General features: G+C 63.0%; 52 protein-coding genes (2 of these 52 only partly in view). 17 read left to right on the top strand and 35 right to left on the bottom strand.

The annotated features are described in order from the left end of the window. Nucleotides 1–960: the 5' portion of an alpha/beta fold hydrolase gene (locus tag JOD78_RS12920; protein WP_134137196.1), read on the bottom strand. The gene continues 120 nt to the left of window position 1, outside the view; the window shows 960 of its 1,080 coding nt (coding positions 1–960); its start codon is at nucleotides 958–960; its stop codon lies beyond the left edge, outside the window. Between the two features lie 250 nt (nucleotides 961–1,210). Here JOD78_RS12920 and JOD78_RS12915 point away from each other — a divergent pair, with 250 nt between their 5' ends. Continuing rightward, on the top strand, nucleotides 1,211–1,426 hold the full coding sequence (locus JOD78_RS12915; protein WP_006465163.1) for a glycine zipper 2TM domain-containing protein: 216 nt from the start codon (nucleotides 1,211–1,213) through the stop codon (nucleotides 1,424–1,426). A gap of 106 nt (nucleotides 1,427–1,532) precedes the next feature. Here the strand turns inward: JOD78_RS12915 and JOD78_RS12910 are convergent, their stop codons facing one another. The 8 genes from JOD78_RS12910 to JOD78_RS12875 form a co-directional block, all read right to left on the bottom strand. Continuing rightward, nucleotides 1,533–2,258, bottom strand: coding sequence for an SDR family oxidoreductase (locus JOD78_RS12910; RefSeq protein ID WP_134137198.1), 726 nt, complete (start codon nucleotides 2,256–2,258; stop codon nucleotides 1,533–1,535). A gap of 14 nt (nucleotides 2,259–2,272) precedes the next feature. Beyond that, complete coding sequence (locus tag JOD78_RS12905) at nucleotides 2,273–3,928, bottom strand: FGGY-family carbohydrate kinase (RefSeq protein WP_121044310.1); 1,656 nt, start codon at nucleotides 3,926–3,928, stop codon at nucleotides 2,273–2,275. A 46-nt stretch (nucleotides 3,929–3,974) separates the two neighbouring features. Continuing rightward, entirely contained in the window at nucleotides 3,975–4,706 is a 732-nt protein-coding gene (locus JOD78_RS12900; RefSeq protein WP_121044313.1) for an SDR family oxidoreductase, read from the bottom strand. A gap of 52 nt (nucleotides 4,707–4,758) precedes the next feature. Further along, entirely contained in the window at nucleotides 4,759–5,745 is a 987-nt protein-coding gene (locus JOD78_RS12895; RefSeq protein WP_121044316.1) for a ribose ABC transporter permease, read from the bottom strand. Further along, nucleotides 5,735–7,237 (bottom strand): sugar ABC transporter ATP-binding protein, encoded by a 1,503-nt coding sequence (locus JOD78_RS12890; protein WP_209567804.1) that lies wholly within the window; start codon nucleotides 7,235–7,237, stop codon nucleotides 5,735–5,737. Before JOD78_RS12890 ends, JOD78_RS12895 begins: the two co-directional genes overlap by 11 nt. Nucleotides 7,238–7,295: 58 nt before the next feature. After that, nucleotides 7,296–8,216, bottom strand: coding sequence for an ABC transporter substrate-binding protein (locus tag JOD78_RS12885; RefSeq protein ID WP_134221530.1), 921 nt, complete (start codon nucleotides 8,214–8,216; stop codon nucleotides 7,296–7,298). Nucleotides 8,217–8,382: 166 nt separating this feature from the next. After that, complete coding sequence (locus JOD78_RS12880) at nucleotides 8,383–9,267, bottom strand: AraC family transcriptional regulator (protein WP_034340275.1); 885 nt, start codon at nucleotides 9,265–9,267, stop codon at nucleotides 8,383–8,385. 228 nt (nucleotides 9,268–9,495) lie between these two features. Beyond that, nucleotides 9,496–10,197, bottom strand: coding sequence for an SDR family oxidoreductase (locus JOD78_RS12875; RefSeq protein ID WP_034340273.1), 702 nt, complete (start codon nucleotides 10,195–10,197; stop codon nucleotides 9,496–9,498). A gap of 216 nt (nucleotides 10,198–10,413) precedes the next feature. Here JOD78_RS12875 and JOD78_RS12870 point away from each other — a divergent pair, with 216 nt between their 5' ends. Both JOD78_RS12870 and JOD78_RS12865 read left to right on the top strand, forming a co-directional pair. Further along, nucleotides 10,414–11,130 (top strand): MgtC/SapB family protein, encoded by a 717-nt coding sequence (locus JOD78_RS12870; RefSeq protein ID WP_121044325.1) that lies wholly within the window; start codon nucleotides 10,414–10,416, stop codon nucleotides 11,128–11,130. A 57-nt stretch (nucleotides 11,131–11,187) separates the two neighbouring features. Further along, complete coding sequence (locus JOD78_RS12865) at nucleotides 11,188–11,769, top strand: hypothetical protein (RefSeq protein WP_209567807.1); 582 nt, start codon at nucleotides 11,188–11,190, stop codon at nucleotides 11,767–11,769. A gap of 164 nt (nucleotides 11,770–11,933) precedes the next feature. Here the strand turns inward: JOD78_RS12865 and JOD78_RS12860 are convergent, their stop codons facing one another. The 6 genes from JOD78_RS12860 to JOD78_RS12835 are packed head-to-tail and all read right to left on the bottom strand — an operon-like array spanning nucleotide 11,934 to nucleotide 17,158. Next, a complete protein-coding gene (locus JOD78_RS12860) occupies nucleotides 11,934–12,356 on the bottom strand; it encodes a nuclear transport factor 2 family protein (RefSeq protein ID WP_039789077.1) in 423 nt (140 codons plus the stop codon). Nucleotides 12,357–12,358: 2 nt separating this feature from the next. Continuing rightward, nucleotides 12,359–13,219, bottom strand: coding sequence for an SDR family NAD(P)-dependent oxidoreductase (locus JOD78_RS12855; RefSeq protein WP_034340269.1), 861 nt, complete (start codon nucleotides 13,217–13,219; stop codon nucleotides 12,359–12,361). After that, complete coding sequence (locus JOD78_RS12850) at nucleotides 13,216–13,785, bottom strand: DUF3833 domain-containing protein (protein WP_121044334.1); 570 nt, start codon at nucleotides 13,783–13,785, stop codon at nucleotides 13,216–13,218. The genes JOD78_RS12855 and JOD78_RS12850 overlap by 4 nt, the downstream gene beginning before the upstream one ends. A 3-nt stretch (nucleotides 13,786–13,788) precedes the next feature. Further along, nucleotides 13,789–15,000, bottom strand: coding sequence for a cyclopropane-fatty-acyl-phospholipid synthase family protein (locus tag JOD78_RS12845; protein ID WP_209567809.1), 1,212 nt, complete (start codon nucleotides 14,998–15,000; stop codon nucleotides 13,789–13,791). Next, nucleotides 14,997–15,851: a DUF1365 domain-containing protein gene (locus JOD78_RS12840; RefSeq protein ID WP_209567811.1), complete on the bottom strand. Its 855-nt coding sequence runs from the start codon at nucleotides 15,849–15,851 to the stop codon at nucleotides 14,997–14,999. Before JOD78_RS12840 ends, JOD78_RS12845 begins: the two co-directional genes overlap by 4 nt. Beyond that, nucleotides 15,848–17,158 (bottom strand): FAD-dependent oxidoreductase, encoded by a 1,311-nt coding sequence (locus JOD78_RS12835; protein ID WP_204724965.1) that lies wholly within the window; start codon nucleotides 17,156–17,158, stop codon nucleotides 15,848–15,850. The genes JOD78_RS12840 and JOD78_RS12835 overlap by 4 nt, the downstream gene beginning before the upstream one ends. A gap of 224 nt (nucleotides 17,159–17,382) precedes the next feature. On the opposite strand from JOD78_RS12835, the gene JOD78_RS12830 reads away from it, so the two are divergent. Further along, entirely contained in the window at nucleotides 17,383–17,991 is a 609-nt protein-coding gene (locus JOD78_RS12830; protein WP_121044346.1) for a TetR/AcrR family transcriptional regulator, read from the top strand. Between the two features lie 54 nt (nucleotides 17,992–18,045). On the opposite strand, the gene JOD78_RS12825 is transcribed toward JOD78_RS12830, so the two are convergent. The 7 genes from JOD78_RS12825 to JOD78_RS12795 all read right to left on the bottom strand — a co-directional run bounded on the left by JOD78_RS12825 (nucleotide 18,046) and on the right by JOD78_RS12795 (nucleotide 25,374). Then, nucleotides 18,046–18,912 (bottom strand): amidohydrolase family protein, encoded by an 867-nt coding sequence (locus JOD78_RS12825; protein ID WP_134221523.1) that lies wholly within the window; start codon nucleotides 18,910–18,912, stop codon nucleotides 18,046–18,048. A 142-nt stretch (nucleotides 18,913–19,054) separates the two neighbouring features. Further along, nucleotides 19,055–19,993, bottom strand: coding sequence for an ABC transporter substrate-binding protein (locus JOD78_RS12820; protein ID WP_121044353.1), 939 nt, complete (start codon nucleotides 19,991–19,993; stop codon nucleotides 19,055–19,057). Nucleotides 19,994–20,075: 82 nt separating this feature from the next. Next, nucleotides 20,076–21,116, bottom strand: a complete 1,041-nt coding sequence (locus JOD78_RS12815) for an ABC transporter permease (RefSeq protein ID WP_121044357.1) — start codon at nucleotides 21,114–21,116, stop codon at nucleotides 20,076–20,078. 43 nt (nucleotides 21,117–21,159) lie between these two features. Then, nucleotides 21,160–22,722, bottom strand: a complete 1,563-nt coding sequence (locus JOD78_RS12810) for a sugar ABC transporter ATP-binding protein (RefSeq protein WP_209567812.1) — start codon at nucleotides 22,720–22,722, stop codon at nucleotides 21,160–21,162. A 193-nt stretch (nucleotides 22,723–22,915) separates the two neighbouring features. After that, nucleotides 22,916–23,269 (bottom strand): L-rhamnose mutarotase, encoded by a 354-nt coding sequence (locus tag JOD78_RS12805; protein WP_209567814.1) that lies wholly within the window; start codon nucleotides 23,267–23,269, stop codon nucleotides 22,916–22,918. 7 nt (nucleotides 23,270–23,276) lie between these two features. Further along, the gene (locus JOD78_RS12800) at nucleotides 23,277–24,053 is read right to left on the bottom strand and encodes an SDR family oxidoreductase (RefSeq protein ID WP_134137211.1); all 777 of its coding nucleotides are present in this window, start codon (nucleotides 24,051–24,053) and stop codon (nucleotides 23,277–23,279) included. A 43-nt stretch (nucleotides 24,054–24,096) separates the two neighbouring features. Continuing rightward, nucleotides 24,097–25,374 carry an L-fuconate dehydratase gene (locus JOD78_RS12795; RefSeq protein ID WP_121044366.1) on the bottom strand — a complete coding sequence of 426 codons (1,278 nt, stop codon included), beginning with the start codon at nucleotides 25,372–25,374 and terminating at the stop codon, nucleotides 24,097–24,099. Nucleotides 25,375–25,736: 362 nt separating this feature from the next. On the opposite strand from JOD78_RS12795, the gene JOD78_RS12790 reads away from it, so the two are divergent. Then, a complete protein-coding gene (locus JOD78_RS12790; protein ID WP_134137212.1) occupies nucleotides 25,737–26,588 on the top strand; it encodes an IclR family transcriptional regulator in 852 nt (283 codons plus the stop codon). A 56-nt stretch (nucleotides 26,589–26,644) separates the two neighbouring features. Here JOD78_RS12790 and JOD78_RS12785 read toward each other — a convergent pair whose 3' ends face one another. Together JOD78_RS12785 and JOD78_RS12780 are read right to left on the bottom strand one after the other, a co-directional pair. After that, complete coding sequence (locus tag JOD78_RS12785) at nucleotides 26,645–27,526, bottom strand: SMP-30/gluconolactonase/LRE family protein (protein ID WP_134137214.1); 882 nt, start codon at nucleotides 27,524–27,526, stop codon at nucleotides 26,645–26,647. A 181-nt stretch (nucleotides 27,527–27,707) separates the two neighbouring features. After that, a complete protein-coding gene (locus tag JOD78_RS12780) occupies nucleotides 27,708–28,847 on the bottom strand; it encodes a porin (RefSeq protein ID WP_121044375.1) in 1,140 nt (379 codons plus the stop codon). 322 nt (nucleotides 28,848–29,169) lie between these two features. Here JOD78_RS12780 and JOD78_RS12775 point away from each other — a divergent pair, with 322 nt between their 5' ends. Next, a complete protein-coding gene (locus JOD78_RS12775) occupies nucleotides 29,170–30,111 on the top strand; it encodes a LysR family transcriptional regulator (RefSeq protein WP_039789102.1) in 942 nt (313 codons plus the stop codon). A gap of 347 nt (nucleotides 30,112–30,458) precedes the next feature. On the opposite strand, the gene JOD78_RS12770 is transcribed toward JOD78_RS12775, so the two are convergent. The 9 genes from JOD78_RS12770 to JOD78_RS12730 all read right to left on the bottom strand — a co-directional run bounded on the left by JOD78_RS12770 (nucleotide 30,459) and on the right by JOD78_RS12730 (nucleotide 42,278). Then, nucleotides 30,459–31,244 carry an SDR family oxidoreductase gene (locus tag JOD78_RS12770; protein ID WP_039789823.1) on the bottom strand — a complete coding sequence of 262 codons (786 nt, stop codon included), beginning with the start codon at nucleotides 31,242–31,244 and terminating at the stop codon, nucleotides 30,459–30,461. A gap of 66 nt (nucleotides 31,245–31,310) precedes the next feature. Beyond that, nucleotides 31,311–33,068 (bottom strand): IlvD/Edd family dehydratase, encoded by a 1,758-nt coding sequence (locus JOD78_RS12765; protein ID WP_039789103.1) that lies wholly within the window; start codon nucleotides 33,066–33,068, stop codon nucleotides 31,311–31,313. 96 nt (nucleotides 33,069–33,164) lie between these two features. Further along, nucleotides 33,165–34,376, bottom strand: a complete 1,212-nt coding sequence (mmsB, locus tag JOD78_RS12760) for a multiple monosaccharide ABC transporter permease (RefSeq protein WP_039789105.1) — start codon at nucleotides 34,374–34,376, stop codon at nucleotides 33,165–33,167. Nucleotides 34,377–34,459: 83 nt separating this feature from the next. Then, nucleotides 34,460–36,016: a multiple monosaccharide ABC transporter ATP-binding protein gene (gene mmsA / locus JOD78_RS12755; protein ID WP_039789107.1), complete on the bottom strand. Its 1,557-nt coding sequence runs from the start codon at nucleotides 36,014–36,016 to the stop codon at nucleotides 34,460–34,462. A 228-nt stretch (nucleotides 36,017–36,244) separates the two neighbouring features. Continuing rightward, nucleotides 36,245–37,318 carry a multiple monosaccharide ABC transporter substrate-binding protein gene (chvE, locus tag JOD78_RS12750; protein WP_034336091.1) on the bottom strand — a complete coding sequence of 358 codons (1,074 nt, stop codon included), beginning with the start codon at nucleotides 37,316–37,318 and terminating at the stop codon, nucleotides 36,245–36,247. Between the two features lie 218 nt (nucleotides 37,319–37,536). Beyond that, a complete protein-coding gene (gene yjfF, locus JOD78_RS12745; protein ID WP_121044381.1) occupies nucleotides 37,537–38,559 on the bottom strand; it encodes a galactofuranose ABC transporter, permease protein YjfF in 1,023 nt (340 codons plus the stop codon). Continuing rightward, nucleotides 38,556–39,635, bottom strand: coding sequence for an ABC transporter permease (locus tag JOD78_RS12740; RefSeq protein WP_121044384.1), 1,080 nt, complete (start codon nucleotides 39,633–39,635; stop codon nucleotides 38,556–38,558). The genes yjfF and JOD78_RS12740 overlap by 4 nt, the downstream gene beginning before the upstream one ends. Further along, a complete protein-coding gene (locus JOD78_RS12735; RefSeq protein WP_034336094.1) occupies nucleotides 39,632–41,182 on the bottom strand; it encodes a sugar ABC transporter ATP-binding protein in 1,551 nt (516 codons plus the stop codon). Before JOD78_RS12735 ends, JOD78_RS12740 begins: the two co-directional genes overlap by 4 nt. A gap of 124 nt (nucleotides 41,183–41,306) precedes the next feature. Continuing rightward, nucleotides 41,307–42,278 (bottom strand): ABC transporter substrate-binding protein, encoded by a 972-nt coding sequence (locus tag JOD78_RS12730; protein WP_039789112.1) that lies wholly within the window; start codon nucleotides 42,276–42,278, stop codon nucleotides 41,307–41,309. A 542-nt stretch (nucleotides 42,279–42,820) separates the two neighbouring features. Here JOD78_RS12730 and JOD78_RS12725 point away from each other — a divergent pair. The 8 genes from JOD78_RS12725 (at nucleotide 42,821) to JOD78_RS12690 (ending at nucleotide 51,497) form a co-directional block, all read left to right on the top strand. After that, the gene (locus JOD78_RS12725; protein WP_209567817.1) at nucleotides 42,821–43,795 is read left to right on the top strand and encodes an aldose 1-epimerase; all 975 of its coding nucleotides are present in this window, start codon (nucleotides 42,821–42,823) and stop codon (nucleotides 43,793–43,795) included. A gap of 18 nt (nucleotides 43,796–43,813) precedes the next feature. After that, nucleotides 43,814–44,773, top strand: a complete 960-nt coding sequence (locus JOD78_RS12720) for a 2-dehydro-3-deoxygalactonokinase (RefSeq protein ID WP_134137218.1) — start codon at nucleotides 43,814–43,816, stop codon at nucleotides 44,771–44,773. 46 nt (nucleotides 44,774–44,819) lie between these two features. Then, on the top strand, nucleotides 44,820–45,458 hold the full coding sequence (locus tag JOD78_RS12715; RefSeq protein WP_121044395.1) for a 2-dehydro-3-deoxy-6-phosphogalactonate aldolase: 639 nt from the start codon (nucleotides 44,820–44,822) through the stop codon (nucleotides 45,456–45,458). Between the two features lie 88 nt (nucleotides 45,459–45,546). Continuing rightward, nucleotides 45,547–46,695, top strand: coding sequence for a galactonate dehydratase (gene dgoD / locus JOD78_RS12710; protein ID WP_034336070.1), 1,149 nt, complete (start codon nucleotides 45,547–45,549; stop codon nucleotides 46,693–46,695). 217 nt (nucleotides 46,696–46,912) lie between these two features. Then, on the top strand, nucleotides 46,913–48,001 hold the full coding sequence (locus JOD78_RS12705; RefSeq protein ID WP_209567819.1) for a type IV toxin-antitoxin system AbiEi family antitoxin: 1,089 nt from the start codon (nucleotides 46,913–46,915) through the stop codon (nucleotides 47,999–48,001). Then, nucleotides 47,989–48,864 (top strand): nucleotidyl transferase AbiEii/AbiGii toxin family protein, encoded by an 876-nt coding sequence (locus JOD78_RS12700; RefSeq protein WP_209567821.1) that lies wholly within the window; start codon nucleotides 47,989–47,991, stop codon nucleotides 48,862–48,864. The genes JOD78_RS12705 and JOD78_RS12700 overlap by 13 nt, the downstream gene beginning before the upstream one ends. A 99-nt stretch (nucleotides 48,865–48,963) precedes the next feature. Beyond that, a complete protein-coding gene (locus tag JOD78_RS12695) occupies nucleotides 48,964–50,136 on the top strand; it encodes an MFS transporter (protein ID WP_209567823.1) in 1,173 nt (390 codons plus the stop codon). Between the two features lie 77 nt (nucleotides 50,137–50,213). Next, nucleotides 50,214–51,497, top strand: coding sequence for a glycosyltransferase (locus JOD78_RS12690; RefSeq protein ID WP_209567825.1), 1,284 nt, complete (start codon nucleotides 50,214–50,216; stop codon nucleotides 51,495–51,497). 1 nt (nucleotide 51,498) lies between these two features. Here JOD78_RS12690 and JOD78_RS12685 read toward each other — a convergent pair whose 3' ends face one another. Continuing rightward, nucleotides 51,499–52,410, bottom strand: a complete 912-nt coding sequence (locus tag JOD78_RS12685) for a LysR substrate-binding domain-containing protein (protein WP_134137225.1) — start codon at nucleotides 52,408–52,410, stop codon at nucleotides 51,499–51,501. Nucleotides 52,411–52,644: 234 nt separating this feature from the next. Between JOD78_RS12685 and map the strand changes: the two genes are divergently transcribed. Further along, nucleotides 52,645–53,442 (top strand): type I methionyl aminopeptidase, encoded by a 798-nt coding sequence (map, locus tag JOD78_RS12680; protein WP_034336051.1) that lies wholly within the window; start codon nucleotides 52,645–52,647, stop codon nucleotides 53,440–53,442. Between the two features lie 30 nt (nucleotides 53,443–53,472). On the opposite strand, the gene JOD78_RS12675 is transcribed toward map, so the two are convergent. Beyond that, on the bottom strand, nucleotides 53,473–54,294 hold the full coding sequence (locus JOD78_RS12675) for a DeoR/GlpR family DNA-binding transcription regulator (RefSeq protein WP_034336049.1): 822 nt from the start codon (nucleotides 54,292–54,294) through the stop codon (nucleotides 53,473–53,475). A 246-nt stretch (nucleotides 54,295–54,540) separates the two neighbouring features. On the opposite strand from JOD78_RS12675, the gene deoC reads away from it, so the two are divergent. After that, a complete protein-coding gene (gene deoC / locus JOD78_RS12670; protein ID WP_204724954.1) occupies nucleotides 54,541–55,572 on the top strand; it encodes a deoxyribose-phosphate aldolase in 1,032 nt (343 codons plus the stop codon). Between the two features lie 23 nt (nucleotides 55,573–55,595). Then, on the top strand, nucleotides 55,596–56,569 hold the start of the coding sequence (locus JOD78_RS12665; RefSeq protein WP_209567827.1) for an aldehyde dehydrogenase family protein. Its footprint extends 1,408 nt past the window's final position; 974 of the gene's 2,382 nt are visible here — the first part of the coding sequence; the start codon lies at nucleotides 55,596–55,598; its stop codon lies off the right edge, out of view.

Genomic DNA, 56,569 nt, shown 5'->3' with positions numbered 1-56,569 from the left:
CGGCACGTCCTTCAGTGCGGCCTGCATGATGCCGGTCTCGGGCGGGTTGCGTTCATCGTCGGCGGAATTGATGGCCAGCACCGGCACCTTGATCTTCGACAGACCCGGCGCGGCGTTGTAGTCGGCCGAGGAACCCCACTGGTAGATGAAGTCATTGGCATCCGCCGTCACCGGCGCGGCCAGGCGCTCATCGACCAGCTTGTCGGCCTGGGCATGGGTGCCGGCGATGGCCTGGTAGGCCAGCGTGCCGCCATTGGTGGCGAAGACGAACATGTTGTTGGCCAGGCGCAGCGACGGCGGCTGGGTGGTGTAGTTGCCGTTGTTCCAGGCCGGGTCCTGCTTGATGGATTCGACCAGCATGCGCCGCATCATCCAGTTGCGGCTGGCCATTTCGCTCGGCTGCGAGGCCATCGGTACCAGCCCATCGGCAAAGCCGGGATAGGTGCCGCCCCAGATCCAGGTCTGCATGCCGCCCATGGAATTGCCGATGATCAGGCGCAGATGCGAAATGCCCATGCCTTCGGTCAGCATGCGGTATTGCGCCAGCACCATGTCGTCATAGTTGTATTGCGGGAAGGCCGCGCGCAGGCCGTCCGAAGGCTTGGTGGATTTGCCCACGCCGATGCCGTCCGGAATGATGATGAAGTACTTGCTGGCATCCAGCGGCTGGCCTGGGCCAAAGAGCTGGCCGCCGAAATCCTTGGACAGCATCGCACCGGCGCTCTGGTAGGTGCCGTGCAGCACCAGTACCGCGGGGTTGCTGCGCTCGCCCAGGGTGACATAGTGCAGGCGCAGGTTGTCCAGGGTCTGGCCGTTATGGAACTGGAAGCGCGGTGCCACCCAGCTGCCTTCGACCGGCTTGGGCGGTTCGGCGGCGTGCAGCGGAACGGCCGCCAGCAGCAGCGTGGCGGAGGTGAGCAACAGGCGGGCGGCCCGGCGCAGGCTTGAAGTCAAAGTCATGAGGTTCTCTGGTCCGATTATTGTAAAAATTACACGCCCTCTCACCCTCTTCCCAAGGGCTGGTACGGCGCAGGCCAGAGTATGTAACAACTGTAAGAGAACGTGTTGCAACTCGAATCTTTTCGAGATCGAGCTGGTCTATTGCCATACCCGCTCTCGCAAGCACGGCGCCCTCGGGCAGCATGCGCGAGCCGGACCCTCATTCAAAAAACTTCGGGAACAAGTCTTTATTTACGATCAGGAAAAAATCATGAAAACACTTCACAAGATCGCTGCCATTTCCGTCACTGCCATCGCGCTGACCGCCATGACCGGCTGCAGCAACATGAGCACCCGCGACAAGAACACGGCCATCGGCGCCACCGTGGGTGCCGTCGGCGGTGCCATCCTCACCGGTGGCAGCGGCATCGGTACGGCTGGTGGTGCCGCCGTGGGCGGTGTGATCGGTCACCAGATCGGCCGCTGATCCCGTCAAGTTTCGTCAAGTTTGCGCGGCGACGGCCGCAGCAGCTTCGCCAGGGCGGCCTTCGGGTCGCCCTTGTCGCGTCTGAAGCACGTAATGGCAGGCACCGCTAGACCGCCAGGAAGCCGCCATCCACCGGCACCACTGCCCCGGTCAGCATGGCTGCATCCGCCGACAGCAGCATGGCGATGCTGCGCGCCACGTCCTCGGCGGAGGCGAAGCGCTGCAAGGGATGGCGCACCATCATCGGGGCCGACTTGGCCGGATCGCTCCAGGCTGCCTCGGCCAGTTCGGTCAGGGTGATGGTGGGAGCGACCGCATTGACGCGGATGCCATGCGCGCCCAGTTCCTTGGCCAGCACCCGCGTCGCCCCTTCCAGACCGGCCTTGGAGGCGGCATAGCACAGATGCTCGGCAAAGCCGCGATGGCCCGCAATGGAAGTGATGTTGACGATGGCCCCGCCGCCACCGGCCGCGATACGCGCACGGGCGAAGGACTGGCAGGTGATGAGGGCCGCGCGCAGGTTCACCCCCAGCACGGCTTCATAGCCTGCATCGGTCATCTCGGTACTGGATTGCAAAACGTTGATGCCGGCGCTGTTGATGAGGAAGTCCGCAGTACCGGCCTGCTCCATGGCGCGCCGGGCAGCGGCCGGATCGGCCAGGTCGACCTGCACCGAGCGTGAGCCGATTTCTTCGCGCAGGCTGGCCAGGTCGCTGGCGGTGCGCGACAAGGCGATCACCTCGGCACCGCGCTGCGCCATCAAGCGTGCGCAGGCGCGGCCTATGCCTTTGCCGGCCCCGGTGATGATGACCGATGTTCCTGAAAATTCCATCTGCTTGTCTCCATTCAGTGAGACGCTGTGGCCGGCGCGGACTGCGCCGCCAGCAGCGGGGCCAGGCTGTCGCGTACCTCGCGCGCCAGTTGCTGGCTCTTGAGAAAGGCCTGGTAACGCGCCTCATGCAGGCGGCCGATGGCCTCCCCTGTCGGCGCATTGCGCCCGGCCACGCTGGACATGGATGCCATGGCGGTCTGCAGATCGGCATGCGTGCCCGCTGCGACCGCCGCCAGCATGGCCGATCCCAGCAGCACCGGCTCAGGACAGGCGGTGATTTCCACCGGCAGGCCGGTGGCATCGGCCAGCAGCTGGCGCGTCAGCGGATGCGTACCCGCGCCGCCCGAGACCGAAATGCTGGCGATGCGCACACCGCATGCCGCCTGCGCTTCGATGATCTGGCGCAGGCCATACCCCAGGCTGCACAAGCCGGCGACGTAGAGCGCCACCAGGCTGTCGATGTCGTGTTCCATGCCCAGCCCCAGCAGCACGGCACGGGCCTGCGGATCGGCCAGCGGCGAACGGTTGCCGAGGAATTCCGGCACCACGTTGATCTGTCCCGCCAGCCAGACTGCCTGCGCCGGCTGCGCCACCGAGGCCAGCGCGCGTGCGGCCAACCACTGCGGCAATTCCATTCCCTCGGCAGCGGCCAGCTGGCGCGCTTGCGGCGTAGCCGGATGCAGCGTCAGCAGATGATCGATGGCCGCACCCGCGGCCGACTGTCCGCCTTCGTTGAGCCACATGCCGGGGGCCATGGCGTTGTAATACGGGCCCCACACACCGGGCACGAAGACTGCCTCGGCATTGCTGGTCATGGTGCAGGACGATGTACCGAACACATAGGCCATGCAAGCCGCTGCATCCTCCGCACCACCGCGCGCGGCGACCGTGCCGACGCCACCCGCATGCGCATCGATCAGTCCGGCCGCCACCGCGATGCCGGGCCGCAACTGCAATTGCTGCGCAGCCTCGGGCGACAAGCCGCCATTCAAAGCGGTACCGGGCCACACCACTTCCTGGCCGATGCGTGCAAAGCCTTCCTCGGCCAGATCGCCCAGGCCGATGCGGCGGAAGTAATCCGCATCCCAGCGCCCTTCATGGGCAAGATAGGTCCACTTGCAGGTCACGGTGCAGGACGAGCGCTGCAGCGAACCCGTCGCCTTCCAGGTCAGGAAGTCGGTGAGATCGAAGAACTGCGCAGCACCGTCATAGACCTCCGGCAGATGCTCCTTCAACCACAGCAGCTTGGGCGTTTCCATCTCCGGCGAAATCACGCCGCCCACATAGGACAGCACCGCATGTGCGCCCGCATTGATGCGCTGCGCCTGCTCCAGCGCACGGTGATCCATCCACACGATCACATCGCGCTCGGGATGGCCGGCATCGCCCACGCCGGCCGGCGCGCCTTGCACCACCAGCGAACAGGTGGCATCCACACCGATGCCGGTGACGCTTTCCGGATCGATGCCGGCCCTGGCGACGGCGCCGCGCACCGCATGGCATACCGCATCCCAGATCTGGGCACTGGATTGTTCGACGCGCGCGCGGCGCTCGTCGCGGAAGAGATCGATGTCATGTTTCGCACTGCCACACAGCTTGCCGCTGCGATCAAATACGCCGGCCCGGGCCGAGCCGGTGCCGACATCGATGCCGATCAGATAGGTCTCCATCTTTCCTCGCTGGTTTGGAAAAGGGCCACCTGCCGCGTTGTCTTGCTCACACGCGATCGAAATTGGTGGGGAGCACGAGCATATCGCGGATGGTCACATTGCGGTTGCGGGTCAGCATGTACTCGATCGCATCGGCCACCTCCGAGGGCTCGATCAGGCTGCCCGATTCCTTGGCCTTGCGCAGGTTCTCTTCCGGCCAGTCGGCCAGCAGCGCCGAGATCACCGGGCCGGGTGAGACCTGTCCGACGCGCACGCCATGCGGGATCATCTGGCGCCGCATGGTCTGCACGAAGCAGGTGACGGCCCATTTGGAACCGGCATAGACCGGCTCCCAGTAAGTCGGGAAATGCCCGGCCACCGAGCAGGTGACGATGATGTCGCCGGTCTTGCGCGCGATCATGTGCGGTGCCACGGCATGCACGTTCTTCATCACCGCATTGACGTTGAGGTTGAGCATCTTGTCGATGGCCTCGGGCGTGGTATCGACCAGCTCGCCGCCGATGTAGGTGCCAGCATTGCAGTAGAGGATGTCGATGTGATCGACCTTGGCCAGGATCTCCGGCACCATCGCCGCGCAGCTGTCGGCGTCCAGCAGGTTGGTGACCTGCGGGATGGCCTGCGGACCGAGGCGGGCCGCCAGTTCGTCCAGGGCCTTGGCATTCCAGTCCACCATCACCACGGTCACGCCATTGGCCAGCAGCTTTTCGGTGGTGGCCAGGCCGATGCCGGAGGCGGCACCGGTGATGACGGCGATCTTGCCTGCGAGAGATTGGGGCATGTTCTGTCTCCTTGTGAATGAAATCAAGTATGAAAAAAAGGAATGAAAATGCTCAGCGCCATTCCCGGGCGATATAGATGGCCAGCAGGATGATCACGCCGCGAATGATGTCCTGCAGGTAGGGATTGATGCCCATCAGGTTCAGGCCATTGTTGAGGATGCCCAGCAGCACCGCGCCGATGAGCGTGCCCACCACCAGCCCGCGTCCACCGGCAATGGCAGTGCCGCCCAGCACCACGGCGGCAATCGCATCCAGCTCGAAGCCCACGCCGGCATTGGGCTGGCCCGACATCAGGCGGCCCGTCAAAATGATCGCGGCCAGGCCCGAGGTGAAACCGGAAATCGCATACACCGCCAGCTTGATGCGCGTGGTCTTCACGCCCGACAGACGCGCCGCCATCTCGTTGCCGCCGATGGCATAGACATGGCGGCCGAAGGGCGTACGCTGCAGCAGCACCCAGGCCAGTGCATAGACCACCAGCATCAGGATCACCGGCACCGGGATCATGCCGATGCGGCCCACGCCGAACCACGAGATCCAGCCCGGCAAACCCGAGATCGGATAGCCGCCCGAGTAGATCAGCCCGACCCCGCGCGCCACGCCCATGGTGGCCAGCGTGACGATGATGGCCGGCATGCGGCCCCAGGCCACCAGTGCGCCGTTGAGCAGGCCGATGCCTACGGCCAGTGCGATGCCGGCCAGCAGCGCGACCGGTGCGGGCAGGCCGCTGTTGACGATCAGCCCGGCCGACAAGGTACCGGCCAATGCCATGGCCGCACCGACCGACAGATCGATGCCGCCGGTGAGGATGACGAAGGTCATGCCCACGGCGAGGATGCCGACGATGGACACCTGGCGCAGCACGTTGAGCCAGTTGGAGACGGTGAAGAAATTGTCCGAGGCCAGCCCCATCAGGAGCGAGACCACGACCAGCCCGGCCAGCGGCAGTGCCAGCGGTGAATGGATCAGGGCGCGCCAGCGCGCCTGCGATGAGGCGCGCACGGGGGCGCTGCCCAGGGTATTGGCTTCATGCTGCATGGTGGAGTCTCCCGGTGGTGGCATGGGTCATGATTTCTTCGGCGGTCACGGCATCGCCTTCGACGGTGGCCACGATGCCGCCGCCCTTGAAGACGCAGACCCGGTCGGACATGCCGACCACCTCCGGCAACTCGGAAGAAATCATGATGATGGAATAGCCCTGCGCGGTGAATTCGCGCATGAGCTGATAAATCTCGGCCTTGGCACCTACATCAATGCCGCGTGTGGGTTCATCGAAAATCAGCACCTGCATGTTGTGATTGATCCAGCGTGCGATCACCACCTTCTGCTGGTTGCCGCCGGACAGCGTATCGACCCGCGCATGCGCATCCGGCGCCTTCACGCGCACGCGCTGCATGGCGATGCGGGTCGCTTCGGCTTCGCGGCGGCGATCCAGGAACAGGCCACCCGCGCGATACTTGCCGTAATTGTTCAGCGAGATGTTGTGCAGGATGGGGAAGCTGGTGATGAGTCCCTGCTCCTTGCGGCTTTCCGGCAGCAGGCCGATGCCTGCTTGCAGAGCTTGTGCCGGATCGGCAAAGCGCAGCGGCACACCGTGCATGGAGAGCTTGCATTGCACCGCCGGATGCGCGCCCAGCATGGCCAGCACGGTCTCGGTGCGGCCCGAGCCGACCAGGCCGGCAAAGCCCAGGATCTCGCCGCGCCGCAACTGGAAACGTGACACCGGGCCATTGCGCTTGAGCTGCAAGGCCTGCACTTCCAGCACCACGTCGCTTGCAGGGACGGCCGTCGCCTTGGGCGGGAAGCAGTTCTCGATGCGCCGCCCCACCATCATCTCCACCAGACGCGCCTGGTCCACTTCACTCACGGCACAGCTGCCGATGTACGCACCATCGCGCAGCACGGTAATGCGGTCGCAGATCTCGAAGATTTCTTCCAGATGGTGCGAGATGAAGATGATCGCCACGCCCTGCGCGCGCAGGCCGCGCATCACCTTGAACAGGTGCTCCACCTCGCCGGGCGTGAGGGTTGCGGTCGGTTCGTCCAGCACCAGGATGCGGGCATCGAGCGCCAGCGCCTTGGCAATTTCGACGAACTGCTGCTGCGCCACCGAGAGCTTGCATACCGGTACGTCCAGCGGAATTTCCACGCCCAGCTGTGCGATGATCTGCGCCGCGCGGCGCTTCATGGCGGCACGCTGCAGCAGGCCGAACGGACTGCGCAACTCGCGTGCCAGGAACATGTTGTCCACCGCATCCAGATAAGGGATCAGCGAGAATTCCTGGAACACCACGCCGACACCGGCGGCGATGGCCTCGTGATAGCTGGCAAAACGGCAGGCCTGTCCATCGATGCGGATCTCGCCCGCATCGGGTGTGACGATGCCGCACAGGATCTTCATCAGCGTGGACTTGCCCGCGCCGTTCTCGCCCAGCAGGGCGTGCACTTCACCGGCGCGCACCTGCAGGTCGACGCCGCGCAGCACCGTCACCGGGCCGAAGTTCTTCTTGATACCAGTCAGTTGGAGCATGGCTGCCTCCATCAAGGGAAAGGAAGGCGCGACGGACGAAGGCCGCCGCGCCAGCGGCTTACCAGCTGAAGCCGGCCGCGTTCTTCTTGGTCACCGGCATGACGTCGATGGGCACTTCCTTGGGCACCACGCGTGCGCCCCACTTTTTGGCCAGCGCCATGGCCAGTCCCACGCGCACCTGGTCACGCGGGAATTGCGCGGTGGTCTCGATGAAGGGGCCGCCATCGGCAATGGCCTTGACGGCTTCCGGCGCACCGTCCACCGAGGTCAGCTTGATGTCCTTGCCGCTGCCCTGGATGGCGGCCAGCGCGCCCATCGCACCGCCGTCATTGACCGAGAAGATGCCCTTCAGGTTGGGACGCGACTGGATCATGTTTTCCACCACGCCCAGCGCCACCGAGCGGTCCTGGCGGCCGTTCTGGGTGGCCACCAGCTTGATGTCCTTGTATTCACCGAGGGCCTGCTTGCAGCCTTCCACGCGCTGCAGGATCGGCACCACGGGAATGCCGTCGAGGATCGCCACTTCGCCCTTGCCACCGATGGCATCGGCCAGTGCGCGGCAGGACTGGTAGCCGGCATCCTTGTTCTTGGAACCGACGAACATGTCCACCGGACCGGCGGCATTGGCATCGACCGCCACCACGATCACGTTGCGCGCCTTGGCGGCTTTGACTGCGGCTTCCACGCCGGCGGAGTCGGTCGGGTTGATGAGCAGGATGTCGATGTTCTGCTGCAGCATGTCTTCGATGTCGGCGATCTGCTTGGCCACGTTATGGGCAGCATCGGTGACGATGACCTTGGCGCCGAAGGACTTGGCCGCATCATCGAGGGCCTTTTTCATCGAGACGAAATATGGGTTGTTCATTTCCTGGAAGCTCATGCCGATCTTGAGCTTGGACAGTTCCTGGGCGCTCGCCGGTGCGGTGAATGCCACCAGCGTGGCGGTGGACAAGGCCAGTGCGGTCAGTGCTTTCTTCATTGCAGTCTCCATTGTTGTTGGTGTGTGCTTGATGACGGGATTACCCGGCATGCTCGTTGCGAAGTGACAGGCAACACCTGTCCTGTTCCGGAAAGCGGGGGCTTTCCTGAATGCGGTTTTCCCTGACAAGGAAATGATTTAAATGATTTACAGCGTGCGTCCGACGCTACCCGGTCGCGGCAAAGAGGCCGTTGCTGGCAAAGGTATTGCGAAACTCCGAAGGCGACATGCCCTTGATCTTCTGGAAGTGGCGGTTGAAATTGGAGAGATTGGAAAACCCGGTCTCGTAGCAGATGTCGGTGATGCGTGCTTCCGGATTGTTGAGCAGCGCGAGACAGGCCAGATCCACGCGCAACTGGTTCTTGTAGCGCACCAGCGTGGTCCCGGTGTGACGCTTGAAGGCGCGCGAGAAGGTGCTCAGGTTCTGCCCCACCATGTCGGCCAGGTCCTGTTCGCCGATATCATCGGTGAGATGTTCGCGCAGATAGGCGATGGCGCGGTTGAGTCCGCTGCTGTTCACGCCCGACAGGTCCAGCTTGTAGGAGAGACTGGCCAGCACTTCCGGCTCGGGCGAATTGGCCAGCACGTCGAGGATTTCCCAGAACAGGGCGAGGCGCTTCAAGCCGCGCTGGTCGATCAGGCGCTGCATCAGCGGACGCACCGTGTCGCTGGTGGCGGCATCGAACAGCAGGCCGCGATGGCTGCGTTCGAGCAGCGGCATGATGGCTTCCATCTCGGGGATGCTGGCGGCGCATTGATCCACCAGTTGCTCGGGAAACTGGATCACCAGCGAGCGCACGGGGACCACCTCATCGCGGCCGATGTCGGAAATCCAGTTCTGCGGAAGATTGGGGCCGGTCATCACCAGCTGGCCCGGCGCGAAGTCGCCGATGTGGTCACCGACGTAGAAACGTCCCGAAGTCGCCACCACGAGGTGGATCTCGTACTCCGGATGGTAGTGCCAGCGCACGGTACGGAAGGGGTAGCCGTGCATCCATGCCGCAAAGGATTCGCCCTTGCGGATATGGACCAGTTCCAGGTCGGGCTGCATCGTGTCTCCTCTCAATCGAGAGCATTTTCCTTATTGAAACTGACAAATCGCTGTTGTCAGTTTTCATCATGTGCTGCATCTTAGTGCCCCTCTGGCTGCGGCTTCTACATCACCAGCGAGGAAGGACTGATACTTTTTTGCGCAAGAAGGGGTGGAGAATGAAACACGATGCCGCGCAGCAAAACGGCCCTGCAAAGCAGGGCCGTCGTGTCGGTGGGGATGGCTGTATTACACCGAACGCATCAATCCGCCATCGACCTTGATGTTCTGGCCGGTGATGTAGCCCGCACCGGAGGAAGCCAGGAAGGCGATGGTCGCGGCCACTTCCTCGCTGGTGCCATAGCGCTGCATGGGCACGCCGGCGCGGCGTTCCTCACGTTGTGGCAGGCTGTCGATCCAGCCCGGCAGGACGTTGTTGATGCGGATGTTTTCCGGCGCGTACTTGTCGGCGAAGAGCTTGGTGAACGCGGCCAGCCCGGCACGAAATACGGCCGAGGTCGGGAACATGTCGGAGGGTTCGAAGGCCCAGGCCGACGAGATGTTGATGATGGCCCCGCCACCCTGTGCCTGCATCAGCGGCGTCACCAGGCGCGTGGGACGGATGACGTTGAGCAGGTAGGTCTCCATGCCGCGATGCCAGTCTTCGTCGGTAATGTCGAGGATGGGAGCGCGCGGACCATGGCCGGCGCTGTTGACCAGCACATCCACGCGGCCCCAGCGGGCCACGGCCTGGTCGACCAGTTTTTGCAGGTCGTCCACAGACTGGTTCGAGCCGGTCACGCCGATGCCGCCCAGCTCGGCGGCCAGCGCCTCGCCACGGCCGGAGGAAGACAGGATGCCGACCTGGAAGCCATCGGCCGCCAGGCGGCGCGCGGCGGCGGCACCCATGCCGCTGCCGGCGGCGGTGATCAGGGCTACTTTGCTGCTCATGGAAACTCCTTGTGGATAAGTGATCTTGCCGCGCGGAAAATTCGACCTCTCGCACGGGATTGGCGATTGTAGTTCGTGTCGATGCCGCGTGCAGGGGACGAGAAGCGCAATGGATGATCCGGAATTTGTCATGTCCCTGTTGCATTTCTGGGGCATCATCGCGCACCATTGCGCAGCCCGGCCCTCGTGCGGCCTCATGAACGTACCGGAAGTCCCATGCAAATCATCGCCAACATCAATCTCGAATCCCTGCTCGATACCTCGATCAGCCTCACCGCCGCCTTCATCCTGGGTGGCCTGATCGGGCTGGAACGCCAGTACCGGCAACGCACTGCCGGCCTGCGCACCAATGTGCTGGTGGCCCTGGGCGCGGCGGTCTTCGTCGACATGGCCAATCGCATGGGCGGTCACGAAGGGGCGGTGCATGTGGTGGCTTATGTGGTTTCGGGCGTGGGCTTCCTTGGCGCGGGCGCGATCATGCGCGAGGAAGGCAATGTGCGCGGCATCAATACTGCGGCCACCTTGTGGGGCTCGGCCGCAGTGGGAGCAGCGGCGGGGGCCGACCTGATCCTGGAAGCGATCCTGGCCACCATCTTCGTGCTGGCCGCCAATACCCTGCTGCGCCCGGTGGTCAACACCATCAACCGCAAGCCGCTGGATGTGCCTTCGGTGGAAGTGACCAACACCATCCACCTGATCGTGGAAAGCGCGCACCAGAAGCGCGTGCTCATGGCCGTCACCGACATGCTGGAACAGAGCCGCCATCCTACGCATGGACTGGATGTGCGGCCCTTTACGGAGGATGAAGTGGAAATCGAAGCCACCCTGGCGGCGACCTCCGTGGATGGCGATGAACTCGATGCGCTGGTGGAACGTCTGCTGGCCTTGCCTGCCGTGAAGCAGGCGTTCTGGACGCCGAGCACGACGGATTGACGGCAAGTGCGCGGCGGTCAACTTATAATTCCCTCCTGCAAGAACAAGGAGTTCGCCATGCCTCAAACCACTTTCCTGCTACGCCCGCTGCGCAACATCGCCGCGATCCTGACCCTGATTCCTGCACTGGCGCTGGCCGCCGGCGCTGAGGCATTGACGTTCGACAACGTCAACTACGTGCATCGCTGGTCAAAGAATGGCCAGAACGAATTTACGCCACCTGCGGAAACGGACTTGAACCACTGGACCGACATGGTCACCATCAATGTCGTCGAGCAGGCCACCGACGGCGACAAACTGGCGCAGCTTGCCAACCTCGTGCTCAAGCGCTACCAGGCGGCGGGCAAGGTGGTCCGCATCAATTCGCTGCCCCGCTCCGACACCCGGCCCGCCGAACACTACATCGCAGCAGTGCTGGGCAATCCGGGTTTTCTGGAGGCAGTCTTCGCGCGCTTCGTGCTGGTGGAGGGGACGGGTTTCATCCTCATTCATTCACATCGGATCTATGGGCAGCAGGCTGGCAACGACATGGCGCAATGGTTGCAAGCCAATGGGCCGCAGCAGGAAGCGGCCTTGATGGCGTGGAATGCGATGCCCTCATTGCAAGCCTTGCGGCAGTTGCCGCAGAGCGCGCAGTAGGTGCATCCGGCATGGCCCTTAGAGTCGGACCTGCAGTCAGTCGCTTGATTCCGTTCCTGACTGGCACCCGGTACGCGAATCGACAGGCGGCATTGTGGAATTAATTTCCACACACGGGGCATTGAGAAGTTGCCAGCTCCGGGCAGAACAGACCAGACGCGCCATCAATAAGTGGTCGCCCTGAACTTCCCCCGCAACCACTTCACCGGCCCGCCAATGACCGGCAATTTCTGCCACAGCTCTTCAGCCGCATCCCAGTAATCGCGATGCTCGGTCACCAGGCCCGCCGCATCGAAGCGGAAATGCGTCGCCCCCAGCACCGTGTAGAAGCGGCCCTTCAGCCGAAACTCGAAACGCCAGGTGGCAAAGGCCTGCTCACCCTGCCCCATGCGTTCCAGAATCACGAAGCGCGGATCCTCCGTGGTCTCGAACATGTGCGCAAAGATGGCGCGGATGGATCGCAGGCCCTTGATGTCATTGAAAGGATCCTTGAACAGAGCCTCCGGCGAATAAAATTCCCCAATCCGTTCCAGGCTGCTGCGATCCAGCGCGCCATACCAGTCCAGCAAGCGGTCAAGATGCTGCATGGTCAGCTCAGCATGAAGCGCTGGAACAGCATGAAGCGCAGCCGGAACGGCAGCAGGCGCAGTATCTTCAGCCAGGCCGTGAAGCGCCGTGGGAAGTGGATCTCGAAGCGGCCTTCGGAGATTCCGCGCCAGATGGCGGTGGCTGCCTGCTGCGGCGTCTGGATGGCCGGCATGGGGAAATCATTCTTGTCGGTCAGGTCGGTCTTCACGAAGCCCGGATTGACCAGATACACGTTCAACCCCTTGGGCCGCAAATCGCTATAAAGAATTTCCGCAAGATTGATCAGCGCCGCCTTGCCGGGACCATATACGGTCGCGCCCGGCAGCCCCACATAGCCGGCCACGCTGGCCACCAGCGCGATGCCGCCGCTGCCACGTGCCAGCATGTCGGGCAGCGCCGCACCCAGCGCCGAATACACACTGGCGACGTTGGTGCGCAAGGTGTGCTCGGCTTCCTCCTCCTGAACCTCCCATGTGCGCTCCGGGCGATACTTGGCCGCGCAGAACACCAGCAGGTCAACACCGCCGAAGGCCTCAACGATGCGCGCATGCTGGTCGCGCCAGGCATCGTGGCAAAGCACATCCAGCGGCGCGATGAAGGCATTCTTGTGGGCTGCCGCGACCTCCTGCAATACGTCCGCACGGCGCGCCGACAAGGCCACGCGGGCACCTGCCTGCAGCGCCTGGCGCGCCAGTTCGGCACCAATGCCGCTGGAGGCACCGACCAGCCAGATGCGCAGGCCGCGCAGGTCACTGACCGGCTGGTTCATCGGGCCGAACAACACGGCGGGGCGCGAGATCGGAGCACGCTCGCCGGCGGCTCCGGCAGCCTCCTTGGGCAGGGGCTTGGACTGGGTATTCATACACCCTCCTTGCGGAAGAACAACGTGACCTGGCCCACTTCCACACCAAACTTGCTCATGCTGGTGCGGTTGATGAGGGTGCGTTCATCCATCTGGTACATCCAGTCATCCATCTGGACTTCGTATTGCTTGTCATTGACCGGCAGCAGCAGCGTGTAATTCCAGTGCAAGGCATTGCCGGCGGTGTGACCGATGGCCTCGCCGATGACGTCACCGGCACGGCCGCGCCAGCTGTTGTCGGGCTGGCGCACCAAGGTCCAGACGCGGGTCTGGGTCTCGCCGTCGTCATAGCGGAAACGCTCGTCCAGCGTCAGCGTGTTGCCGTCCACGGTACCGGTCACGACCACATGGAAACGCCGCGCCACTTCGCCACCGCGCTTCTGGAACATGCCCCAGGCCTCAGTGCGGCCCTTGAAGAACACCGCCGGATCGAACACCGGCGTCTTGGCGGCGTAGTCCGATATCTGCTGCGAGGCGCAGCCACCGAGCACCAGCGCCAGCAGCGCCAGCGCGATCCCCTTCCACAGCCGCGCGGGCAGGCCCGTGCGCATCAGCTTGGCATTCATGACTCACTCCTTTTGCAAGAGGAACTGCACCACATCGGTCTGGCCTTCATCGAAGCCCACTTCGCAGAACACGTAATACAGCTGCCACAGGCGGCGGAAACGCTCATCGAAACCTTGCGCGGCGATGGTCTCGCGCTGGGCCTGGAAGGCGTCGTTCCAGCGGCGCAGGGTCTCGGCGTAATCACGTCCGAAATGGAAGCGGTCACGCGTGGTCAGGCCGGCGCGCAGCGCGCAGCGCGAGAAGCGCTCATGGCTGGGCAGCATGCCGCCAGGGAAGATGAATTCGCGGATGAAGTCGGCGCTGTCGCGATAGCGTTCGAACACCGCTTCATCGATGGTGATCGACTGGATCAGCGCACGGCCACCGGGTTTCAGGCGGGCCGACACGGTATCGAAATACGTCTGCCAGAAACGCTCGCCGACGGCTTCGAACATTTCGATGGACACGATGGCATCGTATTTCCCATCCAGATCGCGGTAGTCGCACAGTTCCAGATGCGCCAGATGATCGAGCTGCTGGTGGCGCATGCGCTCCTGGCCAAAAGCCAGCTGCGACGGCGAGATCGTCACGCCATGCACACGGATGCCCAGGCGCGCCGCATGTTCGGCAAAGCCGCCCCAGCCGCAGCCGATTTCCAGCACGCGATCGCCCGCCTGCAAGCCAAGCTGGTCAACGATGCGCTGATACTTGGCGGCCTGCGCCGAGGCCAGGCTCTGGCAGGGCTCGGTGAAGATGGCCGACGAATAGGTCATGGTCGGGTCCAGCCACAGGCGATAGAAATCATTGCCCAGGTCGTAATGCGCATGGATGTTCCGGCGGCTGCCGCTGCGTGTGTTGGAGCGCAGCAGGTGGCGCAGGCGGTACCACAGCGAGGCCAGGCGTCCGCCTTCGACCGCGCTGGCGAGCATCGCACGGTTGCGCATGGCCAGGCGCAGCAGCGCGGCCAGGTCGGGCGTTTCCACCCAGCCATTGCCGTAGGCTTCGCCGAAACCGATGTCACCGGCGCGCAGGATGGCAGCGCAGGCGCGCCAGTCGAGGATGCGCAGTTGCGCGCTGGGCGGCTGGCGCAGATCGCCGAAGGTCAGCGTGGTGCCGTGCGGTGTGATCAGTTCCAGGTGGCCGTGGCTGAGGCGCTCCAGCATCGCCAGGAACAGGCGGGCCGAAATCGGGCCGGCGCGGCGGCCGGTAGTCTGCAATGCGGGGATACGATTCACGATAGGGTTTCCTTTCCAGAAGAAGTACCTGCGGCTGCGACGCGCTCGGGCTTGCTGAACCAGGGCACGCGCTTGCGCCACAACAGCAAGGCCTGCCAGTGGATACGGACGACCACGCCCAGCGTCAGGAACGGCTGCGCACACAGCGCGCCGAAGGCCGTGGCCGCGGTCAGGGGATGCAGATGGCCGCCGACCGAGGTGCGCATCAGGGGTTGCAAACCCTGCGCCACTTCCGACGGATGGCCGTGGTCGTAATAGTCGATGCCGACGAAGGCGGTATTCCCGCCCGCGTCCTCATGCCGTGCCTGGTCGCGAAAGCGGAAACGATAGAAACCGCTCACCTCGCAGAAGGGCGATACATGCATGAGCTTGTTGCAGACCAGCCGCGTGTGCTCGTCGATGACGCCCTGTCCGGGGGCCGACAGCAGGTAGTGCTGGGTCTCGCCAAAGGTGTTGTTGACCTCGGCCAGCACCGCCCGCAGCTGACCTTCACGGTCATGGCACAGGAAGAAGCTGACCGGATTGAAGACGAAGCCGAACAGCCTCGGAAAGGTCTGCAGCCAGATCGCGCCATCGTGCGGCAGCCCGGCCTGTTGCAGATGACCGCGCACCCAGCTGGCGAGATCGCTGCCATCGCGCGGACCATAGTCGCGCGTGCGCACGCACATCAGGCGGCGGCGATCCACGCCGAACCAGGCATTGCCCGCTTCGTTGAGGCGCGCCAGATCGAGGCGCACGCAGAACACCGGATAGACGAACTTGTGCAGCACCGGACGCAAACGCTGATGCATCACCTGCCCGCTCAACAACAGCGCGGGCGCGTCGGTGCGGGAGGTCAGCGAAGTGCTCATAGCACAGCCCAATCCGGCGTCACGCCGAAGTCCCGGATCACGCGCAGAGCGGATTTCAGGCCATCTTCATGGAAGCCGTAACCGGTCCACGCACCGGCGAACCACGCACGATGCTTGCCCTGGATCTCCGGCAGGCGGCGCTGGGCATCGATGGCGGGCTGGTCGAAGACCGGATGCTCGTAATCGAAACGCCCCATCACCGTCGCCGGGTTGGGTGGCTGGGGCGGATTCAGGGTGAGCACGATGTCGGTCTTGCAGGGCAGATCCTGCAGGCGGTTGAGCCAGTAGCTCACGCACACCGCGCGGCTGCCATCGCTGTGGCGCGAACCAAGGTAATTCCAGGCCGACCAGACCTTGTCCAGTTGCGGCATGAGCGAGACGTCGCTGTGCAGCCAGGCGGTATTGGCCTGATAACGCACGGCCGACAGCACCTGATGTTCTTCGATGGTGGCGTCCTGCAGCAGCGCCAGGGTCTGCGGTGCGTGGGTGGCGAAGACTACCGCGTCGAACTGTTCCTCGCGCGGCTCGGCACCGCCACTGCGCACCAGCACGCCCTGCTCGTTGCGGGTAACGCTGATGAGGCGGCTGCCCAGGCGCACATCGTCAAGGGTGGCGGCGATGCGGCGCACGTATTCGCGCGAACCGCCGCGCACGGTGCGCCAGCGCGGACGGTTGTTGACCTGCAGCAGGCCGTGATTGATGCAGAAGCGCAGGAAGGTCGCCGCCGGGAAATCGAGAATGTCCGAGGGCGAGCTGGACCAGATCGCCGCCGCCATCGGGATCAGATAGGCATCACCGAAGAGGACGCCATAGCCGCCCTCTTCCAGCAACTGCCGCAAGGTCACCGGACGCCCTTCGCAGGCGGCCAGGTTGGCGTGCGCGCTACGATTGAAGCGCAGGATGTCACGCAACATGCCCAGGAAGGACGGCTGCAGCAGCCGCTTGCGCTGGGCGAAGACGGTATCCAGATTGGTGCCGGCCCATTCGAAACTGCCTTCATCCATCGAGACGCCGAAGGACATGTCGGTATCGTAGGTCTCGACCTTCAGCTCCTCGAACAGCGCGATCAGGTTGGGATAGGTCCAGTCATTGAAGACCAGGAACCCGGTATCAACCGGGAAGGGGACGCCCTCCGGCGCGATCTCCACGGTATTGGCATGGCCGCCCAGCGTCGGGGCGGACTCGAACAGCACGACCTGATGCTTGCGCGCCAGCAGGTAGGCGCTCGCCAGGCCGGAAATACCGGCCCCGATGACGGCGATTCGCTGTCCTGTGCCCTGCTCGATGGCTGCTGCGTTTGGATTCATGAAAACTTGCCCGCCTATGTCTTTGTTATTGAAGTTCTGCCGTTGCCAGTCCATGGGAATGTTTCCCTGCCCTGCTGGCCCGTGCTGCTTTGGTGACCGGGGCGGCGCTTGCCGCGGACCTTTTTGGCCGCTTGCGCCGCTTATTTGCTTCTCATCCTTGATTTAGGTGCTAAGATTACTACCAAAGAAAAATAAAATCTACTAATTAGTAACTTAAGCTACCAATGAGTATTTTCGGCAAACTGAGCTTCAAGGACCAAGCCTACAAATTACGGGAGAACGCCATCCTGGATGCCGCCACGTCCGTACTGGGCAGCAAGGGCTATGACCTGATGACCATGGACGACGTGGCCGGTGCAGTGGGCATCTCCAAGCCCAGCCTGTACAAGCATTTCAAGTCCAAGGAAGAGCTGATCGGCGAGACCATGATCCGTCTCGTCGACGGGGCGATCGACCAGCTGGCGCAGCTGGAGCCGATTCCCAGCCCGCGCGGCAAGCTCGAAGCGATGCTGGAATGGGCGCTGCGGGTGCGCCTGGAGGGGGGTCTGCCCTTCCTGCCCTCGACCAGCGCGCATGTGCGCGAGATGCTCATGCGCAACGTGAAATACGTCATGCGCGTGCTCAAGCTGAACGGGCAACTGGAAAAGCTGGTGAAGGAGGCGCAGAAAAACGGCGAGATCGATGCCGCCCTGCCCAGTGATGTGGTGTTGTACAGCTACTACGCCCGCACCTGTGACCCGGCCGTGGATTACCTGCAGAAGTTCAGCAAGATGAGCAGCGACGAGATCGTGAAATACATGCTGCACGTGGCCTTCAACGGCTTCACGAAGTAAAGGGCAGGCACGCCGCGGCCAGCAGCGGTACCCGCCCTCTTCTGCTCTGCTGTATTACAAACCGTAGCAGCGCGCTGCGGTCCCGCCCCATAGCTGCTCTTGTTCCGCTGCCGACAGGCGCGTGGCCGCCCACTCGCGGACCACGCCCGCCACCGTCGCATAGGACGCAGCCAGCAGACACACCGGCCAGTCCGAGCCAAACATCAGGCGCTGCGGCCCGAAGGCTTCCAGCGCCGTATCCAGGCACAGGGCAATATTGTCGTAATCCTTCTGTCGCAATCCGCGCAGCCAATCCGCCTCGGTGACCAGCCCCGACAACTTGCAGGCCACATGCGGCATGGCGGCCAGTGCGCGCAGCTGGCGCTTCCATCCATTGAAGGAAGCTTCACTTCGCCCGAAATCCACGAGGGCTGGCTTGCCCAGGTGATCCAGCACCAGCCAGTGGCGGTCATGGCGTGCACAGAAGGCCTGCACCTCGGCCATCTGCCGGGCATGGATCAGCACGTCATACACCAGGCCCTGCTGCTGCAGCCACTTGATGCCGGCATTGAAGGCGGGGGCCTCGACGAAGGCCGTGACGTCGGCTTCATCCTGGATCTGATGACGGAAGCCGACCAGCTTGTCCCGTCCCCACTGCGCGACGTTGGCGGCCAGGTGCGGCGAAGACAGATCCTCCCAGCCCACCACGCCGGCGATGCGGCGATCGGCACGCGCCAGGTCCAGCAGGAAGCCGGTTTCTTCACGTCCCACGCGGGCCTGCACCGCAATGGAGGCATGCAGCCCTTCGGCATCCAGCACCGGATGCAGCTGCCCTGGCAGACGATCACAGGCCAGCAGCTCCATGCCCTTGCCGATCCAGGGATAGTCGTCGGCGCGATAGCGCCAGAAATGCTGATGGGCGTCGATGCGAAGGGGTTTCATGGCGCGGTCTCGGGAGGGAGGAGGAGAATGAAGCGTCTCCGCATCTCTTAGTTTTTTCTGGATGAAAACTTAGAAACGGGAGAGCAGAAACTTAAGGATTTCCCCGGATCACTCCGGGGAAACCACTGAACATCAGACCGGATCAGTCGTACAGCACTTCCTTGATCTTGGGGTCATCGATGTTGCTCTTGTCGTACCAGTAGAAGCCGGTATCGATGACCTTGGGCAGCTTCTCGCCCTTGATCGCCTTGACCGCCGCTTCCACGGTCTTGTAGCCGATCCCCACCGGGTTCTGGGTGATGGCACCAGCCATCAGGCCGTCGCGGATCGCATCCTTCTGCTGCTTGCCGGAGTCATAGCCGATGATGATGATCTTGCGCTTCATCTCCTTGACACCATTGACCACGCCGATGGCCGAGCCTTCGTTGGTACCGAAGACGCCCTTGATCTTGGGATAGGCCTGCAGGATGGATTTGGTGACCTCGGTCGACTTCAGCTGGTCGCCCGCGCCGTATTGCACGCTGACCACCTTGATCTTGGGATAGTTGGCCTTGATGCGCTCCAGGAAGCCATCGCGGCGATCCACGCCGGTACGGCTGGTCTGGTCGTGTGCCACCACGGCGACTTCGCCTTCCTTGCCGATCAGCTCGGCCATCTTGTCGGCCGCCAGTGCCGCGGCAGCACGGTTGTCGGTGGTGGCGGTGGTGACGGGGATGTCGCTGTCCACGCCCGAGTCAAAGGCGACCACCGGGATCTTGGCGGCCTGCGCCTTCTTCAGCAGCGGAATCGCCGCCTTGCTGTCCAGCGCGGCAAAGCCGATGGCTTGCGGCTTCTTGGCCAGGGCGGCGGAGAGCATGTCGATCTGCTTGTCGACCATGGCTTCGGTTTCCGGACCTTCGAAGGTCACCTTCACCTTCAGGTCCTTGCCGGCCTGGTCGGCACCGGCTTTCACGGCCTGCCAGAACTGGTGCTGGAAGCCCTTGGAAATGAGTGGCACATACACTTCCTGCGCGTGCGCAGCCGAAGTGCCGACAGCGAAGGCCAGACCCAGGGCAGCGGCCAGTAACTTGTTCTTGAACACGGTACGTCTCCTTTTGTTATCGATGATGGAGTGCCGGAAATGGCGCTTCCGGCGGGGCTTGCATTGCTACGAAGAAATCATTTCAGGCACGGCGGCGACGGCGCAGGATGTCAAGATACACGGCCAGGATGATGATCACGCCGGTCACCACGGTCTGCCATTCCTGCGCCACCGACATGATGCGCAGGCCGTTGACCAGCACGCTCATGATGAAGGCACCGATGATGGTCCCGAGGATGGTGCCGGTTCCGCCCGAGAGCGAGGTACCGCCGATCACAACGGCGGCAATCGCATCCAGCTCGTAACCCTGGCCCAGCGCAGGCTGCGCCGAATTCAGGCGGGAGGCGATGATCAGGCCGGCGATGCCGCAGATGGCTCCCGAGAAGGTATAGACCGCGACCTTCCAGAAATCCACCTTCACGCCCGACAGGCGCAGCGCTTCCTCATTGCTGCCCAGGGCAAAGGTATAGCGGCCGAACACGGTCTTGTTGAGGATGACGGAGGCGCCGATGGCGACGATGAACAGGATCAGCACCGCATTGGGAATCGGCAGCGAGGGAATCAGGTCACCGATCAGCGAATCCTGGGCGATGGCCGAGAAGCCCTCGGTATCGTTGAAGTAGATCGGGCGCGTGCCGGAGATCACCAGCGACAGGCCCTTCAACAGCATCATCATGCCCAGCGTGGCGATGAAGGGCGGCACCTTGAGCTTGGCGATCACCATGCCGGAAACCCAGCCCGAGAGCGCCCCGAAGAAGATCGCCGCAGCGATGCCCAACGGCAGCGGCATGCCCCAGTTGGTCAGCACCACCCCGGCCATGACGGCGCAGAAGGTCATCATGGTGCCCACCGACAGATCGATGCCGGAGGTGATGATCACGTAGGTGCAGGCAATGGCCAGCACGCCGTTGACGGCAGTGGACTGCAGGATGCTGACCAGGTTGTCCACCTCCATGAAGTTGGGCGAGGCGAAGCTGAAGAACAGGATCATCAGCAGCAGGCTGGCAAAGGCCAGCAGCTTCTGGCGTGCGGCCGGATTGAACAGGCGGGCGCGCAGGCCCGAGGGGGAAGCGGTATTGGCCATGGTGGATGCGGAAGGGGCGGAGTGGATTTGGTTTGCCATGATCGGTCTGTCTCTCTTGTAATGTCTGGAGGCCCGGTGGCGCTTATTGCGCCACGGCCGATTCGCGCTGCGTGGCCAGTTGCATGATGTTTTCCTGGGTGGCATCGGCACGCGCCAGTTCACCGGTCACGCGGCCCTCGCACATCACCAGGATGCGATGGCTCATGCGCAGCACCTCGGGCAACTCGGAGGAAATCATCACGATGGCCTTGCCCTGCTCGGCCAGCGCATCAAGCAGCTTGTAGATTTCGCTCTTGGCACCGATGTCGATGCCGCGCGTGGGCTCATCGAAGAACAGGATGTCGCAGTCGCGCAGCAGCCACTTGGCAATCACGATCTTCTGCTGGTTGCCGCCGGAGAGCAGGCGCGCCTGCTGTTCCACCGAGGGGGTCTTGATGGCCAGCTGGCGCACGTAGCCTTGCGCCACTTCACGAATCGCGCGCTGGTCCATGAAGCCGGCCTTGGTGAAACGTCCCATGCTGGAGAGCGCGATGTTGGCCTGCACGTCCATGCCCACGGCCAATCCGAAATGCTTGCGGTCTTCCGACAGGTAGCCGATGCCATGCGCCACCGCATCGGCCGGCTGGCGGATCACGGCCTTGCCGCCGTGGATGATGATCTCGCCCGACTCCAGCGGATCGGCACCGAAAATGGCGCGCGCCACTTCCGTGCGGCCCGCCCCCATGAGGCCGGCGAAACCGAGGATCTCGCCCCGGCGCAATTTGAAGCTGACATCGCGGATGGCGCGGCCGCGATTGAGTCCGCGCACTTCCAGCACCACTTCATTGCCGGAGGTATCGGGCGGCAAGCGTTGCTCGCCATCGAGCGCGCGGCCCACCATCATGGAAATGATGGTGTCCATGGAGGTACCCTGCATCGGCACGGTGGCGATGTACTTGCCATCGCGCATGACGCTGACGCGATCGGCGATCTGGCGCAGTTCGTCCATCTTGTGCGAGATGTAGACGATGCCCGCACCCTGCGCCTGCAGGTCGCGGATGATGCGGAACAGTTCGGCGATTTCGGCGTTGTTGAGCGCGGCGGTCGGTTCATCCATGATGAGCACGCGCGAATCGAAGGACAGCGCCTTGGCGATTTCCACCATCTGCTGGCGCGCCACGGTCAGGTCGCCGACCGGCGTGCGCGGATCCATGTCGAGCCGCATGCGGGCGAAGATGGCGGCGGCCTGGCGGTTCAGTTGCTCTTCGTCGATGATGAGGCCGAAACCCTTGCGCGGCTCGCGGCCGATGAAGATGTTCTGCGCGGCCGACAGGTGATTCATCAGGTTCAGTTCCTGATGGATGATGCCGATGCCCAAGGCCTGCGCCTGGCGCGGCTCGGCGATCTCCACCGGTTTGCCGTCGAGCAGGATGTCGCCGCTGTCGCGCTGGTAGACGCCGGAGAGGATCTTCATCAGCGTGGATTTGCCGGCACCGTTCTCGCCCATCAGGGCGTGGACTTCGCCGGCCACCAGTTCGAACTGGCAATTGTCCAGCGCCAGCACGCCGGGAAAGCGCTTGCTGACATTGCGCAGGGCGATCAGCGGTGTAGCGGATGCCGATGCCGATGCCGCTGCGCGGGCTTGTGTCTCGTGTTCTTGTTGCATGCTCACCTCGGATGCGGATGCAGTGCTGGCCGGAACAGGTCCTGGCCATCGTTTGCGCGACTCTGCGGTCGCTGCTGTTCGGGGACTACGGTCTTGCGTGCTGCCTGCTGCTACCTGCTGCTACCTACTGTACCGCCTTGCGAAAAACTTAGAAAGCGATTTGCAAAAAACTAAACTTTGCTGCAATGGAAACTTAATCTTTCCCGTCTTCCTGCGCCGACAGATCGAAGATGCGCGTCATCGGCACCCACTTCTCTCCGGCCGGCGTCCAGGGTGTCGCGGCCTGGAAGCGCCACATCAACGCTTCCCACGCCTGCACCTTGGGATCACGCTCGCTGGCCGCTGCCATGGCGGCGGCGTCGAACACCGCATCATCGGTCTCCATCACCATCACCATGCGCGTACCGAGACGATGGATCTCCATCGCGGTCACGCCCTGTCGGCGCAAATGGGCGGCGATCTCGGGCCAGATGCGCTGATGGTGCTGTTCATACTCGGCGATCAGCGCGGGATCATCCTTCAGATCGAGGGCCAGCACGGTACGCATGGCGGCCTCAGGTCAGGGCGCGGTCGAGATGGGTATAGCCCCCATCGACGAACACCCATTGCCCGGTGGTATGCGAGGAGCGGCCCGAGAGCAGGAACACGGCCATGTCGGCCATTTCCTCGGAGGTCGTGAAACGCTTGCCGAGCGGGATCTTGCTGGTGATGGCGTCCAGCTTCTCCTGCGGATTCTCGAAAGTGGCGATCCACTTCTCGTAGAGCGGGGTCATCACTTCCGCCGGAATCAGTGCATTGACGCGCACGCCGTCATCACGCAAGGCGGCAGCCCATTCGCGGGTCAGCGACAGTTGCGCGCCCTTGGAGGCGCAATAGCCGCTGGTGTTGCCCTGGCCGGTGAGGGCCGTCTTGGAAGAGACGTTCAGGATCGCGCCGCGCGTGGCCTTCAGGTGCGGCACGCAGTAATGTGCCATCACATAGTAGTGGATCAGGTTGCGTTCCAGCGAAGCGACGAATTCATTGCGCCCCGCGTCCAGGCCCACGCTGTCATTGACCCCGGCATTGTTGACCAGGCCATCGAGACGGCCAAAGCGGCGCACGGTCTCGGCCACGGCCTCGCCGCAGCGCGCCTCGTCCTGCAATTCCAGCTGGAACAGCGCGGCGCGCGGCTGCAGGGCGGTCAGGCGGGTCCAGAACTGCGGGTCCGGTTCGCTGCGCGCGAACACCACGGGAATCGCGCCTTCGGCGGCCAGTTGCAGGCTGATCGCGCCGCCGATGCCGGAGGCGCCGCCGGTCACGATGACGACCTTGTCTTGCAGGTTCAAATCCACATCAGTCTCCGTTTTCGTTCATCTTGTCGTGGTGGATGCAGTCTCAACCCCGGAAGCGGTACTGCTCCAGTGAAGCGGGCTTCATTTCGATCGAAAACCCCGGCAGGCTGGGCGGCATGTAGGCCGCATTGCGGATCACGCAGGGATCGACGAAGTGTTCGTGCAGGTGGTCCACGTATTCGGTCACGCGCCCTTCCTTGCTGCCGGAGATGCACAGGTAGTCGATCATCGACAGGTGCTGCACATATTCGCACAGGCCCACGCCACCCGCATGCGGGCAGACTACCTTGCCATATTTCGCGGCCATCAGCATGACGGCCAGGATTTCATTGACGCCACCGAGACGGCAGGAATCGATCTGCACCACATCGATGGCATCGCGCATGATGAACTGCTTGAACAGCACGCGGTTCTGGCACATCTCGCCGGTGGCGACCTTGACCGCGCCGATGCCGGCGCGGATCTTGCGATGGCCCTCCACATCATCCGGGCTGGTCGGCTCCTCGATGAACCAGGGTTGCGCAAAGGCCAATTCATTGACCCAGTCGATGGCCTGATCCACTTCCCACACCTGGTTGGCATCGATCATCAGATTGCGGTCCGGGCCCAGCACTTCGCGGGCGATGCGCACGCGGCGCTTGTCGTCTTCCAGGTCGCGGCCGACCTTGAGCTTGACGTAATTGAAGCCCTGGTCGATGGCTTCCTGGCACAGGCGGCGCAGCTTGGCGTCGTCATAGCCCAGCCAGCCGGCCGAGGTGGTGTAGCAGGGATAGCCTTCCTGTTCCAGGATGCGCAGGCGTTCGGCCTTGCCGGCTTCCTTTTCGCGCAGCAGGGCCAGCGCTTCGTCGGGGGTGATGCAATCGGTGATGTAGCGGAAATCGATGGTGCGCACCAGTTCCTCGGGCGACATGTCGGCCACCAGCTTCCACACCGGCTTGCCGGCCGCCTTGGCCCACAGGTCCCAGGCGGCATTGACCACTGCGCCGGTGGCCAGGTGGATCGCGCCCTTGTCCGGGCCGATCCAGCGCAGCTGGCTGTCAGAGGTGACGTGACGCCAGAAGCGGCCCATGTCGGCGGCGATCCAGTCCAGGTCCAGGCCCACCACCAGGTGCTCCATGGCGCGGATGGCGGCACAACAGATCTCGTTGCCGCGACCGATGGTGAAGGTCAGGCCGTGGCCCTTCAGTTGCTCATTGTCGGTATCGAGGATGACGTAGGCGGCGGAGTAATCCGGATCCGGATTCATTGCATCCGACCCATCCAGCGATTGCGAAGTGGGGAAGCGTACGTCCAGCACGCGCAGGGCAGTAATCTTGGTCATCGGTCTCTAGCGTGGATGCCGCTGCGGTGGCGTGCCGCAATCGGCTGGCCATCCGTGGCGGACAGCCTGGGGTGATCGTCTCCGGGGCCAGGCCCCTCTTTTGTTTTCTCTCACAAGTAAAATATCATTTCATCTGTGAGTGCCAGAGCATAACCTTGATTATCCTCCCATTGCCGGGCCAGTCCGATGAAGTTTCCGACCTGACCGATATCGATTTTGGGATGACGAGGCGAGGTCAAGAGATCATGCATGAAAAATTATTTTACGAATAAAATGGATTTTTCATCAAAATCCCCTACAATCCGGCCCCAGAAAAGCCTGCTTTTGCGATCTATCGTCCCCTGTCGCACCCGGAAAACGCCATGCCCAGAACCCGCAAACTCAATCCCGCCGAGGCTCCCGCCGTGCAGACGGCCGCCGACCACGAAGAGGACAGCGCTGCCGGCAAGACGCGCTACGCCGCGCCGGCGCTGGACAAGGGCCTGGATATCCTGGAGTTGCTGAGTCGCTCGGAACAGATGCTGACCCTGAACCAGATCTCGCGGCAACTGGGACGCAGCGTCAATGAAATCTTCCGCATGGTGGTCACGCTGGAACAGCGCGGTTACCTGGTGGCCGACAACGACCATTACCGGCTCTCTTTGAAACTGTTTGAGCTGGCCCATCATCATCAGCCGATCCGCTCGCTGGTGAGCACCGCCCTGCCCCACATGCGCGAGCTGGCCAATCGCTCCATGCAGTCCACCCACCTGACGGTCTACGAAGCGGGCCGCGTGATCGTGGTGGCGCAGGTCGACAGTCCCGAACGCTGGGCCTTCGGACTGAAGGTCGGGGCGCTGGTGAGCCTGACCGACACGGCATCCGGCCACGTGTTGCTGGCCTTCCGCGATGAAGCCGAACGCGCCAGCATGCTGGCCGCGCACGTGCGCATGGATGGCGAACAGGAAATCGGGACAGCGCAACTGATGCGCCAGATCGAGGACACGCGCAAACGCGGCCACTCGCGCATGGAAAGCCGGCAGATCCGCGGCGTGATCAACCTGTCCTATCCGGTGATGGGGGCCAACAACCGCATGCTGGCGGCCTTGAACGTGCCCTATATCGAACGCATCGACAAGAAGGTCAATCCCAGCCTGGACGAGGTGCAAGGCATCGTTCAGGAAATCTCGGCACGGCTGTCGCGGCTGATGGGGGATTCGAGTTTCGGGTCCTGAAGCGGACCCGATGAAAGGATGGCGTGGGGAGCGAAAGCCCCACGCCGCAGACGGCCTCAGCCGGCGAAACGCACTTCAGGCAAGCCGCGCACATCGGGATGCGGCACGCTGAACAAGCCACCGGCCAGCTTGTCTTGCGCGCGCTGTTCGGCGCTCATGCCTTCGTGCGCCGTGGTCACGAACAAGGTATCGAAGGCCGCCCCGCCGAAAGCCACGCAGGACGGCTGCGCCGTCGGCACTTCGACGATGCGGTCAATGCTGCCATCGGGCGCGAAGCGCACCACGCGCGCACCACCCCACTGGGCATTCCACAGGTACCCCTCCGCATCGACGGTCGACCCATCGGGGCCGCCCGGCTGCTGCGCCAGATCGGCGAAGACACGCTGATGGCTGACCGCGCCGCTGTCGGTGTCGTAATCACACACCATGATCTTGCCAGCCATGGAATCGCAGTGATACATCAGCTTGCCATCGAGGCTGAAACAGATGCTGTTGGAAATGGCGATGCCCGGCAGCGCCAGGCGCTCCAGGCTGAGGTCGGCATTGAGACGATAGAAGCTGGCGATGGGGTCGCGGCCTGCGTCCTCGTTCAATGTTCCGAAGACGAAACGGCCCTGGCGGTCGCAACGGCCATCGTTGAGCCGCGTGGTCGGCAGGTCATCTTCGATGCGGCAGATCGGGCTGATGCTGCCGGTGTCCAGGTCGAAGAAGGCCAGACGCGATGCGAGCCCGATCAGCAGGCGCCGGGCATCGGCCGTGAAGGCAAAGCAGCACAGGCGTTCCGGCATGCTCCAGCTGCGCGTGGCACCGCTGGCCGGATCATGGTTCCACAGGCGGGAGGCGTGGATGTCGGTCCAGAAGACCGTCTGCGAGCGCTCGCACCAGAGTACTCCTTCGCCCAGTTCATGATGTCCATCGACCAGCAATTGCGCATTCATCGGGGTTCCGCCTGCAAATCAAGAAAATGAAATAAACAAGATAAACAATATAAATTGTTTTGCACGACTGCGGCAGATACCGGAAACGTCTGCCACAAAGACAAAAAAGGGTGGGCTTGCGCCCACCCTCAACTACATCAAGACCACCTCAGGAAGGATTACATTACTGCTGTTCGTTGCATCAGAACGAGTGGGCGATACCGAAGTAACCGCCGGTCTGCTTCAGGCCCGACACGCCCAGGTTGCCGCCGTTTTCCAGCTGGTGGCTGGCACCGGTGCCGTTGCGGACGGTACCGACGTCAACGTACAGCAGGGTACGCTTGGACAGGAAGTAGTTCACGCCAGCCATGTACAGGTTGGAGGTGCCACCGCCGTTGCCCACGCCGGCCGCATTGACCGAAGCGTTGTTGGCGTTGACGTGGAACCATGCGCCGACCAGCTGGAATTGCGGGGTCACGTCATAGTTCGCGCCGACCCAGTAGTGGTTCGCACGATCCGGAGCACCGGCGACAGCGTCGCTGGCGCGCAGGTTTTCCCAGCCGGCGAACATCTTCAGCTTGTCGAACTTGTAGGTACCGCCGATGATCAGCTCCTTGGAGTGGCTCCAGATGTCGCTGTAGTTGCCGTTCGCATCGCGCACGGTGTCATAGATCACGCGCAGTTCCAGACCGTTCTTCTGGTAGGCCAGCGAGATGCCGTCCTTGCGGCCGTCGCTGGAACCAGCGTTGGGCACGCCACCGTTGAACGAACCCGGCTTTTCGCCCAGGCTGGTCTGCAGGCCGACGGTGAAACCGCCCATGTCAGGGCTGTTGTACTCGATGATGTTCGATGCACCCGGCCAGTTGCGGCCGTTGACCAGGCTGGCAGTACCGATGGCTTGTTGGCCGGTCGGATCCAGGTACCAGATGTCGTTGTTGATGAACAGGTTCTTGCCGACCTTGATGGAACCGGCGGAAGCCGAGGACAGGCCGACGTAGGAACGGCGGTTGAACAGTGCGGTACCGTTGCTGGTATCAGAACCGTTGAAGCTGCCCTTGGTCGAGTTGAAACCGGATTCCAGCAGGAAGAAGGCATTGGTACCGCCGCCCAGGTCTTCCGTGCCCTTGAAGCCGATCATGCTGGTGCCCCATTGGTTATTGGCAGCGCTCCAGCGAGTACCGGTGCCGTTGGCGCCGGCATTGGTCAGGAAGTCGACGCCGGCCACAACACGGCCGTAGATGGTGACACTGCTTTGCGCCTGCGCCTGTGCCGAGAACGCACCCATCAGCGCGAGCGCGCACAGGGTCTTTGCTCCAATAAAGGATGGCTTCACTTGCTTCATGAATAGTCTCCGTGGATATTGCCGTTTAAAATTTTTTTCGTCGGTGGGCTTGGCCGTGCAGCGTTGCACTTCAGACCCCTGGATCCTGACGGACTCCTGACAGTCTCCCAACTTGTTGTTTTTGATGCTGCCCGACCTTCTTCTCTTTCATCCCGCTGCTGTGCTGGTTGTCTCCTGTACAGCCCGGAATGTGGCTAGATACTAAGTATTCAGTTCATGTCTTTCCAATGAAATCTTTAGCAATTCCGATATGCGATTTGATATCATCAATTCCTAATAAAAAAACGATTGAAAAAATTTAGAAAACCGTCCCCGGAGACTTATGAAAAACAGTGACCCGAACTGGTTTCTGCGGGCGCGATTGAAGACCCGTCAGCTCCTGCTGCTGATCGCTCTCGACGACACCCGCAACATCCACCGCGCCGCCAGCGAGCTGAACATGACGCAGCCGGCTGCTTCCAAGCAACTCAAGGACCTCGAAGACATGCTGGGCGTGTCCCTGTTCGAGCGCCTGCCGCGCGGCATGCGGCCCACCATCTATGGCGAGGCCATGATCCGCCATGCGCGCATGGCCCTGACCAGCCTGTCCAAGGCGCACGAGGACATCGTGGCCCTGAAGTCCGGCCTGTCCGGCCAGGTCGATGTGGGCGTGATCCTCTCGCCCGGCATGGCCCTGTTGCCGCCGGCCATCGCGCGGGTCAAGGAACAAGCCCCGATGTTGCGCATCGGCGTTGAAGTGGAAAGCAGCAACATCCTGCTCTCGCGCCTGCTGCACGGCGAGCTGGACTTCATCATCGGCCGCATCCTGGATGAGGAAGCCCGTGGCGGCCTGCTCTATGAAGAGCTGGCCGACGAGCCGGTGTGCGCCGTGGCGCGGGTGGGACATCCCTTCCACACCCGCACCGACCTGACCCTGGCCGACCTCGCCAGCGAGGCCTGGATCATGGCCCCCAAGGGCAGCATCCTGCGCGCGCGCTGCGACCAGATGTTCCGCGAGCAAGGCCTGGCGCCGCCCTCCAACGTGGTCGACACCACCGCCATCCTGTTCATCACGAGCCTGCTGCAGCAGACCGATTTCATCTACGCCATGCCCACCGAAGTGGCGCGCTACTACACCCAGGCCCGCCTGATGGACATCCTGCCCATCGAACTGCCCTGCCGCATGGCCGGCTTCGGCATCATCACGCGCCAGGACAACCTGCTCTCGCCCGGGGCCAACCTGGTGCTGCAGTCCATCCGCGAAGTGGCGAAAATGATTTACTGATTCCCCCGCCTGCCCGGGCATGTGCCATGCCGGGGTCGGTTTCCTGCGCCGAGTTTTATTAAGAAATGTAAGGAAGCGTAAGCCTCTCTGAAATCGGCCGGAATCGCAGGAACAAAACTGAATTCACGCGACGCAAAACTTTAAAAAAACGCGGCAAAAAAACAACACTTCAGGCAGGTAAAAAACTAAGTTTTTTCAAGCTGTCATACAGCTTTTTTCTGAAACGGCCTCACTTCTCTTCCCGCTTCGACACTCTTTTGGCGTTTGCGCAAAATTTGCGCAAAAAAAAGAGTCGCCATTTGGCGACTCTTTCTGGTCCGCAGCGCAGACGCGCTTCATCAACCCGCTCACACCCATCCGGCGTCGACGATGAATTCCTGCGCGGTACACATCGCGCTGTCGTCCGCCGCCAGGAACAGTACCATGCGCGCCAGGTGCCAGGGCAGCAGGTCACCCTGCAGGCATTGATTGCGCGCGATCGCCTTCTTGCCTTCTTCATCCAGCCACAGCTTGATCTGGCGTTCGGTCATGACCCAGCCCGGTGTCACGGTATTGACGCGGATCTTGTGCGGACCGAGGTCGCGCGCCAGGCCACGGGTCAGGCCCAGGGTCGAGGCCTTGGCCGTGGTATAGACCGGGAAGCCGCCACCGGACTGGTGCCAGCTGATCGAGCTGAAGTTGATGATGGAACCGCCGCCACGGCGTTTCATGCCTTCCACCACCGACTGCACGGCGAAGAAGGACGGACGCTGGTTGATGGCGATGCGGTCGTTCCAGTACTCCAGCGTCACTTCTTCCAGCTTGTGGCGCTGGTCATTGGCGGCATTGTTGACCAGCACGTCGAAGTCGCCGAGCTGTCCTTGCAGCTCGGCGATGGTCGCCTGGAAGGCGGGAATGTCGCGCAGGTCGCAATGACGGAACAGCGGCTTGGGGTGGCCGGCCGCCGCGATGTCATTGCACAGTGCTTCGCTGGCTTCGGTGGCGATATCGACGAAGGCCACATGCGCACCTTGTTGCGCAAACGCTTCGACGATGGCCGCACCGATGCCGGTGCCGCCGCCGGTGATGAAGACGCGCTTGCCCTTGAGGCTGGGGAAGTTCGCCAGTTGCACGTTCTGGGGAGTATTGCTCATGAGGTTTCCTTGCAGGCCGGTGCGCGCGCACAGCGCGGCACCGGCATCATGATGACGGGAAGAAGATCAGTGCGAGTGCTTGGGCACGGCCGCGCCACGGCAACCGACCAGGAAGTCGAAGTCACAGCCTTCGTCAGCCTGCAGCACGCGGTCCACGTACAGGGACTGGTAACCGCCGGCCATCTCCGGTTTGCGTTCGGCCAGCACCTTGGCGCGTTCGGCCAGGCGGCGCTGCATCTCTTCTTCGCTGATGTCCAGCTGCAGCTTGCCGGCATAGGCGTCAAGTTCGATGAAGTCGCCATCCTGCACGATGCCCAGCGGACCGCCGGCAGCCGCTTCCGGCGCCACGTGCAGGATCACGGTGCCGTAGGCGGTACCGCTCATGCGCGCATCCGAAATGCGGACCATGTCCTTCACACCGGTAGCCAGCACCTTGGGCGGCAAGCCCATGTTGCCCACTTCAGCCATGCCCGGATAACCCTTGGGACCGACGTTCTTCATCACCAGCACGCAGCTGGCATCGACGTCCAGATCAGGATCGTTGATGCGTTCCTTGTAGTGCGCGAAGTCCTCGAAGACCACGGCGCGGCCGCGATGCTTCATCAGTTCAGGCGTGGCCGCCGACGGCTTCAGTACCGCGCCGCGCGGCGCCAGGTTGCCGCGCAGGATGCAGATGCCGCCATCCTCGATCAGCGGCTTGGCCAGCGGGCGCACCACTTCATCGTTGTAGATCGGCGCATCCTTGACGTTGTCCCACATGGTCTGGCCGTTGACGGTCAGGGCATCCTTGTGCGGCAGCAGGTCGGCTTCGCCCATGCGGCGCAGCACGGCAGGCAGGCCGCCGGCGTAGTAGAACTCTTCCATCAGGTAGCGGCCCGAGGGCTGCAGGTCGACGATGGTCGGGGTGCCACGGCCGATGCGGGTCCAGTCTTCCAGCTCAAGGTCCACGCCGATGCGGCCGGCGATGGCCTTCAGGTGGATCACGGCATTGGTGGAACCACCGATGGCGGCGTTGGTGCGGATCGCATTCTCGAAGGCCTTGCGGGTCAGGATCTTGGACAGGGTCAGGCCTTCCCAGACCATGTCGACGATACGCATGCCGGACAAGTGCGCGAGAACATAGCGGCGCGCATCAACGGCCGGAATCGCCGCATTGTGCGGCAGCGACACGCCCAGCGACTCGGCCATGCACGCCATGGTGGAGGCGGTGCCCATGGTGTTGCAGGTACCGGCCGAACGCGACATGCCGGCCTCAGCCGCCATGAAGTCGTGGATGGTGATTTCACCGGCCTTGACCTGTTCCGACAATTGCCACACCACGGTACCGGAACCGATGTCGCGGCCCTGGTGCTTGCCGTTGAGCATCGGACCGCCGGTGACGACGATGGCCGGCACGTCGCAGCTGGCCGCGCCCATCAGCAGGGCCGGGGTGGTCTTGTCGCAGCCGGTCAGCAGCACCACGCCGTCGATCGGATTGCCGCGGATCGATTCTTCCACGTCCATGCTGGCCAGGTTGCGGGTCAGCATGGCGGTCGGGCGCAGGTTGGATTCACCGTTGGAGAACACCGGGAATTCCACCGGGAAGCCGCCGGCTTCGATGATGCCGCGACGCACGTGTTCGGCGATCTTGCGGAAGTGGGCGTTGCAGGGCGTCAGTTCCGACCAGGTGTTGCAGATGCCGATGACCGGCTTGCCCTGGAACTCGTGGTCGGGGATGCCCTGGTTCTTCATCCAGCTGCGGTACATGAAACCGTTCTTGTCGGCGGTACCGAACCAGCCGGCCGAGCGCAGGGTGCGGCTCTTGTCTTTTTTGTCGCTACTCATTGTTGAATTCCCGAATGACAGAAAACGAAGGATCTCGAAAAACGCTTGCACCCGAATGCAAAAGGCGGGCGCCAGGCCCGCCTTGCTTGATCCGGATTACTTGTTCTTGTTGTAGACGTCGAAGCAGACGGCCATCAGCAGGACCAGGCCCTTGATCATCTGCTGGTAGTCGATGCCGATGCCCATGATGGACATGCCATTGTTCATCACGCCCATGATGAAGGCGCCGATGACTGCACCCATGACCTTGCCCACGCCGCCGGAAGCCGATGCGCCGCCGATGAAGCAGGCTGCGATCACGTCCAGTTCGAAGCCCAGGCCCGCCTTGGGGGTGGCGGTGTTCAGACGCGCTGCGAAGATCAGGCCGGCCAGTGCCGCCAGCACGCCCATGTTGACGAAGGTGAAGAAGGACACGCGCTCGGTCTTGATGCCCGACAGCTTGGCCGCCTTTTCATTGCCGCCCACGGCATAGACGCGACGGCCCAGGGTGGTACGGCTGGTGATGAAGGTGTAGAGCACCATCAGCGCGAACATGATGATCAGCACGTTGGGCATGCCGCGATAGGTCGACAGCAGGTAGCTGAAGGCGATGATGGCGATGGCGAAGACGCCGTTCTTGAGCAGGAAGAACATGGCCGGTTCATCTTCCATGCCATGCTTGGTCTGCTTGCGGCGGCCATGCAGCTTGACCAGGATCAGCACCACGGCGGCAATGATGCCGACGATCAGCGAGGTGGTGCGGAAGGTGGTGTTGTCGGTCAGCTCAGGGATGAAGCCCGAGGACAGCATCTGGAAGGTCTGCGGGAAGGGGCCCAGGGATTGGCCTTGCAGCAGTGCCAGCGCCATGCCCTTGAAGACCAGCATGCCGGCCAGGGTGACGATGAAGGACGGGATCTTGAAGTAGGCGATCCAGTAGCCCTGCGCTGCGCCGATCAGGGCGCCGGCGATCAGGCAGACAATGGAGGCCGGCACGAAGCCCCAGCCGTAGTCCACCATCAGCACGGCGGCCAGTGCGCCGATCAGGCCCACCACCGAGCCCACCGACAGGTCGATGTGGCCGGCCACGATCACCATCAGCATGCCCAGCGCCATGATGACGATGTAGCTGTTCTGCAGGACCAGGTTGGTCAGGTTCAGCGGACGCATCAGCGTGCCGTCGGTCATGATCTGGAAGAAGGCCATGATGGCCACCAGCGACATCAGCATGCCGTATTCGCGCATGTTGTTCTTCAGGAAGCTGCCGTAGTCCTTCTTTTCGACGGCGCCGCTGGCGACGGCCGGTTTCTTGCTCATGTCAATGCTCTCCATTGTCTTGCTCCTCGGGTGCTCTCTGGTCTTGATGGACTTTATGGGTGATGCTGCCGGTTTGGCTCCGGCTTGATAATGGGTGTTCAGGCGGCTTGCGACAGGCCCGGATCATCGATGCGCTTGTTGCGCATGATGGCGCGCATGATGCTTTCCTGAGTCGCTTCGGCCTTGGGCAGGTGGCCCACGAACTGGCCTTCGTTCATCACGTAGATGCGGTCGCACATGCCCAGCAGTTCCGGCATTTCCGAGGAGATCATGATGATGCACTTGCCCTCGGCCGCCAGCTTGCTGATGATGTTGTAGATCTCGAACTTGGCACCGACGTCGATGCCGCGCGTGGGTTCATCCAGGATCAGCACTTCCGGCTGGGAGAACAGCCACTTCGACAGCACCACCTTCTGCTGATTGCCGCCGGAGAGGTTGACCACCTTCTGCAGCACGCTGGAACAGCGGATGCGCATCTGCTGCTTGAAATCGGCCGCGATCTTGTACTCGCGCGCCTCGTCGATGACGGTGCGCTCGGAGACGCCGCCCAGATTGGCCAGCGAGATGTTCTTCTTGATGTCTTCTTCCAGCACCAGGCCATCGCCCTTGCGGTCTTCGGTGACGTAGGCGATGCCCTTGTCGATGGCCTTCTCGATGGTGGACAGGTCCACTTCCTTGCCGTGCAGGAAGGCCTGGCCGGTGATCTTCTTGCCGTAGGCACGGCCGAAGATGCTCTTGGCCAGCTCGGTACGGCCCGCACCCATCAGCCCGGCGATGCCGACGATCTCGCCAGCGCGCACGGTCATGTTGACGTCCTTGATGGCCAGGCGATCCGAGTGCAGCGGATGGTGCACACGCCAGTCGCGCACTTCAAAAATCACGTCGCCGATCTTGGGATCGCGCTGCGGATAGCGGTCGGCCATTTCGCGGCCCACCATGTGCTGGATGATGCGGTCTTCGCTGATCGGTTCAGCGCGGCAGTCGAAGGTATCGACCGTGGTGCCGTCGCGCAGCACGGTGATCGAATCGGCCACCTTGGAAATTTCGTTGAGCTTGTGCGAGATCAGGATCGAGGCGATGCCCTGGCGCTTCAGTTCCAGCAGCAGTTCCAGCAGCGCATCGGAGTCGCTTTCATTGAGGCTGGCGGTCGGCTCGTCCAGGATCAGCAGCTTGACTTCCTTGGAGAGCGCCTTGGCGATCTCGATCAACTGCTGCTTGCCCACGCCGAGGTCACCGACCTTGGTCAGCGGGGATTCCTTCAGACCGACCTTGGCCAGCAGTTCCTTGGCGCGCACGTAGGATTGTTCCCAGTCGATCACGCCGCCGCGGGCTTGCTCGTTGCCGAGGAACAGGTTTTCCATCACCGACAGCAGCGGCACCAGCGCCAGCTCCTGGTGGATGATGATGATGCCCAGGTGTTCGCTGTCGCGGATATCCTTGAAGGCACGCACCTCACCCTTGTAGACGATGTCGCCGGAATAGCTGCCGTGCGGGTAGACGCCCGAGAGCACCTTCATCAGCGTGGATTTGCCGGCGCCGTTTTCGCCGACGATCGCATGGATCTCGCCTTCGCGCACGGCCAGGTTGACGTTGTTCAACGCCTTCACACCCGGGAAGCTTTTCTCGATGCCGCGCATTTCCAGAATGTTGCTCATGATGCTGACCTCTCATTTGCCGGGCTTGCGTGGATCACGTAGCCGGACTTGTTTGTCTCTTGCGCGTTGCAGTGGGGCAAGCGCGACTTCCTGAAAGAATTAGTCCCGCACAGAGCGGGACCATGCTGTTCTTCTTACGGTGATTCTTGTTCTTGTTGGGTCTTGCGGTACTGCCGCAGGCGGCGACGACATCGAGGATGCCGGCCGCCCGCGTATTACATCAAAGGATTACTTCAGTTGTGCTTCGGTGTAGTAACCGCTGCCCACCAGGATTTCCTTCCAGTTCGACTTGTCGACCACGACCGGCTTCAACAGGTAGGAAGGCACAACCTTCACGCCGTTGTTGTAGGTCTTGGTGTCGTTGATCTGGGGTTGCTTGCCACCCAGGACGGCGTCAACCATACCGACGGTAACCTTGGCCAGTTCGCGGGTGTCCTTGAAGATGGTGGAGTACTGTTCGCCACGGATGATGGACTTGACCGAAGGCACTTCCGCATCCTGACCCGAGACATACGGGAACGGCTGTTGCGGGGTGCCGTAGCCGACGCCGCGCAGCGAGGACAGGATACCGATGGACAGGCCGTCATACGGGGACAGCACGGCGTTGACCTTGGCGTTGGTGTAGAAGGCCGACAGCAGGTTGTCCATACGGGCTTGGGCGGTAGCCGGATCCCAGCGCAGGGTCGCAACCTTGTCCATGCCCATCTGCTTGGAACGCACCACCAGCTTGCCGCTGTCGATGTAGGGCTTCAGGACCGACATGGCGCCGTTGTAGAAGAAGAACGCGTTGTTGTCGTCCGAGGAACCGCCGAACAGTTCGATGTTGAACGGACCCTTGCCTTCCTTCAGGCCCAGGGCCTTTTCCAGCGATTGTGCCTGCAGCACGCCGACCTGGAAGTTGTCGAAGGTGGCGTAGTAGTCGACGTTCTTGGAACCACGGATCAGGCGGTCATAAGCGATGACCTTGACGCCCTTGTCGGCGGCCTTCTGCAGCACGTCGGTCAGGGTGGTGCCGTCGATGGCGGCGATCACCAGCACCTTGGCGCCCTTGGTCAGCATGTTCTCGATCTGGGACAGCTGGTTGGGGATGTCGTCTTCCGCGTATTGCAGGTCGGTCTGGTAGCCCTTTTCCTTCAGGACCTTGACCATGTTGTTGCCGTCAGCGATCCAGCGTGCCGAAGACTTGGTGGGCATGGCCACACCGACCAGCTGCTTGCTCTGTGCGCTCACTTGGGCGCTGATGGACATCAGGGTGACGCCCAGGCCGAGGGCAATACCGCTCAATACGGATTTGATTTTCATGCTTCGAGTCTCCAGTCTCATTGTTGGAATGGCGTGTTGTAGTTATCTAAAACAGCGCCGTGATTTCTGATGAATGTCATGCAGAGCAACTGTTTTGCGGGCTCTACATTAATTGCTTTACCAATACATTTCTAATGATTTTTTGAGCGTAATGGATATGTTTTTCGGTATAACTCCCTCTATGTAAAGTTATCTTAATTAAGCTTAAAAAATCCCGCCTAAGCCACGGCTGGCGCGGCTTTCGCCGATCCGGCCGATTTGCCGCGCAGGGCTCCCAGGGAAATGACACGCTGCGCGACGCAAAAGACGAACAGCAGCGCGCCAATGAAGATCTTGGTCCACCACGAACTGAGGCTGCCATCGAAGGCAATGAGGGTCTGGATCACGCCAAGGATGAGCACGCCGGTCAGTGTTCCCGCCACGTAACCATAGCCGCCGGTGAGGAGCGTGCCGCCGATGACCACGGCCGCAATCGCGTCCAGTTCCACACCCTGCGCATGCAACCCGTACCCCGAAAGCATGTAGAAGGAGAACAGCACACCCGCCACCGATGCGCAGAATCCGCTGAAGGCATACACCAGAACCTTGGTGCGTCCGACCGGCAAGCCCATCAGCAGCGCCGAGCTCTCGCTGCCGCCGATGGCGTAGACGGCGCGTCCGAAGCGGGTGCCATGGGCCATCCAGATCGCCACGGCCAGCACGATCAGGGCGATGACCACGCTGGGCGAGATGAACAGTCCGCCGAACTCCAGCCGCGACTGCGACAGTTCCACGAACAGTGGCTCATCGATGGTGATGGAATTGATGCTGATGAGGTAGCACAGTCCGCGCGCCAGGAACATCCCTGCCAGGGTGACGATGAAGGCCTGCAGTTTGAAGTAATGGATCATCGCGCCCATCGCCGCACCGAAGCCCGCGCCCATCAGCAGGACGGTCGCGATCACCAGCAGCGGCGGCCAGTGCCAGTTCTGCAGCAGGAAAGCCGCCACCATGGTGGTCAGCGCCAGCACCGACCCGACCGAGAGGTCAATGCCGCCGGAAAGGATGACGAAGGTCATGCCGATGGCCACCACCAGCAGGAAGGCATTGTCGATCAGCAGGTTCAGCATCACCTGCGGCGACAGGAAGCCATCGTAGCCAAACGCCCCGATGACCAGCATCAGCACCAGCAGCGCCACCGTAACCATGGAGGTGAACCACGGCGCGTGCGAAGCGCGCCGCAAGGAAGAAGCAAGCATCATGATTTGGACATCCTCAACATGCGGCGGAACTCCGGCGACTGCGACAGGCAGACCAGGAACACCACGATGGACTTGACCACCATATTGACTTCCGGCGGCACCCCCAGCGAATAGATCGTATAAGTCAGCGTCTGGATGATGAGCGCACCGATGACGCTGCCCACCAGGCTGAACTTGCCCCCGGCCAGCGAGGTGCCGCCCAGGGTCACGGCCAGGATCGCATCCAGTTCCAGCAGCAGGCCGGCGTTGTTGGCGTCGGCGCTCTTGATGTTGGAGGCGATCATCAACCCCGCCAACCCGGCGCAGGCACTGCAGAACATGTAGACGAAGAAGATCAGCGCGGCAGTACGGATGCCGGCCAGGCGCGAGGCCACCGGATTGATGCCGACCGACTGGATGAACAGCCCCAGCGCGGTCTTCTTCATCAGCAATGCCAGCAGCAGGAACATGGCCCCGGCGATGTAGAGCGAGAACGGCAAGCCGAACAGGTAGCCACCGCCCAGGAAGAAGAAGGGCTTGTAATACACCGTCACGATCTGGCCATCGGTGAGCAGCTGCGCCAGCCCGCGTCCGGCTACCATCAGGATCAGCGTGGCGATGATGGGCTGCAGTCCGAGACCGGCCACCAGCAAGCCGTTCCACGCTCCGCACAGCAGTGCCGCACCCATCGCCGCGCACAGGGCCCACACCATCGGCACGTTGCTGACGTATTCAGAGACACCATTGACCACCACCATCTTGCCGCCGATGAGAACGGCCGCAACGGCACCGGAGATGGCCACCACCGCGCCCACCGAAATGTCCACCCCGCGCGTGGCGATCACCAGCGTCATGCCGAGCGCTGCCAGCATCAGCGGTGCGGCACGGTTGATGATGTCGATCAGTGCGCCATACAGGTGGCCATCCTTGATCTCCAGCTTGAAGAAGCCCGGCACCAGCAGGAAATCGATCAGCAGCAGCAAGGCCAGCGCCGCCAGCGGACGCACCAGCGGGTGACGCAGCAGTGCTGCAAAAACCGGCGCGCTGCCGCTGGCGGCGCTGTCGGGAATCAGTTTGGAATCCATGGATGCACTCATGCGGCCTCTCCCGCGATCACCTGCAAGACCGATTGCTCATCGAGCTCACCGCGACGGTACTCGCCGCAGGCGCGGCGGTCACGCAGCACCAGCATGCGGTCGCTGCAGCGCAGGACCTCGGGAATCTCCGAGGAAATGAAAAGAATGGACATGCCCTTGCGGCACATGGCGATGACGAAATCCATGATCTCCTGCTTGGCCCGCACATCGATGCCGCGCGTGGGTTCATCCAGGATCAGCATGCCCGGATCGGTGGCCAGCCAGCGCGCCAGCAAGGCCTTCTGCTGGTTGCCGCCGGAGAGCAGACCGATGGGCGTTTCCAGGTCGGCCGTCTTGATGCCGAGCCACTTGACGTAATCGGCGGCGATCTGGTTCTGGCGCTTGCGCGGCAGCACGCGGAACAACCCTTGCCTTGCCTGCAGCGCCAGGATGATGTTTTCGCGCACGGAGAGTTCGAGGATCGCGCCCTCCTTCTTGCGATCCTCCGAACAGAAACCGATGCCCGCCGCGATCGCATCGCGCGGATTGTCGAGCTTCACGCTGCGGCCTTCGATGCGCAATTGCCCGCAATCGGCGCGGTCGGCACCGAACAGCAGGCGCGCCATCTCGGTCCGTCCGGAACCGAGCAGACCGCACAGGCCGAAGACTTCACCGCGCCGCAATTCCAGGTCCTGCGGGGACAGCACGCCACGCCGGCCGAAACCATCCGCCTGCAGGAAGACCTCGCCCTTGCCGGCTTCATCGGCCGACAGCCCTGCAGCCAGTGCCTCGGCACCCGCTTCCACCTTGCGGTGATCGACGGCGGTCACGCCGACCATCTTGTTGACCAGGTCCAGCCGCGACAAATCGCCGACCAGATATTCGCCCTCGCGCACGCCATTGCGCAGCACGGTAATGCGATCCGAGATGTCGTAGGTCTGGTCCAGGAAGTGGGTCACGAAAAGAATCGCCATCCCCTGCTCGCGCAGGCGGCGCAGCACCTTGAAGAGTTGCTGGACCTCGGCTTCGTCCAGGCTGGAGGTCGGCTCATCGAGAATGAGCACCTTGGCCGAGACCGAGAGCGCACGCGAGATCGCCACCATCTGCTGGATCGCCAGCGGATAGGACGACAGCAGCGCGCCGACATCGATGTCGATCTGCAGCTGCTGCAGCAATTGCTTCGACTGTGCATGCACGCTCTTCCAGTCGATGCGGCCGAAACGGCGGGGATAGCGGCCGACGAAGATGTTCTCGGCCACGGAAAGATTGGGACACAGGTTGACTTCCTGGTAGACCGTGCTGATGCCCAGCGACTGCGCCTCCAGGGTAGAGGCCGGCGCAATGGCGCGGCCATCCAGTTCGATCTTGCCTGCATCGGGTTCATGCACGCCGGTCAAGACCTTGATCAGCGTGGACTTGCCTGCGCCATTCTGTCCCATCAGGGTATGCACTTCCCCCGGGAACAGCCGCAGGCCGACATCGGTGAGCGCCTTCACGCCCGCGAATGCCTTGTGGATACCGCTCAATTCCAGCATGGGACGCGCCTGCGTCCCGACAGACATCGTCATCGCAACTCCATCAGAAGCATCGGAATCCTGATGGGCGCGCGCCGTCTTGCGCACTCCCATCAGGCCACACCAGCACCGCGCGCGCCCTGGGCAATCCAGTGCGCGCGCTGCCGTCATGCAGGCATCAATACTTGCGGTTCGGGAATTCCTTGGCCGCCACTTCGGCCGGGAAGATGCCTTCCTCGGTGGTGATGCGCTTGGGGACTTCCTTGCCGGCCTTGATGTCCTTGGCGATCTGCATCAGTTGCGGGCCCAGCAGCGGGCTGCATTCGACGGTGACATTGAGCTTGCCGGCCATCATGGCTTCGAAGGCACCCTTGACGCCATCAATGGAGATGATGGTGATGTCCTTGCCCGGCTTGAGGCCTGCTTCTTCGATGGCCTGGATGGCGCCGATGGCCATGTCGTCATTGTGGGCGTAGAGCACGTTGATCTTCTTGCCCTCGGCCTTGAGGAAGGCTTCCATCACTTCCTTGCCCTTGGCGCGGGTGAAGTCGCCGGTCTGCGAGCGGATGATCTTCAGGCGCGGTTCGCTCTTGATGACTTCCTCGAAACCGGCCTTGCGGTCGATGGCCGGTGCCGAACCGACGGTGCCTTGCAGTTCGACGATGTTGATGTCGCCGGCGGGCATGGACTTGGCCTTGTCCAGCAACCAGCGGCCGGCGCGGCGGCCTTCTTCCACGAAGTCCGAACCGATGAAGGTGACGTACAGCGACTTGTCAGAAACGTTGACGGCGCGGTCGGTCAGGATGACCGGAATCTTGGCGGCCTTGGCTTCACGCAGCACGGTTTCCCAGCCCGATTCCACCACCGGCGAGAAGGCGATCACGTCGACCTTTTGCGCGATGAAGGAGCGGATTGCCTTGACCTGGTTTTCCTGCTTCTGCTGGGCGTCGGCGAATTTCAGGTTGACGCCGGCCTGCTTGGCGGCGTCCTTGATCGATACGGTATTGGCGGTGCGCCATTCACTTTCGGCACCCACTTGGGAGAAGCCCATGGTCAGTGGTTTGTCGGCGGCAAAGGCGGGGAAGCTCACGGCGCTGCCCAGGCTCATGCAAATGGCTGCGCCCAGAAGCGCTCTTCTCTTCGAATTCATTGTCAGTCTCCGTTGACAGGGAATTGTGGACTTCCCTTTGTTCTATGCGTGGGGTGCGCTGCGCCGGAATGCGTTGGACTTGTAGGTATGAATTGGAAGCGGCGCGGTGCGGTTGGAATCGCGGACAGCCCTGATCGTCCTTGATTCGCGCTCCATATTAGGCAAGCGACCAATTCGCATCCAATGAATTTTTAATGTTTTTCGATATCGTTTCGCACATCGTTGGGGCAGCGCGCCCCGCCTGTGCATCGAGCTGGCGCATGCCGGCCACGCATGCTGCCTCACTGCCTGCCTCACTGCGGACGGCGCGCATTTTTGATATCGTTTGCGATGATTTTTTCATTATTCCCTATCGGAGTGCGGTGATAGGATCAGCCAGATTTTTTTGAAGCGCACTGCATGAAGACCGGGCGCGAACCCACGTGAGCCAACTCCTTCTTCCTGCCGACGACTTCAGACAGCCCCAAGGGGGACGACGCGATGGACAACGCGTTCCCGTGCCCACGATGCACGCAGCACTCCATAACAAGATACGAGACACCATGCCATCCCGAGCAAGCGATGCCCAACGTGCAGGCTCCCAGGGGCTGCCGGAAATCCATACCCTGCAGTCAGGGCGCCAGCGTCTGCACGTGCTGCCGACGCTGGGCGGCGCACTGGCCGGCTGGGAATGGCAGCGTGACCGCAAGTGGCTGCCGCTGCTGCGCCCCTGGAGTGCCGACCCGGAAAAGCTGTACGCGACCGCGTGCTTCCCGCTGCTGCCCTGGTCCAACCGCATCACCGGCGGCGGCTTCGATTTCAACGGCAAGCATTATCCGCTGAGCCCCAATCGTCCCGGCGAACCCTATCCCATCCACGGCGACAGCTGGCGCCAGGCCTGGACCATCGTGTCCCAGGCCGACGACCGCATGGCGCTGGAACTGGATTCGCATCGCTGCGACGGCAACCCCTATGTCTATCGTGCGCGACAGGTGCTGACCCTGCGCGAGAACGCGCTGGAAATCGAATTGCGCGTGACCAATACGGGCGAAGAGACCTTGCCCTACGGCCTGGGCCTGCATCCCTATTTCCTGCATGACGCGCAAACCCGCCTGCAATTCCGTTCGCGCGGCGTGTGGCTCTCCGGGCCGGACCGCATCCCCACCGGTTTCTCGCGGGAACTGCCGAGCGGCTGGGACTACAACCGCGCCGCCTCGCTGCAAGGCGGCCTGATCGACAACTGCTTCGAAGGCTGGGACGGTCTGGCCATGATCGAGGATCCGGCACGCGGCCTGCGCCTGCAGATGCACACCACGGATCGCAGCGGCTATGTACTGATGTTCCGCCCCAATGGCCTGCCGTATTTCTGCCTGGAACCGGTCACGCATCCCATCGATGCCTTCCACCAGCCGAACCAGCCCGGCCTGATCGCGCTGGCACCGGGAGAAGACATGGTGCTGCTGACCCGCTTCACGGTCTGCGAGATCGCCCAGGAGCCAGTCCAGGCCACCACCCAACAGACAAGCCTGGCGCGCTGACGCCGGCAAAGAATGACGATGAACCAAGCACTGAATCAAGACTGCGCCCTGATTGCCCTCGACTGGGGGACCTCCTCGCTGCGCTGCTATCGTTTCGATCGCAGCGGCCAGGTGGTGGAGCGCCGCGCCCATCCCTGGGGCATCATGAACCTGCCGGCCGTGGGCCACGGCGAAGATGCCCACGCGCCTTACCGTGCCGCGCTGGAAGCCGCCTGCGGCGACTGGCTCAAGGCCGCGCCCGGCGCCCCTCTGATCGCGGCCGGCATGGTCGGCAGCAAGCAGGGCTGGCGTGAAGCCGCCTATCTGAACGTGCCGCTGGCCCCCGCGCTGATTGGCAGCCAGCTGACCGAAGTTGACACCGGCCTCGGCCGTCCGCTGTGGATCGTGCCGGGCCTGCTGGAAGCCGGAGCCCTGCCCAATGTGATGCGCGGCGAAGAGACTCAGGTCATCGGTGCCCTGCAGACCCGTACCGAGCGCGAGCTGCTGATCGGCCTGCCCGGCACCCATTCGAAGTGGGTGCGCGTGGTCGAGGGCCGCATCGAACATTTCGATACTTTCATGACCGGCGAAGTCTATGGCGCGCTGTGCGGCCACACCATCCTGGGCCGCACCATGCAAAAACCGGAGGTGGCCGATGACGAAGCTTTCCTGCGCGGTGCCGGCGTGGCCAGGACCGCACAAGGCAAGAGCGGCGTGCTCTCCAACATCTTCAGCAGCCGCACCCTGGGCCTGACCGGTGAACTGGCGGCCGAGGCGCAACCCGACTATCTCTCGGGCCTGTTGATCGGCCACGAGATCGCCGCCCTGAAGAATCTGTATCCGACCACGCCGGCCATCGTCCTGATCGGCGACCCCGGCCTGTGCCGCCGCTACCAGCTGGCGCTGGACCTGTATGGACTGGGCCCGGCCGCCGAGGCCGGTGCCGCCACCGAAGCGGGCCTGTGGATCCTGGCGCAGCACGCCGGCCTGCTGGCCTGATCGCCCCCTTTACTGCACCACCTACGACGCACCCGGACAAAAGACCATGAGCACCCATTCCCAACGATTCCACGACGCCCTGCGCAGCACCGGCATGATTGCCATCCTGCGCGGCGTGCGCAACGAGGAAGCCGAAGCCATCGGCGCGGCCCTCTACGAGAGCGGCTTCCGCATCATCGAAGTCCCGCTGAATTCGCCCGAACCGCTGGCCAGCATCAGCATCCTGCGCAAGAGCCTGCCGGCGGACTGCATCGTCGGTGCCGGTACGGTCCTGAAGCCCGCGCTGGTGCAAGACGTCAAGAATGCCGGCGGCGAGCTGATCGTCATGCCGCACAGCGATGGCGCCGTGATTCGTGCCGCGCGCGATGCGGGCCTGTACAGCGCACCGGGCGTGGCCACCGTGACCGAAGCTTTTGCGGCGCTGGACAACGGCGCTGACGTACTCAAGATGTTCCCGGCCGAACAGCTGGGTCCGCAGGTGGTCAAGGCCTGGCGTGCCGTGATCGCCCGCGACATCGCGTTGCTGCCGGTCGGTGGCATCACGCCCGAAGGCATGGCGGTGTTCCGCGCGGCCGGTGCCTCCGGCTTTGGCCTGGGATCGGCGCTCTACACGCCGGGCCTGTCCGCCGACGCAGTGCGCCAGCGTGCACAGGCCTTCGTGGCGGCCTGGAAGGCGCTGGGCTGATTTCCCGCACACCAGATTCATCGTTGTCACCGATCGCACAGCGATCATTCATCTACAGAACAGATTAAACGCATAACCGGACCGAACAATGAAAATCACCAAGATCTCCACCTTCATCGTGCCCCCGCGCTGGTGCTTCCTCAAGATCGAGACTGACGAAGGCATCGTCGGCTGGGGCGAGCCCATCGTGGAAGGCCGCGCGCACACCGTCGCGGCAGCCGTGGACGAGCTGGCCGATTACCTGGTCGGCAAGGACCCGCGCAACATCGAAGACCACTGGACCGTGCTCTATCGCGGCGGTTTCTATCGCGGCGGTGCCATCCACATGAGCGCACTGGCCGGCATTGACCAGGCCCTGTGGGACATCAAGGGCAAGGCCCTGGGCGTGCCGGTGCACCAGCTGCTCGGCGGCGCGGTGCGCAACTCGATTCGCGTCTATTCCTGGATCGGCGGTGACCGTCCGGCCGATACTGCAGCGGCGGCCAAGAACGCCGTGGCCCGTGGCTTTACTGCCGTGAAGATGAACGGCACCGAAGAACTGCAATTCATCGACAGCCACGACAAGATCGAACTGACCCTGGCCAACGTGCAAGCGGTGCGTGAAGCCGTGGGCCCGAACGTGGGCATCGGCGTGGACTTCCACGGCCGCGTGCACAAGCCCATGGCCAAGGTCCTGATCAAGGAACTGGAGCCGTACAAGCTGATGTTCATCGAAGAACCGGTGCTGTCGGAAAACTCGGAGGCCCTGAAGGAAATCGCCCACCTGACCTCGACCCCGATCGCCCTGGGCGAGCGCCTGTATTCGCGCTGGGACTTCAAGCGCATCCTCTCCGAGGGCTATGTGGACATCATCCAGCCGGACGTCTCGCACGCCGGCGGCATCACCGAGACCCGCAAGATCGCCATGATGGCCGAAGCCTACGACGTGGCGCTGGCGCTGCACTGCCCGCTGGGCCCGATCGCGCTGGCCTCCTGCCTGCAGGTCGATGCCGGCAGCTACAACGCCTTCATCCAGGAGCAGAGCCTGGGCATTCACTACAACGAAAGCAATGACCTGCTGGACTACATCCGCGACAAGAACGTGTTCGCGTATGAAGACGGCTACGTCAAGATCCCGCAAGGCCCTGGTCTGGGCATCGAGATCAATGAAGAGTATGTCCGTCAGCGTGCCGAAGTCGGCCACCGCTGGCGCAACCCGATCTGGCGCCACAAGGATGGCAGCTTTGCCGAATGGTAAAGCGATAAGCCGAAACTTCCTCCTCGGTAGTCCCTCAACCCGGTCCGGCGCAAGCTGGCCGGGTTTTTTTGCGTTTACCGAGATGCCAAACAATAATCCTGCCTGAACATTAGCGGCGCATATTTCACCAATAACGCATATTTCAACATATGTTGAAATATACCGCTTTACTGAAAACATGGGTTGACAATTTCATCGAAAGTGCTAATTTCATCATATGCTGAAAACACATCATTCAATGAAATCGTTTGAGACCCAAGCAGCCCATGCCCTGCGCTCGTTGCTGCTGCAGGTGCCTGCGCTCAAGTTGCTGGACATCGAGCACGAGACCGCCATGGCGGATTCAGGCGTCGATTTCACGGCGCGGATCAAGGTCGCAGGCAAACGCCATGCATTGGTGTGCGAAGCCAATTCCTCGGGGCAACCGCGCCATGTGCGCCATGCCTTGCTGACCCTGCGCGATTACATGTCGCACCACGCAAAGGACGCCACGCCCGTCCTGATCGCCCCTTACCTGTCTCCCGATGCCCAGGCGCTGTGCCGTGAACATGAAGCCGGTTTCCTGGATCTGGAAGGCAATGCCCGCCTGGTCTTCGACGGCATCTTCATCGAACGGCAGGTGGCCAGCAAACCCGTTGCCGACCGACGGGCACTGCGCTCCTTGTTCAAACCGAAATCAGCGCAAGTGTTGCGGGTGTTGCTGCGCGACCCGCAGCGCGCCTGGCGCGTCATGGAATTGGCTCAGGCGGCGGCGGTCAGCCTCGGCCACGTCAGCAATGTGCGCACGGCTCTGCTCGAGCGCGAATGGGCCCAGGTGGCGGAGGGTGGCCTGTTCCTGTCAGAACCGGATGCCCTGCTGGATGAATGGCAGGATGCCTATACACCACCTGCCGGTGAGCGTCTGGCTTTCTACACGCCCCTGCACGGAAGCGCCTTTGAACAGGCGGCACGGCACGCCATGCGCCGTCACCGGGAAGACGAACTCCCCGCAGCCGCATTTTCATCGTTCTCGGCGGCGCAATGGCTGGCCCCCTACGCCAGGACCGGAACCCATTATTTCCAGGCAACCGAAGCCGGGTTGGAATCACTGCAGTCCGCCCTGAAGCTGTCCTCTGCGGCCAAAGGCGAGAACGTCATGGTGAACCTGCTTGACGACGCCGATCTTCTTCGTGACACGCAGGAACCCGCGCCCGGCGCGGTCTGCACCAGTCCCATTCAAACCTATCTAGACCTGCACCACGCAGGCGAACGCGGACGGGAGGCCGCAGACCATCTCCGAAAGACATTGCTCACATGGAAAAGCTGACGCCCGGCGAACCGCAATCCGCCACTGATTACGATGATCGTACAAGTACTGCAGTCAAAAAAGTCCTGATCGAAATCGGTCAGATCCTCGGGAGTTTCAAAGGCAAATTCGCCATCGTCGGCGGTGCGGTTCCGTGGCTGCTGCTGGGCAATGACGACATGCCGCACGTGGGCACGGTGGACGTTGACCTCAGCCTTGATGCCGAAGCGCTGGGTGACGGTGAATACGCAACGCTGGTAGAAGCCTTGCAGGAACACGGATATCAGCAGCGCCGGGACCTGCGCCGCTTCCAGTTGCTGCGGCAAGTTCCCACCGAAGACGAAGGCGCGTCCATCGATATCATCGTCGACTTCCTCATGCCGCGCGATGCAGAGATCGTCAAGAACGTCCCGCCGCTCATCAGCGACTTCGCCGTGCAGCGCGCCGATGGGGCCGATCTCGCACTGCGTTTCTATCAATGGGTTGCCATCAGCGGACCCATGCCGACCGGCGGCACCAATCGGGTCGAGATCGCGGTGTGCTCGATCCCCGCCTTGCTGGCCATGAAAGGGCACGCCATCGAAGGGCGCTACAAGCAAAAGGATGCCTATGACATCTACTACTGCATCCGCAACTATCCGGGCGGGGCGGATGTGCTTGCAGAAGAATGCCGCGCCCTGCTGCTGCATCCCAGCGCGGCAGCCGGTTACGGTTTCATTGACCGCAAATTCGACAGCGTCGACGGTTTCGGACCTACCTGTGTGCGCCACTTCGTCGAGCAGTCGCAGGTCCTCGGCGAACGTACACCTGAACAATGGCAACAAGATGCCTATGGCCAGATTGATCTCTGGCTGAGGGCGCTCGGCATCAGAGGGCCAGCGTGATTCATCTGTGGGATCGATCAAGCTGATCTGAATAATCCATTTAACGAATGAATCAAAAACTGGCAAAGTGACGATCTTTGACTTTCGCCAGACCTCTCCATGCATTCAGGCAGCTCATCCGCACCCGCTTTCCACCCGCACCGCATCCGCAACGCCACCCGTGCCACCATGGCGCAGTTCTTCGTCAACGGGGCCACCTTCGCCACCTGGGGCATCCTGATTCCCTCGGTGAAGGATCGCTTCGCCCTGTCGGATGCGGTGCTGTCGCTGGCCATGCTGGCGGTGGCCGGCGGTGCCCTGCTGACCATGGGCCAGTCCGGCAAGTGGATCGCGCGCGTGGGCAGCGCGCGCGCCCTGCGCCAGGCCGGCATGCTCTACGCGGCCACGCTGCTGCTGATCCCGCTGGCCCCGCAGTTCTGGATGCTGGTAGCGCTGCTGCTGGTGTTCGGCAGCGCCATGGCCGCCTTCGACGTGGCCATGTCGGTCCAGGCCGCGCTGGTGGAAAACGGCCGCAGCCGGCCCATCATGTCCACCCTGCACGCCATGTTCAGCATCGGCGGCATCGCCGGCTCGGCGCTGGGCGCCCTGCCCGGCCTGTCGCCCCTGGCGCATGCCGCGCTGGTGGCGGCGGTGACGCTGTCGGTGGCCTTGTCCATCGGCCCCTTCGCCTTGCCCGACGATGTCCATGATGAAACCGCGAGCACGCCCGGCACCGACAAATCCGCCCGCCGCATGGTCCTGGTGCTGGGCGTGATCTCCTTCCTGGCACTCATGTGCGAAGGCGGCATGTATGACTGGGCCGCCGTGTACATGCGCGACATCGCCCAGTCGCCCGCCGCCTGGGTCAGCTACAGCTACGCCGCGTTTTCTACCGGCATGGCGGCCGGGCGGCTGACCGGCGACCGCATCCGTGCACGCATCGGCGGCCTGCGTACGCTGCTCTGGAGCGGGGTGGCAGGGGCTGCCGGCATCGCGCTGGCGGCGGCCTTGCCGACACCGCTGGCGACCATGGCCGGCCTGCTGCTGGCCGGGCTGGGCATTGCCAACCTGATGCCGATCTTCTTCTTGGCCGCAGCACGCGTACCGGGCATGCCGGCCGCCGAGAGCATCGCCGCCGTGGCGCGCTTCGCCTACGTCGGCATGCTGCTGGGACCGGTGTGCATCGGTGGCGTGGCCGAGCACCTGGGGCTGCGGGTGAGCTTCGTGGGGGTGGCACTGGTGATGATGGTGGTGGCGCTGTTCGGGCCTCGAGCGGTCAAACGCTTCATCTGACGACGGCGAGGGCAAGCGAAATCGGCTACAGTGGCGCGCACCCCTGAAGCCTTCTTCATTTCGCCCCCAAACCACCCATGCCAGCGCCTGCCCGCCCTGCTCCCCTGCTGATCCTCGCCACCACCGGCACCACCGGCGACATGCTGCCCTTCCTCTCGCTCGGTCTCGGCCTGCAAGCGCGGGGACATCGGGTGCTGATGGTGGTGCCGCGTTTTCATGCGGCCTTGTTCGAGCAAGCGGGACTGTCCTGCCATCCCCTGGGCAGCGTGGAAGAATTCCAGGCCGTGCTGGCCAATCCGGACCTGTGGGATGAGCGCCGGGGCTGGCAGGTGATCTGCCGGGCCGCCGCGCCCTACATCGATTGCCTGCACCAGCTGGTGGCTCAATTGCCTGCCGAGGAAGAGTGCGTCATCCTCAGCCATCCCTTGCTGGTCCCGGCGGCTGACATTGCGCGCAGCCTGCGTCCCGGACTGCGCATCGTCGCCACCTATCTCGCCCCCTCCAACCTGTGCAGCAGCCATGACCTGCTGGCCATGGGATCACTGCCCGTCCCCGGCTGGCTGCCGCTGCCCTGGCGCAAGACCCTGTGGTCACTGGCACACCGCTGGATGATCGATCCGCCCGCGCTGCCCGCGCTCAATGCCGTGCGGGCCAGGCTGGGATTGCCGCCGGTGGCGCATTTCTTTGCGCACGTGATGCAGGCACCGGATGCATCGCTGGGATTGTTCCCGAACTGGTTCGGCGCGGTCCAGCCGGATTGGCCGCAGCCTTTCCTGAGCGGACAATTTCCGCCTCCGGCATCGTCTTCGCCATCGGACTGGACACCGGCCATGCGGCAGTTTCTCGACGCTGGTCCGGCACCCATCGTCTTTACGCCAGGCTCCGGCCACCAGCATGCCGCACAGTTCTTCGCCAGCGCTGTACGGGCTGCACAGGCTCTGGGCCGCCGCGCACTGCTGGTGACCCGGCATCGCGAACAACTGACGGCAGTCTTGCCCGAGGGCGTGCTGTGGCAGTCCTATGTGAGCTTCGATGCCCTGCTGCCGGAGGTGGCCGCCATCGTCCATCACGGCGGTATCGGTACCACCGCCGCTGCCTTGCGGGCAGGCGTACCGCAGCTGGTGGTGCCGTTTGCCTACGATCAGTTCGACAATGCTTATCGGGTCAGACGGCTGGGGGTGGGCGAGATCATTCCGGCCAAACGCCTTTCCGCAGCACGCCTGCAAGCAGCGCTGGCGCGCCTGCTGGCAGCGCCTGACGTGGCGCAACGCTGCCACGCCATTGCCCGCTCCATGCAGGCCAGCGAACATCCGGAAGGATGGGCCGAGCTGGCGGAGCAGGCGCTGCTGCCGGGGCGCTGATTCAGTTTTGTTCCCGGGCCTGCGCCTGCTCCATCAACAACTCCAGAAACGCTGCCGGTGCCGCATCCAGCACCAGCACGCCATTGCGGGCCGCAGTCTTGTGCGTGACCACCAGCTCCCAGCACAGCTCCACTCCGCGCAGCTTGACGCTGGCCAGCTTGCCACGCCGTGCATGCACCAGATCGCGCGGCAACAGCGCGACGCCCAGTCCATGCCCGACCAGATCAAGCAAGGTCACCAGATCACTGACCTCGAAGGCCACGCGACGCCGCAAGCCCGCCTCGGCGAAGCCGCGATCCACCAGCGCACGCGTACCCAGCCCGGTTTCGAAATCGACGAAGCCCTCGCCGGCCAGTTGTTCCAGTGTCACCGAACGCGCCTTGGACAGACGATGGCTGGGATGGCAGGCCAGCACCAGTTCGTCGCAGGCGATGATGTGTTGCTGCAAACCCTCCCCGCTCTCCTCGATGGGCAGGATGGCCAGGTCCAGCTGGCGGGCATCGATCTTTTCATTCAGTTCGCCGGCCGCGCCCTGGCACAGCCGCACCTCCACCGCCGGATGGCGGCGGTGGAAACGCGCCAGCAGCGCCGGCAGATCGACGAAGGAGGGCAGGCTCTGCACCGTGCCGATGGACAGCCGGCCACGCCGCATGGCATTGACGTCGGCCACGTTGGTGGCCCCCTGTTCCAGCGCCGCCAGTGAACGGCGGGCACTCTCCAGGAAAGCCTCGCCGGCCGCCGTCAGCTCCACCCGGCGCGTGGTGCGCACGAATAGCGCTGCCGCCAGTTCTTCTTCCAGCAGGCGGATCGAGGACGACAGCGCCGATTGCACCACATGGCAGCGCGTGGCCGCCCGGGTAAAACTTTTTTCTTCTGCCAGCGCGATGAATTGGCGCAGTTGCCTCAGTTCCATGGGTTCGTGTTGGTTGGTAATGCTGTTGGATTGATCAATGCGATGAATGAATCATGCGGTCTGCATCGATTCTACTGACAAGTCCGCGTCAGCACGGCTGTGGAAAAAAGTCTGCGCCGCGCCTCGAAAAATCGCCATTACCGGGTGCCGATGCGGCAGCCGCCTGCCAGCCCGGCTAAAATAGTCGCCCGAACGACCGCTGCGCACCGCGCGGCACCCACCGAACAGACAAGCATGAGAAAAGTGAAGCTGCGCAACGCCGCAGAAATCGCCCAGGCCCGCGTGGCCGGGCAACTGGCGGCCGAAGTGCTGCATATCGTGGCCGAGCACGTCAAGGCCGGTGTCACCACCGACGAACTGGACCGCATCTGCCATGACCACATCGTCAAGGTGCAACAGGCCACTCCGGCCAACATCGGCTACCACGGCTTCCCCAAGACCATCTGCAGTTCCGTCAACGACGTGATCTGCCACGGCATCCCCGGCGGCCAGGTGCTCAAGGATGGCGACATCATCAACATCGACGTCGCCGTCATCAAGGATGGCTGGTACGGCGACTGCAGCCGCATGTACTTCGTGGGTTCGCCCAACGCCACCGCACGCAAGCTGGTCAACACCACCTACGAGGCCATGTGCGCGGGCATCCGCGCGGTGCGGCCGGGCGCGACCCTGGGCGATGTCGGCCACGCGATCCAGACCGTGGCCCAGCGCGACGGCTTCTCGGTGGTGCGTGAATATTGCGGCCACGGCATCGGCACCATCTACCACGATGAACCGCAAGTGCTGCACTACGGCCAGCGCAACAGCGGCCTGCCGCTCAAGGAAGGCATGATCTTCACCATCGAACCGATGTTGAACGCCGGGAAGCGCCACACGCGCCAGCTCGACGACGGCTGGACCGTGCTGACCGCTGACGGCTCGCTGTCGGCCCAGTGGGAACACATGGTGGTGGTCACCGCCAAGGGCTATGAAATCCTCACGCCCTGGCCGGAAGGCTGCGGCGACTATCCTTCCATCGCCACCCGCAACTGACCTGCCTGCGCATCAATCCGGTGGCGGGTCTCAGCCTGCCACCACCTCGATGGGAAAGTCCGAGAACAGGTCCAGCTGATCCTGTTCCGGCGTCCCGCCCACCACGATCCCCGAAAACACTTCCAGCGTGCTGTAGAAGGCCGGACGAAAACGGCCCAGCTTGCTCTGGTCGATCACCACGTAGCACTCCGCCGCGCTGGCAATGGCCGCCTGCTTGATCGGCACTTCGTGGAAGTTGGAACAGCTCACGCCGCGCCGCGCATCCACCCCGCCCGCCGACAGGAAGGCCTTGTTCACGCCCAGCCGCTTGAGATAGGCCACGCCCTCTTCGGACGCAAACGAGGCCGATGACGGGTGATACAGCCCGCCCAGCAGGATCACCTGCGTATTGGGACGCTGGCTGACGATGTTGGCAATGTTCAGGGAATAACAAATCACGCTCAGGCCGATATCAACCGGCAAGGCCTCCGCCAGATGCGTCATGGTGGTGCCGCAGTCGATGAAAATGCTGTCCCCCTCCTGCACCCGCTGCGCCGCGCGCTGGCAGGCCAGGCGCTTGCGCTGGGCGTGCTGGTCGGCTTCGCGGTCGATCGAGTAGCGGTTCTCGCCAGCGCCGGGGCTGCTTTCCAGCACGTGGCCGCCGAGGCAGATCAGCGGCGAATCGTCGGCAGCCAGGTCGCGCCGCACCGTCATTACCGTCACTCCCAGCACTTCGGCAATGCGCGCCAGTGGTGTCGGGCCCTGCTCGCGGATCATGTCCTGCATGCGCGACAGCCGCTGGGCGCGCGCGCGTTCGCCCAGCGTGGGTTGAGGGACCGGCTTTCCGGTCGACGTCGGGGTCATCGATGCCATGAGGCGTTTTCCTGATCGGGAAATGTTGCAGATAAAAAAAGGTTGCGCCTTAAAAGTTATGGATGTAACGTTACAGCCATTAAATGTTATTTGCAAAACATTTAGCGCGTTGGGCCACATTGTAGCGAGGCCGGCGGACGGCGTCGATGCATGCAAGAGCCAAGCCTGACCCAGCGCAAGCAGCACATGGAAGAGACACTGCCCGTAAGCATCAGCCTACGGTAATTAACTAAAAGTTACGCAGCCATGAACATGACCAGCAAGACCCCTTCCCTGCGCCGTGCGCAGGGCGAGGCCGACATCGTGCGCGAGGATAGCGCGCCCGCCGGCCATCCGCGCAACAGCGTGCAGCCCTATGACGCTGCCGCCTTCGAACATTTGCGCATCAACCTGAGCGCCGCCGAAAAGCGCGTCGCCACCTTGAAGGGCCGCCGCTCGGTCAAGAAGGATGCGCAGGCCGCCTGGCTGCTCAAGGCCATCACCTGCATCGATCTCACCACGCTGTCCGGCGACGATACCCCGCAACGCGTGCGCCGCCTGTGCGCCAAGGCCGCCAATCCGGTGCGCGCCGATCTGCTGGAAGCGCTGGGCATGCAGGCACGCGGGCTGACCACGGGTGCGGTGTGCGTCTATCACCGCTTCGTGAAGACGGCAGTGGAAGCGCTGGAAGGAAAGAATATTCCGGTGGCGGCGGTGTCGACGGGCTTTCCGGCAGGTCTCAATCCGCACGCCCTGAAGCTCAAGGAAATCGAAGCCTCGGTGCGCGATGGTGCCGCCGAAATCGACATCGTCATTACTCGCGAACACGTGCTCACCGGCAATTGGGAAGCGCTCTACCGCGAGATGCGCGACTTCCGCCATGCCTGTGGCGACGCCCACGTCAAGGCCATCCTCGCCACCGGCGAACTGAAGACCCTGCGCAACGTCGCCAAGGCCTCAATGGTCTGCATGATGGCGGGCGCTGATTTCATCAAGACCTCCACCGGCAAGGAGAGCGTCAACGCCACGCCGCTGGTCTCGCTGGTGATGCTGCGCATGATTCGCCAGTACCAGGAGATGACCGGCATCCAGGTCGGCTACAAGCCCGCAGGGGGAGTCGCCACGGCCAAGGATGTCCTCGAATACCAGGTGCTGATGAAGGAAGAACTGGGTGACGACTGGCTGCAACCCGATCTGTTCCGCGTGGGAGCCTCCAGCCTGCTGGCCGATATCGAACGCCAGCTGGAACACCACGTCACCGGCCGTTACTCCGCCTTCAACCGGCATGCCATCGGCTAAGCCACCCTGCACGGACAAGCACAATGAGCGTTTCCACCTATTTCGACACCATGGATTACGGCCCCGCCCCCGAGAGTGACAAGGATGCCCGCGCCTGGCTGGCCAGCCACGAGGCCTCGTTCGGCCACTTCATCGCGGGACGTTTCACCCAGCCCGGCGGCCAGCTGGAAGATCTCGACCCGGCCAGCGGCAAGCGGCTGGCGCATCTCACCCAAGGCTCGGCGGCGGATGTGGATGCCGCCGTCAACGCCGCCCAGGCCGCGCTGGCCGGCTGGCAGGCGCTGGGCGGCCATGGCCGTGCGCGTCACCTGTATGCGCTGGCGCGCGCCGTGCAACGCCACGCCCGCCTGCTGGCCGTGCTGGAGACCATGGACAACGGCAAACCACTGCGCGAATCACGCGATGTGGACGTACCGCTGGTGGCGCGCCACTTCTATCACTACGCCGGCTGGGCGCAGTTGCAGGAAAGCGAATTCCCTGATCATGTTCCGGTCGGCGTGGTCGGTCAGATCGTGCCGTGGAATTTCCCGCTGCTGATGCTGGCCTGGAAGATCGCCCCGGCGCTGGCGCTGGGCAATACGGTGGTCCTGAAACCCGCCGAAGACACCTCGCTGACGGCCCTGCTCTTTGCCGAACTGGCACAGCAGGCCGGGCTGCCAGCGGGCGTGCTCAATATCGTCACCGGCGATGGCAGCACGGGCGCGGCCATCGTCGCGCATCCCGGCATCCAGAAAATCGCCTTCACCGGCTCCACCGAAGTGGGCCGCCTGATCCGCGCACAGACCGCCGGCAGCGGCAAGTCGCTGACGCTGGAGCTGGGCGGCAAGTCGCCCTTCATCGTCTTCGATGATGCCGATATCGATGCCTCCATCGAAGGCGTGGTCGATGCGATCTGGTTCAACCAAGGGCAGGTCTGCTGTGCCGGTAGCCGCTTGCTGGTGCAGGAAGGCATCCACGATCTCTTCATCGCGCGGCTGAAAAAACGCATGGAAAAACT

The sequence above is a fragment of the Herbaspirillum sp. 1130 genome (genome assembly GCF_017833835.1).
GTDB classification, from domain to species: domain Bacteria; phylum Pseudomonadota; class Gammaproteobacteria; order Burkholderiales; family Burkholderiaceae_D; genus Herbaspirillum; species Herbaspirillum huttiense.
Note: the sequence above shows the minus strand (reverse complement) of the source record. Positions and strands in the feature narration are given on the sequence as shown.

Excerpts from the sequence above, each read along its gene's own strand:
- JOD78_RS12675 (WP_034336049.1), bottom strand. The coding sequence starts at position 54,294 with ATGGCATCGATGACCCCGACGTCGACCGGAAAGCCGGTCCCTCAACCC.
- JOD78_RS12765 (WP_039789103.1), bottom strand. The coding sequence starts at position 33,068 with ATGAGTAGCGACAAAAAAGACAAGAGCCGCACCCTGCGCTCGGCCGGC.
- JOD78_RS12695 (WP_209567823.1), top strand. The coding sequence starts at position 48,964 with ATGCATTCAGGCAGCTCATCCGCACCCGCTTTCCACCCGCACCGCATC.
- JOD78_RS12885 (WP_134221530.1), bottom strand. The coding sequence starts at position 8,216 with ATGAAGAAAGCACTGACCGCACTGGCCTTGTCCACCGCCACGCTGGTG.
- deoC (WP_204724954.1), top strand. The coding sequence starts at position 54,541 with ATGAACATGACCAGCAAGACCCCTTCCCTGCGCCGTGCGCAGGGCGAG.
- JOD78_RS12720 (WP_134137218.1), top strand. The coding sequence starts at position 43,814 with ATGAACCAAGCACTGAATCAAGACTGCGCCCTGATTGCCCTCGACTGG.
- JOD78_RS12815 (WP_121044357.1), bottom strand. The coding sequence starts at position 21,116 with ATGGCAAACCAAATCCACTCCGCCCCTTCCGCATCCACCATGGCCAAT.
- JOD78_RS12860 (WP_039789077.1), bottom strand. The coding sequence starts at position 12,356 with ATGCAGCATCTTGACCGCTTGCTGGACTGGTATGGCGCGCTGGATCGC.
- JOD78_RS12735 (WP_034336094.1), bottom strand. The coding sequence starts at position 41,182 with ATGACGATGTCTGTCGGGACGCAGGCGCGTCCCATGCTGGAATTGAGC.
- JOD78_RS12700 (WP_209567821.1), top strand. The coding sequence starts at position 47,989 with ATGGAAAAGCTGACGCCCGGCGAACCGCAATCCGCCACTGATTACGAT.
- JOD78_RS12865 (WP_209567807.1), top strand. The coding sequence starts at position 11,188 with ATGCCTCAAACCACTTTCCTGCTACGCCCGCTGCGCAACATCGCCGCG.
- mmsB (WP_039789105.1), bottom strand. The coding sequence starts at position 34,376 with ATGGAGAGCATTGACATGAGCAAGAAACCGGCCGTCGCCAGCGGCGCC.
- JOD78_RS12905 (WP_121044310.1), bottom strand. The coding sequence starts at position 3,928 with ATGGAGACCTATCTGATCGGCATCGATGTCGGCACCGGCTCGGCCCGG.
- JOD78_RS12785 (WP_134137214.1), bottom strand. The coding sequence starts at position 27,526 with ATGAATGCGCAATTGCTGGTCGATGGACATCATGAACTGGGCGAAGGA.
- JOD78_RS12770 (WP_039789823.1), bottom strand. The coding sequence starts at position 31,244 with ATGAGCAATACTCCCCAGAACGTGCAACTGGCGAACTTCCCCAGCCTC.
- JOD78_RS12835 (WP_204724965.1), bottom strand. The coding sequence starts at position 17,158 with ATGAATCCAAACGCAGCAGCCATCGAGCAGGGCACAGGACAGCGAATC.
- JOD78_RS12870 (WP_121044325.1), top strand. The coding sequence starts at position 10,414 with ATGCAAATCATCGCCAACATCAATCTCGAATCCCTGCTCGATACCTCG.
- JOD78_RS12805 (WP_209567814.1), bottom strand. The coding sequence starts at position 23,269 with ATGCGTACCGTGCTGGCCCTCGATCTGAAGGATGATCCCGCGCTGATC.
- JOD78_RS12890 (WP_209567804.1), bottom strand. The coding sequence starts at position 7,237 with ATGCTCCAACTGACTGGTATCAAGAAGAACTTCGGCCCGGTGACGGTG.
- JOD78_RS12790 (WP_134137212.1), top strand. The coding sequence starts at position 25,737 with ATGCCCAGAACCCGCAAACTCAATCCCGCCGAGGCTCCCGCCGTGCAG.
- JOD78_RS12810 (WP_209567812.1), bottom strand. The coding sequence starts at position 22,722 with ATGCAACAAGAACACGAGACACAAGCCCGCGCAGCGGCATCGGCATCG.
- JOD78_RS12875 (WP_034340273.1), bottom strand. The coding sequence starts at position 10,197 with ATGAGCAGCAAAGTAGCCCTGATCACCGCCGCCGGCAGCGGCATGGGT.
- JOD78_RS12855 (WP_034340269.1), bottom strand. The coding sequence starts at position 13,219 with ATGAATACCCAGTCCAAGCCCCTGCCCAAGGAGGCTGCCGGAGCCGCC.
- dgoD (WP_034336070.1), top strand. The coding sequence starts at position 45,547 with ATGAAAATCACCAAGATCTCCACCTTCATCGTGCCCCCGCGCTGGTGC.
- JOD78_RS12915 (WP_006465163.1), top strand. The coding sequence starts at position 1,211 with ATGAAAACACTTCACAAGATCGCTGCCATTTCCGTCACTGCCATCGCG.
- JOD78_RS12705 (WP_209567819.1), top strand. The coding sequence starts at position 46,913 with ATGCTGAAAACACATCATTCAATGAAATCGTTTGAGACCCAAGCAGCC.
- JOD78_RS12895 (WP_121044316.1), bottom strand. The coding sequence starts at position 5,745 with ATGCAGCATGAAGCCAATACCCTGGGCAGCGCCCCCGTGCGCGCCTCA.
- JOD78_RS12850 (WP_121044334.1), bottom strand. The coding sequence starts at position 13,785 with ATGAATGCCAAGCTGATGCGCACGGGCCTGCCCGCGCGGCTGTGGAAG.
- JOD78_RS12685 (WP_134137225.1), bottom strand. The coding sequence starts at position 52,410 with ATGGAACTGAGGCAACTGCGCCAATTCATCGCGCTGGCAGAAGAAAAA.
- JOD78_RS12910 (WP_134137198.1), bottom strand. The coding sequence starts at position 2,258 with ATGGAATTTTCAGGAACATCGGTCATCATCACCGGGGCCGGCAAAGGC.
- JOD78_RS12725 (WP_209567817.1), top strand. The coding sequence starts at position 42,821 with ATGCCATCCCGAGCAAGCGATGCCCAACGTGCAGGCTCCCAGGGGCTG.
- mmsA (WP_039789107.1), bottom strand. The coding sequence starts at position 36,016 with ATGAGCAACATTCTGGAAATGCGCGGCATCGAGAAAAGCTTCCCGGGT.
- JOD78_RS12690 (WP_209567825.1), top strand. The coding sequence starts at position 50,214 with ATGCCAGCGCCTGCCCGCCCTGCTCCCCTGCTGATCCTCGCCACCACC.
- JOD78_RS12795 (WP_121044366.1), bottom strand. The coding sequence starts at position 25,374 with ATGACCAAGATTACTGCCCTGCGCGTGCTGGACGTACGCTTCCCCACT.
- JOD78_RS12780 (WP_121044375.1), bottom strand. The coding sequence starts at position 28,847 with ATGAAGCAAGTGAAGCCATCCTTTATTGGAGCAAAGACCCTGTGCGCG.
- yjfF (WP_121044381.1), bottom strand. The coding sequence starts at position 38,559 with ATGATGCTTGCTTCTTCCTTGCGGCGCGCTTCGCACGCGCCGTGGTTC.
- JOD78_RS12715 (WP_121044395.1), top strand. The coding sequence starts at position 44,820 with ATGAGCACCCATTCCCAACGATTCCACGACGCCCTGCGCAGCACCGGC.
- JOD78_RS12880 (WP_034340275.1), bottom strand. The coding sequence starts at position 9,267 with ATGCAGCCCGACCTGGAACTGGTCCATATCCGCAAGGGCGAATCCTTT.
- map (WP_034336051.1), top strand. The coding sequence starts at position 52,645 with ATGAGAAAAGTGAAGCTGCGCAACGCCGCAGAAATCGCCCAGGCCCGC.
- JOD78_RS12775 (WP_039789102.1), top strand. The coding sequence starts at position 29,170 with ATGAAAAACAGTGACCCGAACTGGTTTCTGCGGGCGCGATTGAAGACC.
- JOD78_RS12730 (WP_039789112.1), bottom strand. The coding sequence starts at position 42,278 with ATGAATTCGAAGAGAAGAGCGCTTCTGGGCGCAGCCATTTGCATGAGC.
- JOD78_RS12900 (WP_121044313.1), bottom strand. The coding sequence starts at position 4,706 with ATGCCCCAATCTCTCGCAGGCAAGATCGCCGTCATCACCGGTGCCGCC.
- chvE (WP_034336091.1), bottom strand. The coding sequence starts at position 37,318 with ATGAAAATCAAATCCGTATTGAGCGGTATTGCCCTCGGCCTGGGCGTC.
- JOD78_RS12825 (WP_134221523.1), bottom strand. The coding sequence starts at position 18,912 with ATGAAACCCCTTCGCATCGACGCCCATCAGCATTTCTGGCGCTATCGC.
- JOD78_RS12830 (WP_121044346.1), top strand. The coding sequence starts at position 17,383 with ATGAGTATTTTCGGCAAACTGAGCTTCAAGGACCAAGCCTACAAATTA.
- JOD78_RS12840 (WP_209567811.1), bottom strand. The coding sequence starts at position 15,851 with ATGAGCACTTCGCTGACCTCCCGCACCGACGCGCCCGCGCTGTTGTTG.
- JOD78_RS12740 (WP_121044384.1), bottom strand. The coding sequence starts at position 39,635 with ATGAGTGCATCCATGGATTCCAAACTGATTCCCGACAGCGCCGCCAGC.